At 73.0% G+C, this 45,938-nt stretch carries 38 protein-coding genes and 6 pseudogenes; 14 read left to right on the top strand and 30 right to left on the bottom strand.

What is annotated here, in order from left to right:
- Window positions 1-104: 104 nt before the first annotated feature.
- From proC to ABD299_RS19945, 6 genes are all read right to left on the bottom strand, one after another.
- Complete coding sequence (gene proC, locus ABD299_RS19970; RefSeq protein ID WP_344264418.1) at window positions 105-923, bottom strand: pyrroline-5-carboxylate reductase; 819 nt, start codon at window positions 921-923, stop codon at window positions 105-107.
- Between the two features lie 192 nt (window positions 924-1,115).
- Window positions 1,116-2,180, bottom strand: a complete 1,065-nt coding sequence (locus ABD299_RS19965; RefSeq protein WP_344264415.1) for a hypothetical protein — start codon at window positions 2,178-2,180, stop codon at window positions 1,116-1,118.
- Window positions 2,132-2,785 carry a hypothetical protein gene (locus ABD299_RS19960; RefSeq protein ID WP_344264412.1) on the bottom strand — a complete coding sequence of 218 codons (654 nt, stop codon included), beginning with the start codon at window positions 2,783-2,785 and terminating at the stop codon, window positions 2,132-2,134. The genes ABD299_RS19965 and ABD299_RS19960 overlap by 49 nt, the downstream gene beginning before the upstream one ends.
- Before the next feature lie 146 nt (window positions 2,786-2,931).
- Complete coding sequence (locus tag ABD299_RS19955) at window positions 2,932-3,435, bottom strand: hypothetical protein (RefSeq protein ID WP_344264406.1); 504 nt, start codon at window positions 3,433-3,435, stop codon at window positions 2,932-2,934.
- A gap of 78 nt (window positions 3,436-3,513) precedes the next feature.
- Entirely contained in the window at window positions 3,514-5,355 is a 1,842-nt protein-coding gene (gene ilvD / locus ABD299_RS19950) for a dihydroxy-acid dehydratase (protein ID WP_344264403.1), read from the bottom strand.
- Between the two features lie 157 nt (window positions 5,356-5,512).
- Complete coding sequence (locus tag ABD299_RS19945) at window positions 5,513-6,316, bottom strand: DUF3109 family protein (protein WP_344264430.1); 804 nt, start codon at window positions 6,314-6,316, stop codon at window positions 5,513-5,515.
- A 72-nt stretch (window positions 6,317-6,388) separates the two neighbouring features.
- Between ABD299_RS19945 and ABD299_RS19940 the strand changes: the two genes are divergently transcribed.
- The gene (locus ABD299_RS19940; RefSeq protein ID WP_344264400.1) at window positions 6,389-7,315 is read left to right on the top strand and encodes a Ppx/GppA family phosphatase; all 927 of its coding nucleotides are present in this window, start codon (window positions 6,389-6,391) and stop codon (window positions 7,313-7,315) included.
- A gap of 32 nt (window positions 7,316-7,347) precedes the next feature.
- On the opposite strand, the gene ABD299_RS19935 is transcribed toward ABD299_RS19940, so the two are convergent.
- Entirely contained in the window at window positions 7,348-8,085 is a 738-nt protein-coding gene (locus tag ABD299_RS19935; RefSeq protein ID WP_344264397.1) for an ABC transporter permease, read from the bottom strand.
- Complete coding sequence (locus tag ABD299_RS19930; protein ID WP_344264394.1) at window positions 8,082-8,879, bottom strand: ABC transporter ATP-binding protein; 798 nt, start codon at window positions 8,877-8,879, stop codon at window positions 8,082-8,084. Before ABD299_RS19930 ends, ABD299_RS19935 begins: the two co-directional genes overlap by 4 nt.
- 121 nt (window positions 8,880-9,000) lie before the next feature.
- Between ABD299_RS19930 and ABD299_RS19925 the strand changes: the two genes are divergently transcribed.
- Together ABD299_RS19925 and ABD299_RS19920 are read left to right on the top strand one after the other, a co-directional pair.
- Window positions 9,001-9,828 (top strand): sugar phosphate isomerase/epimerase family protein, encoded by an 828-nt coding sequence (locus ABD299_RS19925; RefSeq protein WP_344264391.1) that lies wholly within the window; start codon window positions 9,001-9,003, stop codon window positions 9,826-9,828.
- Window positions 9,828-10,448, top strand: a pseudogene (locus tag ABD299_RS19920) (TetR/AcrR family transcriptional regulator); the annotation flags it as partial. The gene ABD299_RS19925 and the pseudogene ABD299_RS19920, both read left to right, overlap by 1 nt.
- Before the next feature lie 50 nt (window positions 10,449-10,498).
- On the opposite strand, the gene ABD299_RS19915 reads toward ABD299_RS19920, so the two are convergent.
- Window positions 10,499-12,103, bottom strand: coding sequence for a BACON domain-containing protein (locus ABD299_RS19915; protein WP_344264427.1), 1,605 nt, complete (start codon window positions 12,101-12,103; stop codon window positions 10,499-10,501).
- 137 nt (window positions 12,104-12,240) lie between these two features.
- On the opposite strand from ABD299_RS19915, the gene radA reads away from it, so the two are divergent.
- The 3 genes and pseudogenes from radA to ABD299_RS19900 all read left to right on the top strand — a co-directional run.
- Complete coding sequence (gene radA, locus ABD299_RS19910; RefSeq protein WP_344264388.1) at window positions 12,241-13,665, top strand: DNA repair protein RadA; 1,425 nt, start codon at window positions 12,241-12,243, stop codon at window positions 13,663-13,665.
- A 42-nt stretch (window positions 13,666-13,707) separates the two neighbouring features.
- A complete protein-coding gene (gene disA / locus ABD299_RS19905) occupies window positions 13,708-14,832 on the top strand; it encodes a DNA integrity scanning diadenylate cyclase DisA (protein WP_344264385.1) in 1,125 nt (374 codons plus the stop codon).
- A gap of 216 nt (window positions 14,833-15,048) precedes the next feature.
- Window positions 15,049-15,550: pseudogene (locus tag ABD299_RS19900) on the top strand (CocE/NonD family hydrolase); the annotation flags it as partial.
- Between the two features lie 25 nt (window positions 15,551-15,575).
- On the opposite strand, the gene ABD299_RS19895 reads toward ABD299_RS19900, so the two are convergent.
- Together ABD299_RS19895 and ABD299_RS19890 are read right to left on the bottom strand one after the other, a co-directional pair.
- Window positions 15,576-16,925: an FAD-dependent oxidoreductase gene (locus ABD299_RS19895; protein ID WP_344264382.1), complete on the bottom strand. Its 1,350-nt coding sequence runs from the start codon at window positions 16,923-16,925 to the stop codon at window positions 15,576-15,578.
- A gap of 94 nt (window positions 16,926-17,019) precedes the next feature.
- Window positions 17,020-18,099, bottom strand: a complete 1,080-nt coding sequence (locus tag ABD299_RS19890) for a flavin-containing monooxygenase (protein ID WP_344264379.1) — start codon at window positions 18,097-18,099, stop codon at window positions 17,020-17,022.
- Window positions 18,100-18,199: 100 nt separating this feature from the next.
- Between ABD299_RS19890 and ABD299_RS19885 the strand changes: the two genes are divergently transcribed.
- Window positions 18,200-18,499: an ArsR/SmtB family transcription factor gene (locus ABD299_RS19885; protein WP_344264376.1), complete on the top strand. Its 300-nt coding sequence runs from the start codon at window positions 18,200-18,202 to the stop codon at window positions 18,497-18,499.
- A 28-nt stretch (window positions 18,500-18,527) separates the two neighbouring features.
- Here the strand turns inward: ABD299_RS19885 and ABD299_RS19880 are convergent, their stop codons facing one another.
- The gene (locus ABD299_RS19880) at window positions 18,528-19,337 is read right to left on the bottom strand and encodes a hypothetical protein (RefSeq protein WP_344264373.1); all 810 of its coding nucleotides are present in this window, start codon (window positions 19,335-19,337) and stop codon (window positions 18,528-18,530) included.
- A gap of 140 nt (window positions 19,338-19,477) precedes the next feature.
- Between ABD299_RS19880 and ABD299_RS19875 the strand changes: the two genes are divergently transcribed.
- Complete coding sequence (locus ABD299_RS19875; protein ID WP_344264370.1) at window positions 19,478-20,386, top strand: HhH-GPD family protein; 909 nt, start codon at window positions 19,478-19,480, stop codon at window positions 20,384-20,386.
- A gap of 55 nt (window positions 20,387-20,441) precedes the next feature.
- Here ABD299_RS19875 and ABD299_RS19870 read toward each other — a convergent pair whose 3' ends face one another.
- Entirely contained in the window at window positions 20,442-21,020 is a 579-nt protein-coding gene (locus tag ABD299_RS19870; RefSeq protein WP_344264367.1) for a DNA-3-methyladenine glycosylase I, read from the bottom strand.
- Between the two features lie 325 nt (window positions 21,021-21,345).
- Between ABD299_RS19870 and ABD299_RS19865 the strand changes: the two are divergent.
- Window positions 21,346-21,669: pseudogene (locus ABD299_RS19865) on the top strand (transposase); the annotation flags it as partial.
- Window positions 21,670-21,728: 59 nt separating this feature from the next.
- On the opposite strand, the pseudogene ABD299_RS25185 reads toward ABD299_RS19865, so the two are convergent.
- The 4 genes and pseudogenes from ABD299_RS25185 to ABD299_RS19850 all read right to left on the bottom strand — a co-directional run.
- A pseudogene (locus ABD299_RS25185) lies at window positions 21,729-21,879 on the bottom strand (IS701 family transposase); the annotation flags it as partial.
- A gap of 102 nt (window positions 21,880-21,981) precedes the next feature.
- The gene (locus tag ABD299_RS19860) at window positions 21,982-22,119 is read right to left on the bottom strand and encodes a hypothetical protein (protein ID WP_344264364.1); all 138 of its coding nucleotides are present in this window, start codon (window positions 22,117-22,119) and stop codon (window positions 21,982-21,984) included.
- Window positions 22,120-22,229: 110 nt separating this feature from the next.
- Window positions 22,230-22,370 carry a hypothetical protein gene (locus ABD299_RS19855; protein ID WP_344264361.1) on the bottom strand — a complete coding sequence of 47 codons (141 nt, stop codon included), beginning with the start codon at window positions 22,368-22,370 and terminating at the stop codon, window positions 22,230-22,232.
- Between the two features lie 535 nt (window positions 22,371-22,905).
- Window positions 22,906-24,030, bottom strand: coding sequence for a hypothetical protein (locus ABD299_RS19850; RefSeq protein WP_344264358.1), 1,125 nt, complete (start codon window positions 24,028-24,030; stop codon window positions 22,906-22,908).
- Between the two features lie 114 nt (window positions 24,031-24,144).
- Between ABD299_RS19850 and ABD299_RS19845 the strand changes: the two genes are divergently transcribed.
- Entirely contained in the window at window positions 24,145-25,206 is a 1,062-nt protein-coding gene (locus ABD299_RS19845; RefSeq protein WP_344264356.1) for a CHAT domain-containing protein, read from the top strand.
- 268 nt (window positions 25,207-25,474) lie between these two features.
- Here ABD299_RS19845 and ABD299_RS19840 read toward each other — a convergent pair.
- A pseudogene (locus ABD299_RS19840) lies at window positions 25,475-26,849 on the bottom strand (IS1380 family transposase).
- Between the two features lie 282 nt (window positions 26,850-27,131).
- A pseudogene (locus ABD299_RS19835) lies at window positions 27,132-27,473 on the bottom strand (ferric reductase-like transmembrane domain-containing protein); the annotation flags it as partial.
- A 141-nt stretch (window positions 27,474-27,614) separates the two neighbouring features.
- On the opposite strand from ABD299_RS19835, the gene ABD299_RS19830 reads away from it, so the two are divergent.
- Window positions 27,615-27,857 (top strand): hypothetical protein, encoded by a 243-nt coding sequence (locus ABD299_RS19830; RefSeq protein WP_344264353.1) that lies wholly within the window; start codon window positions 27,615-27,617, stop codon window positions 27,855-27,857.
- Window positions 27,858-27,872: 15 nt separating this feature from the next.
- On the opposite strand, the gene ABD299_RS19825 is transcribed toward ABD299_RS19830, so the two are convergent.
- Window positions 27,873-29,960, bottom strand: a complete 2,088-nt coding sequence (locus tag ABD299_RS19825; protein ID WP_344264350.1) for a S9 family peptidase — start codon at window positions 29,958-29,960, stop codon at window positions 27,873-27,875.
- 144 nt (window positions 29,961-30,104) lie between these two features.
- Window positions 30,105-32,030, bottom strand: a complete 1,926-nt coding sequence (locus tag ABD299_RS19820) for a heavy metal translocating P-type ATPase (RefSeq protein ID WP_344264347.1) — start codon at window positions 32,028-32,030, stop codon at window positions 30,105-30,107.
- A 225-nt stretch (window positions 32,031-32,255) separates the two neighbouring features.
- Here ABD299_RS19820 and ABD299_RS19815 point away from each other — a divergent pair, with 225 nt between their 5' ends.
- The 3 genes from ABD299_RS19815 to ABD299_RS19805 all read left to right on the top strand — a co-directional run bounded on the left by ABD299_RS19815 (window position 32,256) and on the right by ABD299_RS19805 (window position 36,612).
- Complete coding sequence (locus ABD299_RS19815; RefSeq protein WP_344264344.1) at window positions 32,256-32,495, top strand: heavy-metal-associated domain-containing protein; 240 nt, start codon at window positions 32,256-32,258, stop codon at window positions 32,493-32,495.
- 162 nt (window positions 32,496-32,657) lie between these two features.
- On the top strand, window positions 32,658-33,407 hold the full coding sequence (locus tag ABD299_RS19810) for a Crp/Fnr family transcriptional regulator (RefSeq protein ID WP_344264341.1): 750 nt from the start codon (window positions 32,658-32,660) through the stop codon (window positions 33,405-33,407).
- 67 nt (window positions 33,408-33,474) lie between these two features.
- Entirely contained in the window at window positions 33,475-36,612 is a 3,138-nt protein-coding gene (locus tag ABD299_RS19805; RefSeq protein ID WP_344264338.1) for an NACHT domain-containing protein, read from the top strand.
- 80 nt (window positions 36,613-36,692) lie between these two features.
- Here ABD299_RS19805 and ABD299_RS19800 read toward each other — a convergent pair whose 3' ends face one another.
- From ABD299_RS19800 to ABD299_RS19760, 9 genes are all read right to left on the bottom strand, one after another.
- Window positions 36,693-39,212 carry an ATP-dependent Clp protease ATP-binding subunit gene (locus ABD299_RS19800; RefSeq protein ID WP_344264335.1) on the bottom strand — a complete coding sequence of 840 codons (2,520 nt, stop codon included), beginning with the start codon at window positions 39,210-39,212 and terminating at the stop codon, window positions 36,693-36,695.
- 581 nt (window positions 39,213-39,793) lie between these two features.
- On the bottom strand, window positions 39,794-40,132 hold the full coding sequence (locus ABD299_RS19795; RefSeq protein WP_344264332.1) for a histone-like nucleoid-structuring protein Lsr2: 339 nt from the start codon (window positions 40,130-40,132) through the stop codon (window positions 39,794-39,796).
- 157 nt (window positions 40,133-40,289) lie between these two features.
- Entirely contained in the window at window positions 40,290-40,787 is a 498-nt protein-coding gene (locus tag ABD299_RS19790) for an amino-acid N-acetyltransferase (RefSeq protein WP_344264424.1), read from the bottom strand.
- A gap of 139 nt (window positions 40,788-40,926) precedes the next feature.
- Window positions 40,927-41,352: a BlaI/MecI/CopY family transcriptional regulator gene (locus ABD299_RS19785; protein WP_344264329.1), complete on the bottom strand. Its 426-nt coding sequence runs from the start codon at window positions 41,350-41,352 to the stop codon at window positions 40,927-40,929.
- A 174-nt stretch (window positions 41,353-41,526) separates the two neighbouring features.
- Entirely contained in the window at window positions 41,527-41,697 is a 171-nt protein-coding gene (locus ABD299_RS19780) for a hypothetical protein (RefSeq protein WP_344264326.1), read from the bottom strand.
- Between the two features lie 397 nt (window positions 41,698-42,094).
- The gene (locus ABD299_RS19775; protein WP_344264323.1) at window positions 42,095-42,892 is read right to left on the bottom strand and encodes a type III pantothenate kinase; all 798 of its coding nucleotides are present in this window, start codon (window positions 42,890-42,892) and stop codon (window positions 42,095-42,097) included.
- Window positions 42,892-43,938 (bottom strand): carboxylating nicotinate-nucleotide diphosphorylase, encoded by a 1,047-nt coding sequence (nadC, locus tag ABD299_RS19770; RefSeq protein ID WP_425581378.1) that lies wholly within the window; start codon window positions 43,936-43,938, stop codon window positions 42,892-42,894. The genes ABD299_RS19775 and nadC overlap by 1 nt, the downstream gene beginning before the upstream one ends.
- Complete coding sequence (locus ABD299_RS19765) at window positions 43,935-45,635, bottom strand: L-aspartate oxidase (protein ID WP_344264320.1); 1,701 nt, start codon at window positions 45,633-45,635, stop codon at window positions 43,935-43,937. The genes nadC and ABD299_RS19765 overlap by 4 nt, the downstream gene beginning before the upstream one ends.
- Window positions 45,632-45,938: pantoate--beta-alanine ligase (locus ABD299_RS19760; RefSeq protein WP_344264317.1), on the bottom strand; the 307-nt coding region annotated here is incomplete at its 5' end. The genes ABD299_RS19765 and ABD299_RS19760, both read right to left, overlap by 4 nt.

Below are 45,938 nucleotides of genomic sequence, written 5' to 3'. Positions count from 1 at the left end.
TTCGGTCATCCATAGTGGGTGCCGCACAAAGGCGGCGGATGTGCCGCGGAACCGCAGGGGCTCCGTGACAACCCGGCCGACTGTACAGATCCCGGGGACCGGGGTCAACTTCCGCTCTGGCCCGAGGCGAGTTCGCGGCTGCGGTCGCGGGCGGCCTCCAGGGCCGCGATGAGGGCGGCGCGGACACCGTGGGTCTCCAGCTCCCGGATGGCGCTGATGGTGGTCCCACCCGGTGAGGTGACGGCCTCGCGGAGCCTGACCGGGTGCTCGTTGGTGTCCCGGAGCATCACCGATGCCCCGATCGCGGCCTGCACGATCAGGTCGTGCGCCTTGTCCCTCGGCAGGCCCAGCAGGATGCCGGCGTCCGTCATCGCCTCGACGAGGTAGTAGAAGTACGCCGGGCCCGACCCGGACAGGGCGGTCGCCGCGTCCTGCTGGGACTCCGGAAGCCGCAGCGTCTTGCCGACCCCGTTGAAGATCTCCTCGGTGTGCAGCAGGTCGTCCTCGGTGGCGTGGGCGCCCCCGGAGATCACCGACATCGCCTCGTCCACCAGGGCGGGGGTGTTGGGCATGACGCGCACCACCGGGGTGCCCGGGGTGAGCCGCTGCTCCAGGAAGGCCGTGGGGATACCGGCCGCCGCGCTGATCACCAGCCGGTCGGCGGGCGTGTGCGGGGCGAGTTCGGTCAGCAGTGCCTCCATGTCCTGGGGCTTCACCGTGAGGATCAGGGTGTCGGCGGTCTTCGCGGCCTCCGCGTTGCTGACCGCCCGGACACCGTGCCGGGTCCGCAACGCTTCGGCGCGCTCGGGCCTGCGGGCGGTGACGAGCAGGTCCCCCGGGGACCGGCCGGCGCGGAGCATCCCGCCGAGCAGCGCTTCGCCGATCTTGCCTGCGCCGAGGACGGCGATCTTCTGGGTGGTCATGGAAACGGCTCACCTTGTCCGTGCGTAAGGGCAGTGCTGACAGCCTGCCGCCATCCTCGCACCAGGGGTGCGCGCGGAGACCGGGCGTCCGGCAGGCGGTCAGCGGCACCCGGGGTGAAGAGACGCGGCAGGGGGCGCGCCGAGCGGGCGCGCCCCCTGCCGGAGAGCCCGGTGCGGGATGCCTCCCGCCGGTCAGCGGACGATCGCCTGGACCTCCTGCACGGTCATGTCCTGGGTGCTGCCGTAGACCCCGTCGGGCAGGTCACCGCCGCCGCCGTCGGAGCCCGACCAGCTGACCTCCCAGGTCACCGTGGCCCGCATCGGGTAGGGGGAACGGCCGGTGGTGGCGCGCAGGTACCGCATCCCGCACGGCGGCGTGTCCTCCGCCCGGGGGGAGGAGTAGGGCGTGCCGATGGTGCCGTCGCCGTTGACCGGGCAGGTGCCGGAGGCCGGGTAGACACGGGCGTCGCCGGTGCCCGGCTCGATACCGAGTCCGGTGGGCGTGGCGGTGGTGGTGGCCGAGAGGTTCCAGCCCGCCAGGGACGCGGTGACCGAGACCGGACCGAAGGTGGCGCCGTCCAGCCAGGCCCAGGTGTCCAGGTTGACGGTCTGCACGTCGACCGGGCTCAGCTCGACCTCGGTGTCCGGCACCCTCAGCGCCTGGTAGGCCATCTCGGACAGCATCCGCGTGGTGATCACCCCCGGCATGGCGGGCGGGGCGTCCCCGAAGTCGACCCAGAACGGTGGCTCGTTGCAGGCCAGACGGCCTTCGAGGTCGGGGTGGGACATGTTCATGTGGCCGCGCCACCACATGCCCTCCCCCTCCTTCCTCAGGTTGTGATCCTCGTACTCGCTGGCCTTGCCGTAGGTCTCCTCGTGCCACCGGACGGCCTCGCCCTTGCCGGAGTGCAGCGGCGTGTTGTTCTTGTAGTCCTCGAACTGCGCCTTGAACTCGGACGGTGTGTGGGTCGGCGCGTAGTAGCAGGCCGGCGGGGACCAGCTCGTGGAGGTGGGGGTCAGTGAGCCGCCGCCTCCCGAGGACCCCCCGGACTGGCTGATGCTCACCTGAGCGAACACCTCCTGACCCTGCGAGCCGCCCTCGGAGCCGGTGGTGCCCCGGTCGGCGTGCGCGACGCCGGCCGTCATGGCGGAGAGCAGCGCGGCCGTCACCAGGACGGTGCCCGCCCTCCGGTGGCTGCGGGGGCCGGTCAGCAGGGCCCGTCGCGCTCTTCGGATATCACCCGTGTGGTTGTCCATACCCCGTTGTCCTTCAGCTCGAGTTGCGTGCTGTAGGCGTAGTGCCCGCTGCTGTCGCCGCTGGGCTCGCGCTTCTCACCGGTCTCCCGGTGGATGCCCTGGATCTCCGTCTCGTCCACGCAGTAGGACACGGTGGCCTCCGTGTCCCCGTTGAGCGTGACCTCGCGCTGGTAGTAGCGGACGGTGCCGGTGAAGCTGAAGCCCTTGTCGACCGCCGGCCCGAGCCACTCGACGGCGGAGCGCAGCGCCTCGCCCTCCGAGTAGAAGCCGAGAGCGGGCCGTTCGAGGTCCCCGCTGGTGAGGGCCTCGTCGAGGGAGGCGATCCGGCGTTCGTGGTCGGCCAGGACCGCCCGCTCCACCGGGTCGTCGGTCGCGGCCTCCTCGAAGACGTTCTCCACGTCCTCCGGGAGGCGGATCTCCGGGCGGTCGATGCCGTCGTCCGGGTCGTCCTCGGCGTCCGGCGCCTCATCGCCCGGGGCCGGGCTGCCGCTGTTCACTCCGGCGACCGGCTCCTTCGCGTCCCCGTCGCCCGCGCAGCCGGCCAGCAGCACGGCGGCGGTCACCGCGGCAGCGGCGGCGGCGAGCGGTGTCCGGCGGCGTCGCACAGCAGACTCCCGTGTCGGTAGCGGGCCTTGGGCTCCCTCACAGATTACGGAGCGAGCCCGGCCGCCGACACAGCAGACCGCCGACTGTTACGGATCCCGCACACACCGCACGACGGGCGACGGCGAGGACGGGCCGCGGCGACGGGTCAGCGGTCACGCCGTCGGCGGGCCGGGTTGCGGGAGCGCTTGGAGTTCAGCCGGCGGTGGCTCTCCAGCGCGGTCTCGTAGTCGCGCCGCAGAAGCTTCTCCCCCGGTGCCTCCAGGGCACTGCGCAGCCCGTAGGCGAGGAGGACGCCGATGAAGCCGACCAGCAGGATGCTGCGGAAGCCCGGGTCCTCCGTGCGCCGGTCGTGCGAGCGGTTCCACATCAGCCACATCCGCGTGAAGGCCATCGCCGAGGACAGGGCGATGGCCAGGACGACGAGGATGCGCAGCCAGCCCGCGGTGCCGCTGAGCAGCAGGCCGTCGTGCACGGAGCGCAGGACCAGGGCGCCCAGTGCGGCGAGCAGCACGGCGCCCAGGCCCAGCAGGAACCGCCGCAGGTGGTACATGCGGGAGTGGTCCACCCAGCTGGTGCCGTAGAAGCGGATGGGCTCCGGGCGCGGCTCGTCGTCGGCCGGGCCGGGGGCGGTCTGTGGATCCCTGCTCATGGCGGCAAATGTAACCGGGCCGGCCCCGGTGCCGGACGGGTGGTGCGGAACCGGGACCGGACGGATATCCGGCCGCTGTCAGCCGAGCCTGCCGATGTCGCGGACGGCGCCCTTGTCCGCGCTGGTGGCCATGGCGGCGTAGGCGCGCAGCGCCTGGGAGACGTGGCGCTCGCGGTCCACGGGGGCGTAGCGGCCGCCGAGCGCCTCGCGGCGGGCCGCCAGCTCGGCGTCGGGGACCTTCAGCTCGATCGTCCGGGCGGGGATGTCGATGCTGATCGGGTCGCCGTCGCGGACCAGGGCGATGGTGCCGCCGGCCGCCGCCTCCGGGGAGACATGGCCGATGGACAGGCCGGAGGTGCCGCCGGAGAACCGGCCGTCGGTGATGAGCGCGCACTTGGCACCCAGGCCGCGGCCCTTGAGGAACGCCGTCGGGTAGAGCATCTCCTGCATGCCGGGGCCGCCCTTGGGGCCCTCGTAGCGCACGACGACGACGTCTCCCTCGGTGACCCGCTTGGCGAGGATCGCCTCCACCGCGGCCTCCTGGGACTCCACGACGACGGCGGGGCCGGTGAAGGTCCAGATGGACTCGTCCACGCCGGCCGTCTTCACCACGCAGCCGTCCTCGGCGAGGTTGCCGTGGAGGACGGCGAGTCCGCCGTCGGCGGAGTAGGCGTGCTCCGCGTCGCGGATGCAGCCGCCGGCGGCGTCGGTGTCCAGGGTGTCCCAGCGCTCGGACTGGGAGAAGGCGGTGGCCGAGCGCACACAGCCGGGTGCCGCGTAGAACATCTCCACCGCTTCGGGGGAGGGCGAGCCGCCGCGGATGTCCCACTGCTTGAGCCACTCGCCGAGGGAGTCGGCGTGCACGGCGTGGACGTCCTCGTGCAGGTGGCCGGCGCGCTGGAGCTCACCGAGGATCGCGGCGATGCCGCCGGCACGGTGCACGTCCTCCATGTGGTAGTCGCCGTTGGGCGCGACCTTGCACAGGCACGGGACGCGGCGGGAGACGGCGTCGATGTCCGCCATGCCGAAGTCGAGCTCGGCCTCCTGGGCGGCGGCCAGCAGGTGCAGGACGGTGTTGGTGGAGCCGCCCATGGCGACGTCCAGCGCCATGGCGTTCTCGAAGGCGGCGCGGGAGGCGACGGCGCGCGGCAGGACCGTGGCGTCGTCCTGCTCGTAGTACCGCCGGGTGATGTCCACGACGGTGCGGCCCGCCGCCTCGTACAGTTCACGGCGGGCGGTGTGGGTGGCGAGCACCGAGCCGTTGCCGGGGAGGGCCAGCCCGAGGGCCTCCACCAGGCAGTTCATGGAGTTGGCGGTGAACATGCCGGAGCAGGAGCCGCAGGTCGGGCAGGCGGCCTCCTCGATCCGGGCCAGGTCCTCGTCGCTGATGTCGTCGGAGACGGCGCCGGACATGGCGTGCACCAGGTCGAGGTTGGAACGGACCGTGCCGTCGACCAGGGTGGTCTTGCCCGCCTCCATCGGCCCGCCGGAGATGAAGACGGTGGGGATGTTCAGGCGCAGCGCGGCCATCAGCATGCCGGGCGTGATCTTGTCGCAGTTGGAGATACAGATCAGGGCGTCGGCACAGTGCGCCTCGGTCATGTACTCCACGGAGTCCGCGATGAGGTCGCGGGAGGGCAGCGAGTAGAGCATGCCGCCGTGGCCCATGGCGATGCCGTCGTCCACGGCGATGGTGTTGAACTCACGCGGAATGCCGCCGGCCGCCTTCACCGCCTCCGAGACGATCCGCCCGACCGGCTGGAGGTGGGTGTGGCCGGGAACGAACTCGGTGAAGCTGTTCGCCACGGCGATGATCGGCTTGCCGAAGTCCTCGCGCTCTACGCCTGCGGCCCGCAGAAGGGCGCGGGCGCCCGCCATGTTGCGGCCGTGGGTGACGGTACGGGACCTCAGTGTCGCCATGATTCTCTCCCTGCGGGGGTGTGCGGCTACACCTCGTAGGCTACGCCCCGGGACCGGTCCGTGGGACGCGCCGACCGGATCGCGAGACGCGTGCGCCGGGGTGCGCGCCCCCGCGCCGGGCGGCCCGGACGGGTGCCGGCTGGGTGCCGGACGGGTGTCAGTCCGGGTCGGCGGGGTGCGGGGCGAGCAGCGGCAGCGGCGTGGCCCCCGGCGGCACGGCGGCCGTGGCCGCGAGCCGGGTCGCGCACAGGCCGGCCAGCCGGTCGTAGCCCCCGGGGCCCATCAGCTCGGTCAGTTCCGCCCGGTAGGTGAGGTACAGCGGCTCGCCCGCGCCGTGTGCGGACGGCGCTCCGGTGCACCACCAGTTGAGGTCGTGGCCGCCGGGGCCCCAGCCGCGCCGGTCGTACTCGCCGATGGTGACCTGCAGCACCTGGCGGCCGTCGGGCAGTTCGGTCCACTCGTAGGTGCGCCGCACGGGGAGCTGCCAGCAGACGTCGGGCTTGGTCTCCAGGGGCTCGCGGCCCTCCGCGAGAGCCAGGGTGTGCAGGGCGCAGCCCTCACCGGCCGGGAATCCCGGCCGGTTGAGGAAGATGCAGGCGCCGTCCACCCGGCGGGTCTGCCGTTCGCCGTCCTCGTCCTCCCGCACCCAGCCGGCTTCACCGCGGCCCTCGGCGTGGTACTGCCAGGTCTGCGGGGTGAGCCGCTCCACGTGCCGGGCGACCCTGCGTTCGTCGTCCTCGTCGGAGAAGTGCGCCCCCAGCGTGCAGCAGCCGTCGGCGGCGCGTCCGGCCTCGATGCCCTGGCAGCCCTGCCCGAAGACGCAGGACCACCGGGAGGTGAGCCAGGTCAGGTCGCAGCGGAACACCTGCTCGGGGTCCGCGGGGTCGGGAAACTCGACCCAGGCCCGCGGATGGTCCAGTGCGACCTCGTCCCCGGCGGCGCGACGCCGTGCGCCGTCCATGCCTTTGCCCGCCTTCGCCCTCTTCGTCGTCACCACCCCGCAAGGGTAGAGCGGCGGGTAGCGTGGACGCCCATGAGACTCGGTGTTCTCGATGTCGGATCGAACACGGTCCACCTGCTGGTGGTTGACGCGCATCCCGGTGCCCGGCCGCTGCCGGCGTACTCGCACAAGGCCGAGCTGCGCCTCGCGGAGCTGCTCGACGGCTCCGGTGCGATCACCGGCGACGGTGTGGCGCGGCTGGTGGCGACGGTCCGCGAGGCACTGCACGTGGCGGAGGACCGCGGGGTGGCGGAGCTCCTGCCGTTCGCCACCTCGGCGGTCCGCGACGCGAGCAACGGCGACGAGGTACTGGCGCGGGTCCTGGAGGAAACCGGGGTGGAGCTGCGGGTGCTGTCCGGCGAGGACGAGGCGCGGCTGACGTTTCTCGCGGCCCGCCGCTGGCTGGGCTGGTCGGCGGGACGGCTGCTGGTGCTGGACATCGGCGGCGGCTCGCTGGAGATAGCGCTGGGCGGCGACGAGACGCCCTCGGTGGCCGTGTCGCTGCCGCTGGGCGCCGGGCGGCTGACGGCATCCCGGCTGCCGGGCGACCCGCCCGACCCCGCCGATGTCCGGGCGCTGCGCCGGGATGTGCGGACCGACATCGCGCAGATCGTCGGGGACTTCTCGCGGGTGGGCGAGCCGGACCGGGTGGTGGCCACCTCCAAGACGTTCAAGCAGCTGGCCCGGCTGACCGGTGCCGCCCGGTCCTCCGAGGGGCTGTACGTGCGCCGTGAGCTGGGCCGCGCGGACCTGCGGGCCTGGGTGCCGAAGCTGGCCACGATGCCGGAGGCGGAGCGCAGGCAGTTGCCGGGCGTCTCCGAGGGGCGGGCCCGGCAGCTGCTGGCCGGCGCGGTGGTGGCCGAGGCGGCGATGGATCTGTTCGGGATCGAGGAACTGGAGATCTGTCCCTGGGCGCTGCGCGAGGGCGTGATCCTGCGACAGCTGGACACGCTGCGCTGATCCAAGCCTCCGCCCCTCCGGGGGCGGGCGGGTCAGGGGGTGCGGCGGCGGAGCGTCGCCGCTCCCAGGATCAGCACCAGCAGCGCGCTGCCGGAGACGACGGCGATGTCCCGGAGCAGGTCTCCGGTGATGCCGGGGTTCTCCAGGACCTCGTTCATGGCGTCCACGGCGTAGGACATCGGCAGCACGTCGGAGGCGTACTCCAGCGCCGGGTGCATGGCGGCGCGCGGGGCGAACAGTCCGCACAGCAGCAGCTGGGGGAAGATCACCGCCGGCATGAACTGGACGGCCTGGAACTCGGTGGCGGCGAACGCGGACACGAACAGCCCCAGGGCGGTGCCCAGCAGCGCGTCCAGCAGGGCGATGAGCAGCAGCAGCCAGGGCGAACCGGCGAAGGTGAGGTCGAGCAGCCAGATCGCCGCCCCGGTGGCCAGGGCGGCCTGGGCGACGGCGAGGACGCCGAAGGCCAGTGCGTAGCCCATGACCAGGTCGGCCTTGCCCAGCGGCATCGCCAGCAGGCGTTCCAGCGTTCCGGAGGTGCGCTCGCGCAGGGTCGCGATGGAGGTCACCAGGAACATGGTGATCATCGGGAAGATGCCCAGCAGCGAGGCTCCGACGGAGTCGAAGGTCTCCGGCGAGGAGTCGAAGACGTAACGCAGCAGGATCAGCAGCAGGACCGGCACCAGGAGCAGCAGCGCGATGGTGCGGCGGTCGTGCCGGAGCTGGCGCAGGACGCGCCGCGCGGTGGCGAGGGTGCGGGCGGTGTTCACGGGCGGGTCCCCCCGTCCTCCGGGGCGTTCTCCGGGCCGTTGTCCCGCCGGTCTGCCTCCACCAGGTGGAGGAACGCCTCCTCGATGGTGGCGGTGCCGGTGCGCTCGCGCAGCCGGTCCGGGGTGTCGTCGGCGAGGATGCGGCCGGCGCGCATCAGCAGCAGGCGCCGGCAGCGGTCGGCCTCGTCCATGACGTGCGAGGAGATCAGCAGGGTGGTGCCGCGCTCGGCTGCCAGCCGGTGGAAGAGGTCCCACAGATCGCGCCGGAGCACCGGGTCGAGTCCGACGGTCGGTTCGTCCAGTACCAGCAGCTCGGGGGTGCCGAGCAGGGCGACGGCGAGGGAGACGCGGGAGAGCTGGCCACCGGAGAGGGTGCCGGCCAGGGCGTCGGCGTGCGAGGCGAGGTCGACGTCCGCCAGCACGGCGCCGACCCGGCCGGGCCGCGCGGTCCGGGCGATCCCGAGCACGGAGGCGAAGTAGTCGAGGTTCTGGCGGACGGTCAGGTCGGTGTAGACGGACGGGGCCTGTGTGACGTAGCCGATGCGGGACCTGAGCGCCGCGCTGCCGGCCGGCCTGCCGAGGACGGTCAGGGTGCCGGTGACCTTGTCCTGGGCGCCCACCAGGGCCCTCATCAGCGTCGTCTTGCCGCATCCGGAGGGGCCGAGCAGGCCGGTGACGCTGCCGCGCCGCACGGCGAAGCCGATGTCGCGCAGGACCTGCCGGCCGCCGCGTTCCACACCGAGCCCGGCCGCCCGCACGGCGGGCCCGGGGCCGTCGGGAGATTTATTCATCATGCGATGAATAATCGCCGGACGCGGGCAGGCCGTCAAGCCCCGGCGGGGCCCGCCCCGCAGTGCGTGGGGGCCGAGCCGCTCGCCTGCGAAGATCGCCGTGCGACCGCTTAGGCTTGGCGCCGTGGCACATCAGGTACGGGTCCCCGGCGCGAAGGTCGCGCTGTCGACCGCCTCGGTCTATCCGGAGAACACCGAGGCGGCCTTCGCCATGGCCGGCCGGCTGGGCTACGACGGGGTCGAGGTCATGGTCTGGGCCGACCCGGTGAGCCAGGACCTGGAGGCGCTACGACGGCTCTCGGACCGGTACGAGGTGCCGATCCTGGCGGTGCACGCCCCGTGTCTGCTGATCACCCAGCGGGTGTGGTCCACCGACCCGTGGCAGAAGCTGCGCCGCGCCCGGGCCGCCGCCGAGCGTCTGGGGGCCTCCACCGTCGTGGTCCATCCGCCGCTGCGCTGGCAGCGCGGCTACGCGCGGGACTTCGTCAAGGGGATCTGGCGGATGGCCGAGGAGACCGATGTCCGGTTCGCGGTCGAGAACATGTACCCCTGGCGCTACCGCGACCGGGAGCTGAAGGCCTACGCGCCCGGCTGGGACCCCACCGAGGAGGACTTCCGGCACTTCACGCTCGACCTCTCGCACGCCGCGACCTCCCGCACCGACACCCTGGCGATGGCCGCGCGGATGGGCGACCGGCTCGGCCACGTGCACATCGCCGACGGCTCGGGATCCGGTAAGGACGAACACCTGGTGCCGGGCCGCGGCGGCCAGCCCTGTGCCGAACTGCTGGAGCAGCTGGCCGTGAGCGGCTTCGACGGGCACGTCGTCGTCGAGGTGAACACCCGGCGGGCGTCCTCCTCGGCGCAGCGGGAGGCGGACCTCGCCGAGGCGCTCGCCTTCACCCGGCTGCATCTGGCCGCACCGGCCCCGCCGCCCGGGCCGGGCCGCTGATGGAGTCACCGGCGCCGTCCCGCCGGGGCCGCGGCCGGCCGCCGCGGAGCGCCGCGGACGCCGCCGCCCCGGGCGCCCGGGACCGCATCCTGGAAGCCGCGCGCGCCGAGTTCGCCGCGCGGGGCTACGAGAAGACCTCGGTGCGGGCCGTCGCCCGCGCCGCCGGGGTGGACGCCGCCCTGGTGCACCACTACTTCGGCACCAAGGAGGAGGTGTTCGCCGCCGCGGTGGCGCCCGCCGGAGACCCGGCGGTCCGCGGCATCGCCGAGGTCCCGCTGGAGGGCACCGCGGACCTCGGCGAGCGGGTGACCCGCTTCTTCTTCGGCATCTGGGAGAACCCGGCGACCCGCGAGCCGCTGCTGGCCGTGCTCCGCTCGGCCGTGACGAACGAGACCGCCGCCCGGATCTTCCGCGGCTTCATCCGCGACCGCATGATGGCCCGCCTGGCGGGCGTCCTGGACGGCCCGGACCGTGAACTCCGGGTGCAACTGGCCGCCTCCCAGCTCGTCGGCACCGCCATGCTGCGCTACGTCCTGCGGATGGAACCCGCGGCGAGCGCCGGCACCGACGAGATCGTGCGCCGGCTGGCGCCGGTCGTCCAGCACCACCTCACCGGCCCCGCCGGGCAGCCGGAGCCCGCGGACAGGGCCGGCCGGGCGCAGCCGGGCGCTCAGGGACCGTCCGGCGGGGGATCCTCCGGGTCCGGGCTCTCCGGGGGTACCGACGGCTCCGGCTCGGCCGGCTCGGCCGGCTCGGCCCCCCGGCCCTCCACCGTGATCACCGAACCGGACGGATCGACGTAGATCCGGCCCTGCCAGGAGCCCGGCGGTTCCCGGTCGCGGTCGACCGTCACCAGCACGGTGGCCGTCTCGCCCGGCCGCAGGGTGCCCGAGGTGCGGCTCAGCCGCAGCCACCCGGTCTCGGTGGCGGCCGTCCAGTGCACCGGCGCGCCGCCGGAGGCGGTCAGCGTGATCCGGGTGCCGTCCTCGGTGGACACCGCCTCGACGGTCAGCCTGCCCGGCCCGGCGGGCCGCTGCGCGTCGCCCGACGGGCCGTCCGGCGTGGCCTCCGGCGGCTCGCCGGGCCGCTCCTCGTCCTCCTCGGCCGGGCCGTCCGCGAGCCCGGGCGGGACGCCGGGCCCGGAGCCCTCACCGGCCGGGCCGGAGGGTCCGTCCGGCTGCCGCCCGGCCCGGCCGGCGTTCTCGTACAGCGAGCCGTCCGCGGCGGGCCCGTCCTCCTCGGCCACCGGGGCGACGGCACCGCCCGGCTCCCCCACCGGCGGCGCGCCGCGGTAGGCGGCCCACAGGGCCAGCGCCGGAGCGGCCAGCACGGCCGCCACCACCGTGGTGGTCACCGCCCGGCTGCGCAGCCTGCGACGACGCTCCGCGCGCGCCCGCTCCTCCACCGGAAACCCGGTGCGGTCGAAGCGCGGGAGATGCTGCGCGCGGGCCCGCAGCACCGCCAGCCGCGCCGCGTCCACCGCCTCCCGCGGCGCCGGCAGCACGGTGAGCCGGGCGGCCGGCAGCGGCCCCGTTCCCGGCTCGGGGCGCCGCACCGCCCGGCCGCACACCGCGCACTCCTCGACATGCCGCACCAGCTCGCGGCGCATCCCCGGCGCGAGCAGCAGCACCGCCTCACCGCCGGCGAGCGCCGAGACCGACCGGCAGCCCCCGGCGGCCACCACCGCCAGGGCCGCCCTGGTCCGTTCGACCTCCCGGGCCCCGCGCGCCAGGACCGACCGGGCCGCCGCCTCCGGCAGCCTCAGCACCTCGGCCACCTCCCGCGGCGGGAGCCGGTGGCGGACGGCCAGCTCCAGCGCCTCCCGCTCGCGCGGCGTGGTGCCCGCCGCCTCCGGCCAGGCCAGCGCGGCCAGCTCCCGCCGCCGGCGCACCGCGTCCGGCCCCGCGGCGCGCGGAACGCCCGGCGCCTGCCCGGGGCCCGCGCCGGGGCCGTGCTGCTCGGTGAGCCGGCGCATGCAGGCCCAGCGGGCGAGCGCGTAGAGCCAGGGGCGCCACAGCGCCGGCTCGGGCGGGCGCCGGCCGCGCTCGTGCCGTCGCTCGGCCACCGCCAGCGCCTCCCCCAGCGCCGCGATGGCGGAGGGGTGCTCGCACATGACGGACAGGCAGTACGTGAACAGCCCGTCCAGGCTGGCGTCGTCCCAGGCGGCCGGGCGCACGGTGGTGCCCGCCGGCCGGCCCTGCCGGTGCAGCCCTTCGCCACCGCGCGTCCGGATGCGTTCGCGGGGGCGGGTCGATCGGTCGGTGCTGCTGGTCATCACCCGCCGACGGTAGGCTCCCGCCGGCACATTCCGGTGCCCGAGGAGCCGGATTCCCACCATCGGGTGAACATCGGGGCCCGTCCGTCCGGGCAGGTGCGCGAACGGCTGTCGGCGGTCGGCGCTAGCGTTCGTGCATGGCCCGTAGAACCGACCGCCCGTCCTACCGCTGCACCGAGTGCGGCTGGTCCACCGCGAAATGGCTGGGCAGATGCCCCGAGTGCCAGGCCTGGGGGACCGTGGAGGAGGTGGGGGGCACGCCCGCCGTCCGGACCACGGCCGCCTCGCGAGTGGTCTCCCCGGCACGGCCGATCGGCGAGGTGGACGGACACCGGGCGACGGCCCGGGGCACCGGCGTTCCCGAGCTGGACCGGGTGCTGGGCGGCGGGCTCGTCCCCGGCGCCGTGGTGCTGCTGGCCGGCGAGCCCGGGGTCGGCAAGTCGACGCTGCTGCTGGACGTCGCGGCCAAGGCCGCCTCGGCCGAGCGGCCCACCCTCTACGTCACCGGCGAGGAGTCGGCCGGGCAGGTCCGGCTGCGCGCCGACCGGATCGGTGCCATCGCCGACCACCTCTACCTCGCCGCCGAGACCGACCTGTCGGCCGTGCTCGGCCAGCTCGACCAGGTCAAGCCCGCCCTGCTCGTGCTGGACTCCGTGCAGACGGTCGCCTCTCCCGCGATCGACGGCGCGCCCGGCGGCATGGCCCAGGTCCGGGAGGTGGCCGGGGCCCTGATCCGCGCCTCCAAGGACCGCGGCATGTCCACCCTGCTGGTCGGCCACGTCACCAAGGACGGCGCCATCGCCGGGCCGCGGCTGCTGGAGCACCTGGTGGACGTGGTCCTGCACTTCGAGGGCGACCGGCACGCCCGGCTGCGCCTGGTGCGCGGGGTGAAGAACCGCTACGGCACGACGGACGAGGTGGGCTGCTTCGAGCTGCACGACGAGGGCATCACCTCGCTCGCGGATCCCTCCGGGCTGTTCCTCACCCGGCGCGCCGAGCCCGTGCCGGGAACCTGTCTGACCGTGACGCTGGAGGGGCGTCGGCCGCTGGTGGCCGAGGTCCAGTCGCTGACGGTGGACAGCCAAATCCCCTCCCCGCGGCGGACCACCTCGGGCCTGGAGACCTCCCGGGTCTCCATGATGCTGGCCGTGCTGGAGCAGCGCGGGCAGATCACCGCGCTGGGGAAGAACGACATCTACACCGCCACCGTCGGCGGGGTGAAGCTGTCCGAGCCCGCCGCGGACCTGGCCGTCGCCCTGGCGCTGGCCAGCGCGGCCAGTGACACCCCGCTGCCGAAGAACCTGGTGGCGATCGGGGAGGTCGGGCTGGCGGGCGAGGTGCGGCGGGTGACCGGCGTGCAGCGGCGGCTGTCCGAGGCGGCCCGGCTGGGCTTCACCCACGCGCTGGTGCCGGCGGATTCGGGCGAGGCCCCGGCCGGGATGCGGGTGCGGGAGGTGGCGGACATCGGAGAGGCCCTGGCGGTGCTTCCCTCCCGGCCCCGCAGGGCGCGTGCGCCCGAGCCGCGGCAGGAGACCGGCGAACCGGAGAAGATGCGCCGGTAGACTCGTGCGAACGCACCGCAGAATCATCCACCGGAGGAGTGCATGGCAGCCAGCGACCGGCCGGGGAATCCCGGCAGGGCCGGGGGTGGCTCCGGAACGGACGGCCTGTTGCGCGCCTCCCTGAGCGCCATCGCCCCGGGCACCCAGCTCCGCGACGGCCTGGAGCGCGTCCTGCGGGGGAACACCGGCGGGCTGATCGTCCTCGGCGTGGACCGCGGCGTCGAAGCGCTGTGCAGCGGCGGCTTCGTCCTCGACGTGGAGTTCACGGCGACCCGGCTGCGCGAGCTGTGCAAGCTCGACGGCGCGGTCCTCGTCGACCGGGACATCACCAAGATCGTGCGCGCGGGCGTCCAGCTCGTGCCGGACGCGGACATCCCCACCGAGGAGACCGGCACCCGGCACCGCACCGCGCAGCGCGTCTCCATCCAGACCGGCTTCCCGGTGGTGTCGGTCAGCCAGTCGATGCGCCTGATCGCCCTCTACGTGGACGGCCAGCGGCGCGTGCTGGAGGACTCCGGCGCGATTCTGTCCCGCGCCAACCAGGCGCTGGCCACCCTGGAGCGGTACAAGCTGCGCCTGGACGAGGTCGCCGGCACGCTGTCCGCGCTGGAGATCGAGGACCTGGTCACCGTCCGGGACGTGGCCGCGGTCGCCCAGCGCCTGGAGATGGTGCGGCGGATCGCCGCGGAGATCGCCGAGTACGTGGTGGAGCTGGGCACCGACGGGCGGCTGCTGTCGCTCCAGCTCGACGAGCTCATCGCCGGCGTGGAGCCCGAACGGCAGCTGATCGCCAGGGACTACATCCCCGAGCCGGGCGGCAAGCGGTCGAAGAAGGTCGGCACGGCGCTGTCCGAGCTGGACCGGCTGACCCACAGCGAGCTGCTGGATCTCGCCATGGTCGCCCGCGCCCTGGGGTACGCCGCCACGCCCGAGGCGCTGGACAGTGCGGTGTCGCCGCGGGGCTTCCGGCTGCTGGCCAAGGTGCCGCGCCTGCCCGGCACGGTGATCGACCGTCTGGTGGATCACTTCGGCGGGCTGCAGAAGCTGCTGGCCGCGAGCGTCAACGACCTGCAGGCGGTCGACGGCGTCGGCGAGACCCGGGCCCGCTCCGTCCGCGAAGGGCTCTCCCGCCTGGCGGAGTCGTCCATCCTCGAGCGCTACGTCTGACGCTCCCCCGGCGCAGGTTCCCTCCTCTTCCCGCGCACCCGGCAGCGGCCGTCAAGCGGCATATCACGGAAGCATTTCGGCTGCCCGTCCGGGCCTTTCCCTCCCGGCGGCCGGGGCAGCGTGTGCCGCCCGGTGAGATCGGCCCGCCGGTGGACGGGCAACCGGCGCAGTCGGGACACCGACGAGAGGAGAGCGACGTGAGCCGGTCCAACATAGCCGCCGGCCTGGCCGGCGCCCCGGCCGGTGCTGCTGAGCGTGTTCCCGGGCTCCAGCAGCCTGACGCTGCCGGTCCGGCCGGCCGGTGCCCCCGGGATCGGCCGGCCGGGCGTTCGGCGAGCCCGAGGGGGCGCCACCGCTGTCCGTGACGCAGGTGCGGCCTCCGGAGCAGCGGTGGACGGTCTCCCGGGATCTCGTCGGGTACAACTCGGCGCTGGAGATCGTGAAGGACGGCGGGACGGTGCGCCACGACGCCATCGGCCTGGAGGTGGGGCGCCGGGCCTTCGAGCGGTACGACTCGGTGGCCGACGACTTCACCTCGGTGCGCGGCGAGTCGACGTGGACGATGCGGTTCTCGCGCGGCGACTGGGACGTCCGGACGGTGACCAGCACCGTTCTGCGGTCGACGGAGACGGAGTTCCAGCTGCACGCGACGCTCGACGGCTGCGAGGGTGAGCGGCGGGTGTTCTCCCGCAACTGGCAGGAGAGCTTTCCCCGCGACCAGCTGCAGGGGCCGGCCCGCCCCGTCAGCAGCCGCCGGCCGGCGCGGAGCCCCCGGAACCGACGGTGAGGGGGGCGCAGCAGCCGCCGCCCGCCTCCTCCTCGGCCTCGGGCTCGTCGAAGACCCCCGAGCCGCCGCAGACGCCGGTCTCGGGCAGGGTGAGTTCGACGCGGGCGGCGGCCTCGTCGTCGCCGGCGAGGGCGGCGGCGACGGAGCGGACCTGTTCGTAGCCGGTCATGGCCAGGAAGGTGGGGGCCCGGCCGTAGCTCTTCATGCCCACCAGGTAGACGTCCTGTTCGGGGTGGGCGAGTTCGCGGGCGCCGTGCGGGTAGACCGTGCCGCAGGAGTGGACGTTGGGGTCGATCAGGGGTGCCAGGCCGACGGGGGCCTGCAGGCGCTCGTCGAGGGCGAGCCGGAGTTCGGAGAGGAAGGACAGGTCGGGGCGCAGTCCGGTGAGGGCGATGACCTCGTCGACGGGCTCCAGGCGGCGGCCGTCCTCGCCGGTCAGGACCAGGTGGTCGCCGGCCGGCTCCACGGCCGCGGTGCGGAAGCCGGTGACGGCCTCGGCGTGGCCGTCCTCGACGGCCGCGCGGGCGCGCAGGCCGAGGGCGCCGCGGGCGGGAAGCTGGTCGGCCTCGCCGCCGCCGAAGGTGTCGGCGTCGATGCCGCGGCGCAGGATCCACACGGCACGGGTGCCGGGGGCCTCCCGGGCGAGGTCGGCGAGCTGGGCCAGGGCGGTGAAGGCGGAGGCGCCGGAGCCGGCCACGGCCACCCGCTTGCCGGCGTACCGGGCGCGGACGGCGGGGTCGGTGAGGTCGGGGATGCGGTGGCTGATGCGGTCGGCGGCAGCGCGTTCGCCGGGGGCGGGCAGGCCGTCGCCGCCGAGCGGACCGGGAGTGGACCAGGTGCCGGAGGCGTCGATGACCGCGCGGGCCTCCAGGCGCTGCTCGGTGCCGTCGGCCGTCCGCACGTGGACGGTGAACGGCTGGTCCTCCCGGCCGGCGTCGACCACGCGGTCCCGTCCGGCCCGGGAGACTCCGGTGACGCGGGTGGAGAAGCGGACCCGGTCGCCCAGGGCCTCGGCCAGGGGCTGGAGGTAGTGCTCGGCCCAGTCGGCGCCGGAGGGGTAGGCGTTACCGTCCGGCCGCTGCCGGCCGGCGCCCGCGAGCAGCTTCTCGGCGGCCGGGTCGATCACTTCGTCCCAGCGGGAGAACAGCCGCACGTGTCCCCATGCGCGGACGGAGGTGCCGGCCGTGGGCCCTGCTTCCAGGACCAGCGGGGTGAGCCCGCGCTCCAGGAGGCGGGCGGCGGCGGCCAGGCCGACCGGGCCGGCTCCGATGACGACGACGGGAAGCTCCGGGGTGGGTTCGGACACGGCGACGGCCTCTCTGTTTCGACAACTGTCTATCTGGTACTCACGCCAGCATGGCCGCTGATTCGACAGACGTCAACATAGACAAGGGTCGATTTCACAGACCGGCCGCGGCCACTGCGCCCCGGACGTGCGCGGCCAGCGCGGAGACGACGTGCTCCGCGTCACGGGCCACCCCGCGCAGGGTGTTGGAGGAGAACGAGCGCTGGAACTCCAGCCCCAGGTACACCAGACCGGGACGCGTGGTGGACACTCCCCCGTCGTGCCGGGGACTGCCGTCCGGACGCAGAGCGCCGAGCCCGCTCAGATACCCCACGGCAGGGCGGTAGCCGGTGGCCCAGATCACCGCGTCGATCCGCTCCCGGGAGCCGTCGGCCCACACCACGCCCCGCTCCTCGAGAGCGGTGAACACCGGGCGCCGGTCCAGCCGGCCCGAGGCCAGGGCGCGCGCGTACCGGCCGGTGTCCAGCACGAGGGCACCGTCCACGAAGCGGGTGAGCCAGGCGGCGGGCAGCCGGTCGAAGCCGGTGACCCTCAGCCAGTGATGCAGATCCCGGCCGGCGCGCCGCTGCGGGAGGAAGCGCACCGGCTCCCGGGTGGCCAAGGTGACGGTGGCCACCGAGGCCAGCTCGTGGGCGACCTGCACGGCGGAGTTGCCGGCCCCCACGACCACGACGCGCTGCCCCGCGTACGGCGCCGGGTGCCGGTAGTCGGCCACATGCAGCGACCGCCCGGCAAACCCCTCGCTCCCGGCGACCTGAGGCAGGTGCGGGTTCGAGAAGGAGCCCGTGGCCGCGACGACCCCGGCGGCCGGCAGGCAGCGCCCGTCCGCCGTGCGGACGAGGAAGCCGGCACCGTCCGCGGTCACCGACTCGACCCGGGCACCGGTGCGGATCTCCACCCCGAGATCCGCGGCGAAGCGCTGGAGATAGGCGGTCACCTCGTCCCGCCGGGGGTAGTGGTCCGGGTCCCCGGGGAACGGCACGCCGGCCAGCGCGCTGAACCGGGCCGGGGAGAAAAGGGTGAGGCTGTCGTAATAGTGCGGCCAGGATCCGGCGGGCCGGTCCCCGGCCTCCAGGACGACGGGCCGCAGCCCGGCGTCGCGGACCGCCCGCGCGGCGGCGAGCCCGGACTGGCCGCCGCCGATCACGGCGACGGGTGCGCTGGAGTTGTTCATGACCGCGATCATATCGCCATTTCGCGATATGCCAATATGTTGGGCTCCGGGGGCGGCACGCGGGGTGACTAGGATGGCGACCGGGAGGTGACGTCACACTGTGTCCGGACAGCCGGCCGGGCTGAGCACGGCCGCCCACGAGTTTCTGAAGGCGCTGGCCAGCCCCACCCGCCAGCGCATCATGCTGCTGTTCGCCCACGGCGCCGAGCTGTCCGTCGGCGAGGTCGCCGAGCGCGCCGGCATCGGGCAGTCCACCGCCTCCGAGCAGCTCAACCTGCTGCGCCGGGGCGGGATCGTGACCTCCCGCCGGGACGGCAGGACCGTGCTCTACCGCAGCGACCGCGAGTCGGCCGCCGCCGCGCTCGGGGACCTCCAGGCCTACCTGCGCGACTGCTGCTGACCCGCCGCGGGGCGGCCGGGCCGTGCCCTCAGTCCTTCTCCAGCCGGAACGAGGTCTGCGCGGGCGGGAAGCCGGACAGCTCCGCCTGCGCCAGGTAGGTGCCCGGCTCGGCGGAGGGACCCGCCGGACCGTCGCAGTCCTCGGGGCTGTGCCGCCGGTCCCAGGTCAGGGTGTGCACGGCCGTGCCCTCGGCCGGCACCCTGGCCGGCAGCGACGCGGGGCCCTTGGGGCATGCCGCGGAGGACCACACCGGCTCGTCGTCGCTGTCGGACAGCTCGACGGTCAGCGCCCGGTGGCCGAAGTCCGTCTTGCAGGCCGAGGCGCCGGAGTTCCGCAGCGTCACCCGCAACTGCGGCTTCTCTCCCGGCGCGTAGGCGTTCTCGGCCGGACGGACCGAGACGGTGACGTCCGACGCCCGGCAGTCCGGCAGCCCCGCCACGGCCGCCGCGCCGACCTGGCTTCCGCCGCTGCCGCCCGCGTCGTCCCCGTCGCCGCTGCCGGCGTCCTCCCCGTCCTCGCCTCCGGCCTCTCCCCCGCCGTCCGCACCCGGCCCGGCGTCGGCGGCGTCCTCGCCGTCGCCGTCCTCGTCGTTCTCCTCGCGCCCGCCGGGGCGTTCGTCGATGAGCGACTCGTCCGCGCTGGGCCCGGGGGTGATGGAGGTGGCGGGACCTCCCGCGCCGTCGTCCTTCCCGGCGGACCCGGACCCGCCGTCCGAACCGGCACGCAGCGCCCAGACCACCAGCGCCACGAGCAACCCGATCAGCAGCAGCAGAACCACCCTCCGCCGCCAGTAGATGGAGGAGGGAAGCGGCCCGACCGGAGTGCGCAGAGATCCCACGCGCAAACCTTACGAGACATGAGCCATCCCACCGGCCGTACCCGCCGGACGGGCCGCACCATTTTCGTATCAACCACACCCGTCCGCGCGGCGCGGGCCGTTTCGTCCCGCGCCACGGGCGTGCCAGGATCGTTTCTGCCATGACTGCGACGAGTACCTCCGCCCCAGAAGCCGACCCTGCCTCCCTGCACGCCGGCGTCATCGAGTGGTTCGACGATCACGCCCGCGACCTTCCCTGGCGCCGTCCCGAGGCCGGGGCCTGGGGGGTCATGGTCAGCGAGTTCATGCTCCAACAGACCCCCGTCAACCGCGTGATCCCGGTGTACGAGCAGTGGCTCGCGCGCTGGCCGCGCCCCGCCGACCTGGCCACCGAGTCGCCGGGCGAGGCCGTGCGCGCCTGGGGCCGGCTCGGCTATCCGCGCCGCGCCCTGCGGCTGCACGGCGCGGCGACGGCCATAGCGGAACGGCACGGCGGTGACGTGCCGAAGACCCATCAGCAGCTGCTGGCGCTGCCGGGGGTGGGCGAGTACACGGCCGCGGCCGTCGCCTCCTTCGCCTACGGCCAGCGGCACGCGGTGCTGGACACCAACGTGCGCCGGGTCTTCGCCCGCGCCGTCACCGGCACCCAGTACCCGCCCAACGCCACCACCGCCGCCGAGCGGAGGCTGGCCCGGACACTGCTGCCTGAGGGCGAGAGGACCGCCGCGCGCTGGGCCGCCGCCACCATGGAGCTCGGTGCGCTGGTGTGCACCGCGCGCAGTCCGGAGTGCGGCCGGTGCCCGATCGCCCGGCTGTGCGCCTGGCGGCAGGCCGGCTCACCCGCCCACGAGGGCCCCGCGCGGCGCGTGCAGACCTACGCGGGAACGGACCGTCAGGTCCGGGGCAAGCTGCTGGGTGTGCTGCGCGAAGCGGTGGAGCCGGTGCCGCAGGCCGTGCTGGACCAGGTGTGGCACGAGCCCGAGCAGCGGGCCCGCGCCCTGCGGGGCCTGCTGATGGACGGCCTCGCCGAACGGCTCCCGGACGGCCGCTACCGCCTCCCCGGCGCCTGACACCCCGGCCCGGACCGCCCGCCCCGGCCGCGGGCGGGCGGTCCGGCGGCGCCGCTCAGCGGGCATGACAGCCGGCGAGGTGGTCGTTGACCAGCCCGCAGGCCTGCATCAGCGCGTAGGCCGTGGTGGGCCCGACGAAGCGCAGCCCCTGCTTCTTGAGGGCCTTGGCCAGCGCGGCGGACTCGCCGGTGACGGCGGGGATGTCGGCGTGGCTCCGCGGCGCCGGGCGCCCCTCGGCCGGCGGCGCGTGCGACCAGATCAGCTCGGTGAACGCGCCCGGCGTCCAGCCGGCGAGCACCCGGGCGTTGTGCACCGTCGCCTCGATCTTGGCGCGGTTGCGGATGATGCCCGGATCGGCGAGCAGCCGCCGGGTGTCCTCGGCGGTGAAGCCGGCCACCCGCGCGATCACGAAGCCCGAGAAGGCCGCCCGGAACCCCTCCCGGCGGCGCAGGATCGTCAGCCAGGACAGCCCGGACTGAAATCCCTCCAGGCACATCCGCTCGAAGAGCGCGTCGTCCCCGCGCACCGGCCTGCCCCACTCGGTGTCGTGGTACTCGCGGTAGTCGTCGGTGGCCGTGCCCCACGGGCAGCGCGGCAGCCCGTCCGGGCCGGTGACCACGGAATCCGTCTCCATGGCGGCAGTCTGCCCGACGGGTCGGACACCGCCCCGTTACCTTCTTCGTGGCCCCGTGATGGAGCTCCCGGTCTCCGGGCTTGAGATGACTTGAGCCCTCTGTCGGTTCATGATCGAAAAGGTGGTGTCACCAGGCCCGGAGGCATCGGTAGACCGCTGATGAGGGGCATGACCGCCGACCTCACGTGAGGGCAGCAGAGGTCTCCGTAACGTGGATGCTGGCACGCTGATGCCGCAGGTGGGACCGGGAACGATACAGTTGTGGAGATGACACGTGACCGACACCAGTGGCATCGGCGTCTTCTGCGGCCTGGACATCGGCAAGGTCAGGACCCCCGCCCGCATTCTCATCGACATCGGCGACGGCTCGGTTTTCCCCACCGCCGGACACCTGACCTCCTACGCGGGCCTGGCCCCCGCCACCCGCACCAGCGGCTTCTCCATCCGCGGCGACACCCCTCCCGACGGGGCAACAAGCTCCTCAAACGCGCCTTCTACCTCTCCACGTTCACCGCACCCCGGGCACCCGCGCGCCTACTACGACAAGAAACGTACCGAAGGCAAACACCGCGTCGCCGCCCTCACCTGCCTCGCCCGTCGCCGCACCGATGTCCTGTTCGCCATGCTCCGCAACGGCACCCTCTTCCAGCCCTCGCAACGTCAACAGCTTGACGAAGCACGTAGGGGCACCTTTTCGGCTGCTTGCGCGCACTACGGCAAGGAAGGCGTGGGCGAGCATGGCGAGGGTGCTGTGCCAGTACCAGGCCACGTAGCGGCGGACCTCGTACCCGTCCAGGCCACATTCGTTCTTCGCTGCCTGGAAGCACTCCTCGATCGCCCACCGGAAACCTGCACCCGGTCCAGGTCATCCACGCCAGCGTCCAGGGGCGCATGGGCGAGGTAGCACGAGATGTCGCCCGGGTGGCTCAGGCTGCGCCGTGCCGTGCCCACCGCTGGCGGATCAGCACGCCTTCCTGATGGTCGTATCGGCTACCGGGCGCAACTGCACAGCCGCCCAGTCGTACTCTCGCTGTCCCTTCGCGCCCGCGCCGCAGGAACGGCGCTCCCATGCCTGGTCGGGGACCTGCTCGAAGATCATGGTCGATGCGTGGTCCGGCTAGGGAGAACTGGGACTTCGGGACGACCAGAGCATAGCCGACGCCGGATGTGAGACGCCCAGGCGCTCCGCCAGGGCCTTGGCCGCACCCTTCACCCGCGTGAGGAGGAATTTCGCCGCGCGCTTACGGATTTCGGCGCGGGCCGGGCGAACAGCCCTCGCTCCGCCCGCGCGAGTGCCTCCAGGACCTTGCTGCGGCACAGGGCCAGCTGCTGCTGCTCGTCATCGCTCATGCTGGCTAGTCGGCCATGGGGAACCTGTGGATGGGACCGGTGCCCGCGCAGGTCATGCCGGGTGCCGGCGTGCGTCCGGTGGGAGGCATGACGACGTCCTCTGCCCCGGAGCCGGTGCCGGTACCCATCCGAGGGCTGCTGCCCAGGGGCCAGGAGGTCGTCGCGCACCTGTGATCCCGGCGACAGGCGTCCGAAGGCTGGAGGTACGAGGGCGGGCTTCCGGCGTACCGCAACGGCCCAGGGGGCTCTGTGGAGCATGCCGAGTACCGTGTGTGGGTGTGAGGACCCCTGATCACCTGTGGACGGCGTCTCGTACTACGCGGCGCCTACCACGTATCTGGAGGCGCCCACGCTCGTGCGGGAGGTGCTGGGGCCGCGGCGACCGCCGGGCTAGGTGCTAGCGAAGGCCGACGGCCGCGGGCCCGGCCGGGGCGGTGTCGTGCACGCCGTCGACTGCGAAGAGGCGTCGACTCTGAGCTGGACCCGGTCCTGAAGGGTTCGATCATGGATTCGGGTGACGGCACGCAGCGATCAGCTAGCAGTCCCGAGAGGCAATGAGCCGGTTGGTCAGCTCCACCGTTCCGAGGTACCACCAGAAGATCCAGTCCAGGAACGCTTCGTCGTAGTCGCCGCGCTGCTCTGCCTTTCGGTGGCGCAGGTCGTAGCGGTTGGCGATCTCGAACAGTGCTCCCTCGTCCTTGCCGAGGTTGTCTTTGAGCAGGGCGCGGCGTTCCTCGAGGATGCCCGCGAGGGTGACGATCGCCGACCGTTTGCTCTCCCTCGTCGTGTCACGGCCGCGGAAGAGGGCGACCGCGTGACGGACCCGAGTGGTGACGTCCGGGGCGCTGTCGTTGAGTGCGCGGTGGACCAGGGCGCTACGGGCGTCGTCGGTGACGGCGACCAGGCGTCCGAGGTCCTCGCCTTCGGCAGCCAGCTCGTACTCAATGCCGGCCTCGCGCAGCAGCTTGTTGACCTTGTCCCGGTAGAGGATGCGGGCAGGACCGTTGTGGAACTCCGAGTGGTGCCACCCGCAGCTGTTCCAGGAGTGGAAGCGGCGGTTGCGGGGCCGGCTGACCAAGTCGTGGAAGACCTCGATCAGGCCGAAGAAGGTGTCCTCGTCCCATGTCTCAGGGGCCAGCGGCCACAGGGCCGGGATGCCCAGTCGCCGCTCGATCACTCGCGAGGCGTCCGGCAGCTGGGTGCGGTCGTCGACGCAGACCTCGCCGAAAACTTCTGCCAGGTAGCCGCTGCCGTCGAAGTCGCTGATGAGTCGCGCGAAGTCACGCCGGGCATCGCGAGTGGAACCGCCGTCGCGTGTAGGTCCGTTGCCGCGGCGCTGGGGCCAGTACGGCCGTGGGGTGGCCGCGTGCCGGAGCTCGTGCGCCCGTGCGATGAGCTCCGTAAACCAGTCGTGCCGGCCCATCACGGCCCGTCTGGTGCCCCAGCCAGCGTCGGTAGTTGCCCACGGATCGGATGGCGGCGCAGTGTGGTCAGGAAGGTCCTGGAAGTCGGCGATCGCGGTAGTGCCGGCCAGCGCCTCCGTCAAGAGCCACACCGCCCGCTCCTGCCAAGAGCCCGTGGATCGGAGGATGCACTCGCCTTCGGACACGAAAAGCGATGCGGGCCAAAGGAGTTCGTAGTTGCTCAGGTTCAGACTCACCGCAACATCATCGCCCAATGCGTCCTGCCTCTGAGGGCTGAACTGCTGCCTCCAGCACCATCTGTCAGAGGGCGGCCATAGCCTGGAGTGACGAGAACCACAGAAGGCGGGTCAATGGACGCCAAGTACTACCGGAGCCAACTGGACAGAAAGAACAGGGCTCGTGCCGACGCGGAGAAGAGAGTTGGAGAATTCCGCAAGAAGGAGGCTGACAAGCGCGCGAAGACAACCAAGGAGCGATCCGCCGCCGCCAAGGCCAGCAGCCAGAGCACTGCCAGGAGCAAGTTGCGTGCGGCTGAGCGGTCTGAGAATGAGGCCAACAAAGCAGGTAGGGAAGCCAGCAAGTGGAGCGCCAAGGTGGGCACGCTCTCCAAGGAGGCAGGTGCCCTGTCGGTCAAGCTGGCGCAGGCGGAACAGGCTGAGCGAGCAGCCGAGGAGAAGGCTCGCCGACGCGAGCAGCAGAAGACCGAGCGGCGTGCCACAGCCGAGCGGAAGAAGATCGAGAACCGCCTGGCGGCGGCGGAGAACGAGGTGCGCACGGTACTGAAGGAGCTGCGGGCCCCGAGGCCGGAGAAGCTGAGGGTGCTGCTGTTGGCGGCCAATTCCGCCGGCGACCTGCGAGTCGGCGAGGAGCAGCAGAGGATTCGCGGGGCCGTGCAGAGCGCCACCCATCGAGACCTCGTGGAGCTGGATGTCCACACGGCCGCTACGGCCGAAATCTTCCTGGACGCGCTGACTCGGTTCCGTCCACACGTCGTGCACTTCTCCGGTCACAGCTCGAAGGACCTGATCGCTTTCGAGAAGGGTGAGGACGGGTTCCACGACAGTGCCATCATCAGCGCTGGCGCCTTCGCGCGGGCCATCGCGGCGGTGGACGACGAGCCGCTGCTGGTCCTGCTCAACTCCTGCCACTCAGCACCTCAGGCCGAGAAGCTGGTCGACACCGTGCCGTTCGCCATCGGCATGTCCGAGGCCATCGGCGACCTGGACGCCATCACCTACGCGGCCCGGTTCTACGCCACCGTCGCCGACGGCCAGTCCGTGCAGGCAGCCCACCTCCTCAGCCGAGCTGCCATCGAGATGAACGGTCTGCTTGGTCGCGACCTACCGATCTTGGCCTATGCAGCGAACGTCGACCCTAGCGCTACGAAGCTGGTTACGCCTCCACCAGGATAGCCCGTGGCCATCGGGCGCATACCTCCGATGCCGTGGCAGTCCGCGAGCCTGAACCGATCGGTTCAGGCCCGCGGGCTCAGAACGCGGCTACTACAGATCGAACTCCAGGTGCTCGATGTCTGAGCCCGAATCCACCGGCCTGATTCACAGATGATCGATTCGGGCTCGGTTGACTGGTGCCCGGTGTGAAGACGCGGGGCATCCGCTGGTCTGCCCAGCTTTTCCACGTTTATCCTGGTCGGGCCCTTGCGGGCGGGTGGTCGGATGGTCAGCGCTCTGGTGGCGAGTGGGCGGCGTCGAACAGATCGGCGAAGGCGTGCTGCCAGGGCCACCTGCTCGGCAGGTGGAGTGTCAACCGCCGTGCGGTGCGCGCGAGTCGGGCCGGTACGTGGACCAGATGGGTGCGGATCGTCGCGGTCGTGGCCTTCGCGTGGAAGACCCCGGCCAATGCTCCGGCGGCCCGCAGCAGGTTGTGGGTGATCGCCCACAGGGTCAGCCACGCGGCGTTGGCCTGGAAACGCCCGGAGGGCAGGTGGGCCAGGGCTGAGCCCTTGCCGTCCGCGATGACCTGCTCGACGATCGCGTGCTGCCGGTGCTGCAGTTCGGCCTGCAGCACCTCGAAGGGGCTGTCGGTGAAGACCGGGTGGTAGCGCCAGGAGCTGAACAACTCGCCCTGCCCGGAGGCGGTTTCCATGTCCAGGCGGCGGACCCGGCGCACGATCAGTCGGCCCGTGACGTGCTCTGCCTTCGTGCGGCCGGTGAACGCCGTGTACTCGACTTCGGCGACCTCGGCGTCGGAGATCAGCTCGCCGGTGTCGGGGTCGACGAATGCCTCCGGGTAGCGGATCGCCGTCCACGCGGTCTCGGGGATGGCGCTGATCGTGGCGGCGTCGTGCGGGTTCATCCGCACCGTGACAGAGAGGTGGGCGCCCGCGCGACGGCAGGCCGCGACGACGTCGGCGTTGTAGAACTGGCTGTCCGCGCGCACCACGACGGTGCCGGTCGCGCCGGCCTGCCTGGCCGCCGCGATGGCCTCGGCGGCGCGGGCGTCAGGGGCCTTTCCCCGTCGCAGCCGCACCGCCGCGATCACCGGCCGCGCGAGCGGCGTCGACAGCGTGGCCAGGATCGGGTGCAGCGTGCGGACGCCCTTGAACCGGCCGACCTCGGCGCCCTGTTTGGCGCGTCCGAACACCCGCCGGTGCGTGGGGTCGACATCGACGAACGCCACCTGGCCGACGCCCGGGCAGCAGAGGCGTTCTCGTGGCAAGGCGAGCGAGGAAGGCCCGGTGCACACGGTGGAGTTGGCGGTTGTGGCCGTGGGTGAACGAGCGCAGGAACGTGCCCAGCGTCGACGGCGCCCGCACCCCGCTGAACAGGACGTTCATCGCGCCGTACCGCAGCCGGTCGGCGTCGTCGATCGAATCGACCCCGGCGCACATCGCCGCCACCAGGCTCATCGCCTTCGCGGCCGGGTTGGCGCCGCCGCTGTTGTCGGCCTGGTCGACTCGGATCCTGTCGGCGATCAGGCCCGGCAGGTCGAGCCGCTCGGCCAGGCGGACCAGCGGGACCAGACCCGCGTCCGCGACCAGGTTCGGCTCGTCGAACACGGCGGAGACAGCCGTTGTGGCGTGAGAGAATTGCACTCACGAGATGCCTTGCTGACTTGTGTTGATGGAGCGTAGAGAACTCACATCATCGCAGGTCACAAGGCCTCTCTTCGTACCGGGCCCCTCCCGCACCAGCGATCAGCCGGTGGATTCAGGCTGAGAACCGGATCTCCTCGAGAGAGCAGGCGCGGCGGCCGCCGTCTGGAAGCAGGTCTCCCTGAGGGCTTCGGCTGCGATCTGGCGGAGGCGGTCGTCGCTGGCGCTGGTTTCTTAGGCGGTGAAGAGCCGGGCGGCGTGGCGGGCGGCAGCGCGATGGTCCCGGTGGAGACGTTCCAGCCGGGGTCCGGACAGCTTCGGCCAGGAGGGTCTGGGGCCCGACAGCATGAAGCCGAGCATGATCGTGCCCCAGGCCCACCACAGCGCCGCCCAGCCGAAGGCCTGGCTGAGGATGTACATCCAGTACGTCCCGGCGTCGGCCATGAACGGCATGACGGCGACGGTCGCGGAGTCCCCCGAGCGCACCCGGACGAACAGGAAGACGAAGACACTCGCGGTCAGGAGCAGGGCGACGAGTGCGTCGGGGACCGCGGCCCGCAGATCGGCGAGCATTCCGGTGCGGGCCTTTTGCCATGTACCTGACTCTCTTAAGCCGGTGCTCATGCGCGGAACTCCTTCACGAGGTGAGATCAGGCGGCCGCCCCCGCACAGAGGTGTATACCTCCAGCAGTGTGACGTGAGCACACCAGGGTGGGAAGAGGGCTCCGAGTAGCGCGAGGGGACCGGCGCCCGCAATATGGGCATATGCGCCACATGATCCGGGCCGAGTACCGGGCCCCCGAGGCACCCGAGGAAGAGGAGCGCCCGCCCCGCAGGGCGGGCGACCCGGTTTCCTGGCACATGGTGCGCGGCGAGGGGGCCGTCGCCATGTGCGGCAAGGAGCTGGCGCCGGACGCCGACACCCGCCCGGACGACGCCTGGGGTACCGACCTCGGCGCCCCCTTCTGCCACACCTGCGGCGCCCTCTACCTCCGCGAGGTCCCCTGACCTCCGCCCGCCACCTCAGCCGAGGAGCGGCGGGCGGCGCCACTCCTCGCCGTCCACGTGGTGGGCGATGAACGCCAGAACCGTCTGGTACCAGACCTTGGCGTGGTGCGGGGTGAGGATCCAGTGGTTCTCGTCGGGGAAGTAGAGGAACTTGTGCGGCATCGAGCCGTCCTCGGCCGTCGCGCGCGAGGCCAGGGCCCACCAGAGGCTGAGGCCCTCGCCGACCGGCACCCGGTAGTCCTTGTCGCCGTGGATGACGAGCATCGGGGTGGTGATGGCATCCGCGTGGTGGTGCGGGGAGTCCGCCGCGATGATCCCGGGCGTCAGACCCCGGTGGAACCAGTACGCGAAGTCCGCGGCGTCGCTGGACTGTTCGAGGTTCCACACGGAGGCGTGCGTGACGATCGCCCGGAAGCGGCCGGTGTGCCCGGCGATCCAGTTCGCCATGTAGCCGCCGAAGGAGCCGCCCATCGCGGCCGTGCGGGCGCCGTCGATGCCGGGGTGCTCCACGGCGGCGTCCGTGATCGTCATCAGGTCGGTGTACGGGGCCCCGCCCCACCGGCCCCAGCCGCGCCGGACGAAATCGGTTCCGTAGCCGGTGGACAGCGCCGGGTCGGGCAGCAGGACGGCGTAGCCGTGGGCTACCGCGATCCATGGGTTCCACCGCCACGACCAGGCGTTCCAGGACATCACGGGGCCGCCGTGGATCCACAGCAGCAGCGGGGCGGGCCCCTGCTCCCCGGCGTCGTGCGGCAGCGCGAGCCAGGCCCGCAGCGCGGTCCCGTCCTCCGCCGTGGCGGTGACCTCCTCCAGCCGGCCGGGCAGCGGCCCTTCCGCACCGAGCGCGCGGGCCGGGCCGGGCAGCGCCGTGATCTCCGGCTCGCCGTCCAGGGACACGCTCACCGGTGCCGGGGGGCTGTCGACAGCCGAGCGCAGCGCGTAGACCCGGCGCCCGTCCGGGGACACCTGGATGTCGCTGTACGCGCCGTCGTCGGCGGTCAGCCGGCTGACCTCGCCGGTCCCGGCGTCCACCCGCCACAGCGGCGCGCGGCCGTGGTCGTCGGCGACGGCGATCAGCGCGGAGCCGTCCGGTGTCCAGCGCGCGCCGCGCGGGATGCGGTCCCAGCCGGCCGTCAGATCCGCCACCGGCGCCCCGCCGTCCACCGGGACGAGGCCGAGCCACTCGTGGCCGGGATCGGCGGCATCGCCGCGTCTGCGGACGATCACGGCGGCCCGGGCCCCGTCGGGCGAGATCCGCGGCGAGTGGTACTCGTGGGCGCCCTCCGGGTCGTCGGCCAGCGTGCGGCGCTGCCCGGTGGCCACGTCGAGGGCCACCACCGTGTACCGCTGGGAGCCCCCGGGTTCGGCCACCGCCCAGGTGCTGACCACGGTGGTGCCGTCCGGGGTGATGTCCCAGCTGCACTCCTCGTCCAGAGCCCGTCCGACGTGGCCGGTGACGTCGCGCGGCTCCGGGCGGTCCTCCGTCCCCGCCGTGCCGCCGCCTGCCGCGGCCCCGGGCAGGGCGGCGGCCAGCAGCCTGGTCCGGTCGGGGCCGAGATGGTGGTCCCAGTACCGGATGGGGAACTCCTCGTGGAGGATCGCGGAGACGCGTGCCTTCTCGCGCCCCTCGCGCAGCTCCTTGTCGGCCGCGGCGCCGGGTGCCGAGGGCATCATGCCCGAGCCGAGCACCACGGTCCCCGACTCGCTGACGACCGGCCCCCGCACGCCCCCGGGCGGGCGCACCAGCACCCGGGCGTCCCCGCCGCCGGACGGCTGCGCCCACAGGGCGGGCGCCGTGCTGTCGTCGCCGGGCTCCGGCCGCGACGAGACGAACAGCAGGTCGCCGTCCGGCGTGAAGCCGGCGGCCGACTCCCCCCGGTCGCCGCGGGTGAGCCGGCGGGCCGGCCGCTCCCCCTCCGGGTCGACCTCCCACAGCGCGGAGGTGTAGCGGTTGCGCTCCAGGTCGGGGGTGGAGACGCCGACGACGAGACGGCGTCCGTCGGGGGACAGCCGCAGTCCTTCCACCCGCGGCAGGCGGACATAGGCGTCGAGGTCGCGGTAGGCGTCGGGCTGTTCGTCCGGTCGTGCGTCAGTGGCCGTCATGCCGGGTTTCCTACCACCGCGCGCCGATCCGGGACACGTCATTTCTCCCTGAGCACACAGGATTCGCCCCGCGAGGACCCGCGTGGCCGCACCCCGGCGCCGGGGGAGCGCCGGGGTGCGGGAGTGCGGGCGGCCGGGGTGCGCTCACACCGGTTGCCGGACCGGTGCGCCCGCCGGCCGGGCGGCGCGCACCGGGGTGGTCCGGCCGGTGCGGGGACGCCGCAGCAGCCGCATCGCGTTGACGATGACGAGCAGGACGGACGCCTCGTGGACGAGCATCCCGGCGGCCATGGTGACGCCGCCCAGGAGCACCCCCAGCAGCAGGAGCGAGACGGTGACCAGGGCCACGATGATGTTCTGCCGCATGTTCGCCGCTGTCCGCCGGGCCAGGGAGACGGCCTCGGGGAGCTTGAGCAGGTTGTCGCCCATCAGGGCGATGTCGGCGGTCTCCACTGCGACGGCCGATCCCGCGGCGCCCATCGCCACCCCGATGTCGGCCCGGGCCAGCGCGGGTGCGTCGTTGACGCCGTCGCCGACCATCGCCACGGTGTACCCCTCCCGCTGGAGCCGGGTGATCGCCTCGTACTTGTCCTCGGGCAGCAGTCCCGCGTGGTAGGTGTCGATCCCGGCCGCACCGGCGACCGCGCGGGCCACCGGCTCCGCGTCGCCGGTGAGCATGACCACCCGGCGCACCCCCGCCCCGCGCAGCTCGGTGACCATCCGGGAGGCGTCGTCGCGGACTTCGTCGGCGACGGCCACCACCCCGACCGCCCTTCCGTCCACCGCGACGATCATCGGCGTGCGTCCCGCCGCGGCGAGCCGCTCGGCGGCCTCCCCCGCCGCGTCCGCACCGGCGGTGCCGTACTGCTCCAGGAGCGACCGGTTGCCGGCCAGGACGCGGTGTCCGCCGGAGACGACGGCGATGCCCTTGCCCGCCACCGGTTCGGTGTGCTCGGGCAGGCCGGGGGCGGGCACTCCCCCGGCGGCGGCCGCGTCGAGAACGGGGCGGGCCAGCGGGTGCCCGGAGCCCGCCTCCGCCCGGGCGGCCCAGCCCAGGACCGCCGTCCGGTCCATGTCCCGGTCCAGCACCACCACATCGGTCAGGCGCGGGCGGCCCCTGGTGAGGGTACCGGTCTTGTCGACGGCCACGGCGCTGATCCTCGCCGAGGTCTCCAGGAACTCACCCCCCTTGATGAGGATGCCGTCCCTGGCGGCCCGGCCGATGCCGGCCACGACCGAGACGGGAATGGAGATGACCAGGGCTCCGGGGCAGCCGATCACCAGCAGGGTCAGGCCCAGGACCACGTTCCCGGTCGCCAGGCCCACCACCAGGGCCAGCGCCATGATGGCCGGGGTGTACCAGGCGGAGAACCGGTCCATGAACTGCTGGGTGCGTGCCTTGGCGTCCTGCGCCTCCTCCACCCGGTGGATGATGCGCGCCAGTGTGGTGTCCGCGCCGACACCGGACGCCGTGACCTGGAGGAGCCCTCCCCGCGACACCGTGCCGGCGAACACCCGGTCGCCGGGCCCCTTCTCGGCCGGCACCGATTCCCCGGTGATGGACGCCTCGTCCAGTGCGCCGGTGCCCGCGAGGACCTCGCCGTCCACCGGGACCCTGGCGCCGTTCTTCACCACGACGGTCTCGCCGGTCCTCACCCGGTCCGCCGGGACCTCCACCTGCTCGCCCCCGCGCAGCACGACCGCGACGTCCGGAGCCTGGGCGACCAGCCCGGCGAGTGCCGAGCGGGTCCGGGCGAGAGTCGCCGACTCCAGCGCGTGGCCGACGGCGAAGAGGAAGGTCACCGCCGCGGCCTCCCAGTACTCGCCGATGACGACCGCCCCGACCGCCGCGACGGAGACCAGCAGGTCGATGCCCACGACCTTCGAGGCCAGGGCCCGCGCGGCCTTGACCAGGATGGGGCCGCCCGCCACCAGCGCGGCGGCGGTCATCAGCAGGTCGCCCGGTACGTCCACGCCCAGGGCCCGGCCGGTCACCAGCGCGGCGGCGATCAGCGTTCCGGAGACCGCCGGAACCGTCCACCTCCTTCGCGTCCACCCGGTGAGAACCATGACGTTTCCTCCCTCGCACGATCCCGTTCGGCGGGTCCCGGGGCCCTGGGGCAGGACCTGGGAAGCACGCTAGGGAAGGGCATGACCGGCGGACATGACGTGGGTCAATCACCCGCACACGCACTCGATTGACGCACGTCATGTCCGCCGCGGCCCGTCTCTCGTAGCGTCGTGTCCGCCTCCCCGGAACGGTGGGGGGACCGCCGACCGGAAAGGACCGGGACGATGAGCACACAGGCCACACCCACCTCCCGCACCGTGCTGCGTGCCGAGGGTTTCTCCTGCCCCTCCTGCGTCGGGAAGATCGAGAAGCGGGTCGCCCGGCTCGACGGCGTCACCGCCGTGAAAGTCCACTTCGCCTCGGCACGTGTCGAGGTGGACCACGACCCGTCGCGCGTCAGCGGGGACGACCTCGTCGCGGCGGTGGCCAAAGCTGGATACCGGTCCGCCGTCGCCCCCTACTGACCGGGGGCCGCCCGCCCCCGGACGGAACGGACCCGGGACCATCGGCCCCGGGTCCCACGGCCGGGGGCGGGCGTACGGTGGGCCGGGGAACGCGCCTCGCACGGCCCGGGGCGCCGTCACGGAAGGCCGTGGAAGGCCGCGGAAGGCGGAGTGGGAGAACCGATGGACGGCAAACGGCGCACCACCCCGCTGGCCCGCACCTGCGAGGTGCCCCACGCGTGCCCCGCGCCGCTGCGGCTCAAGGTGCTCTCGCACGCGCCCTGGTTCGCCGGGCTGTCCGCTGAGGAGATCGAGGCGATCGACCGCCGCATGCGGGTGAGCGGCTACGCCGAGGGCGAGACCGTCTACCGGGCGGGCGCCCCGGCCACCCATCTGTTCATCCTGGCCACCGGCCGGGTGAAGGTGCTGCGGCCCTCGCTGGACGACGGCGAGGTCCTGGTCGACGTGATCACTCCGGGGGCGATGTTCGGCTCGCTCGCGGCTCTGGGGAACTCAGCCTGCCCCGACACCGCCCGGACGCTGACCGTCAGCTGCGCCCTGCGCCTGTCCGCCGAGGGCTTCCGCGAGGTGCTGCGGCGGCACCCCGGCGTGGCGCTCGCCGTGCTCGACGACATGGCGGCCCGCCTGGAGGCGTCCCAGCAGGCGATGCGCCGGCTGGCCGGCGGCACCGTGGAGCAGCGGGTCGCGGCAACGCTGCTGACACTGGCCGGCAAACTCGGCGAACCGCGCGGGGACACCGTGCTGCTGCAGGTCCCGCTGACCCGCTCGGATCTGGCCGCCATGACGGGGACCACCACCGAGTCGGTCAGCCGCACGCTGAGCAGGCTGCGCCGCGACGGCGTCGTCAGCACCGGCCGCCGCTGGACGGCGCTCACCGACCCGGCCCGGCTGGCCCGCATCGCCCGCGGCTGACCGGGGCCCACCGGGCGGCGAGCGGAACGGGCGGGTGGTGTCGTAGGAACGTTCTACGCTCGGGTCCATGGATGCCGCACACCTCGGATTACGGCTCGCCTCCGGCGCCTTCGTGCCGCTGGTGCGCAAGCTGTTCCGGCAGGAGCCACCCGGAGCGGAACTGGTGGACCGGCCGGTGCGGATCTCCGCGCTGGTCTCGTTCACCGGGGAGCACCGCACCCTGGACGAACGCGACCTGGAGAAGCTGGCCCGCGAACTGGTGGAGCGCGCGGTGCGCGCCGCCGGGCCGCACGACGCCCCGTCGGCCGGGGAACGCACGGCTGTCGCCGGTGCCCTGGCCCGCACCCTCCACGGGCTCGGCGAGCTGGGCATGGACGACGTCCAGGCCGTGCGGCTGGGGCACCGCGGCCTGGCGCGGGAACTGCTGCGCCACAGGCCGCCGGGCGCCTACGACCTGTCACCGGACGCGCGGCACTGGTTCGACTCGCTCCTGGAGACGGCCTGCCTGCACATCCTGAACTTCTTCACCCGGCGCTCGGCGTTCGTCGCCCGGACCCTGGTGGAGCAGAGCCGGCAGCTCGACCGCCTGGTCACCGGCGTCGATCTGCTGATCGAGCGGATGCCGGCCCGCTCGGCGCTCGACGCCTCCTTCGAGGAGAAGTACGCGCGGTACGTCATCGGCAAGCACAGCCTGCTGACGATCTACGGCATCGATCTCGACCACGCCCGGGAGTGGCCGCTGGACGCCGCCTACCTCAGCCTGGAGGCCGTGGAGCGACAGCCGCAGGTGCCGCCCTCCCGGGAGCGGGGGGACGAGGAGGACCTGGCCCCGGTGCCGCAGCCGGCCGAGACGGCGCTGGCCGGGCGGGAGCGGGTGCTGCTGCGCGGAGTGGCCGGCTCGGGAAAGACGACGCTGGTGCAGTGGCTGGCCGTCACCACGGCCCGCGGGCAGGCAGGACCGGGGACGGCACATCTGCTCGGCCGCGTGCCGTTCGTGCTGCCGATGCGGACGCTGACCCGGGGAGGCCGCCCGCTTCCGGTGCCGGACGGCTTCCTGCCGGCGGTCGGATGCCCGCATTCGGCGCCCGCGGGGTGGGTGGAGCGGGTGCTCAGCGGCGGCCGCGGGCTGCTGCTGATCGACGGCATCGACGAGATCCCGCCGTCCGAGCGGGAGCACACCCGCCGCTGGCTGCGGGAGCTGATGTCGGCCTTCCCGGGAAACCTGTGGCTGGTCACCGCCCGCCCGTCGGCCGTCCCGGAGGACTGGCTGGCCGCCGAGGGGTTCGCGGAGCTGTCGCTGACCCAGATGAGCCGGGACGACGTGGCCGCGTTCATCCAGCGGTGGCACCGCGCGGCGCGGGTGGACGGTGCCTACGAGGCCAAGCTGCTGGACGCGGTGCGCACCAAGGCGGATCTGGGCCGGCTGGCCACCAACCCGCTGATGTGCGGGCTGATCTGCGCCCTGCACCGGGAGCGGCGCGGGTATCTGCCGCGCGGCCGGAAGGCGCTGTACGACGCGGCGTTGCTGATGCTGCTGGAGCGCCGCGACCGGGAGCGGGACATGGGCCGGCCCACCGGGATCGAGCTGGACGCCGAGGAGCAGGCCCAGTTGCTCCAGAAGCTGGCGTACTGGCTGATCCGCAACGGGCGTTCGGAGATGGTGGAGGACATCGCGATCGGGCTGCTCGCCCGGGTGCTGCCCGCCATGCCGCACATCGGCGGGCAGGGCCGGCCGGAGGCCGTCTACCGGCACCTGCTGGACCGTTCGGGGCTGCTGCGCGAACCCGCCCCGGGAACGGTGGACTTCGTGCACCGCACCTTCCAGGACTATCTGGGCGCCCGGGAGGCGGTGGAGGAGCAGGACTTCCCGATGCTGGTGGATCACGCGCACCTGGACCAGTGGGAGGACGTGCTGCGGATGGCGGTGGCGCACGGCCGTCCGGAGGAGCGGGCCCGGCTGCTGCGGGGGCTGGTGGAGCGGGGTGACCGCGAGCCGGGGCACCGGATCCGGCTGGACCTGGTCGCGATGGCCTGCCTGGAGCACGCCACCCGGCTCGACCCCGCGGTGCGGGAGCTGGTGGAACGGCGGGCGTCCCGGTTCCTTCCGCCCCGGGCGCTGGGCGAGGCCGAGGCGCTGGCGGCGCTCGGCCCGGTCGTCCTGGACCTGCTGCCGGACCCGGAGGGCCTGACGGACACCGAGGCCTGGGCGGTGGTGGTCACGGCGGGGCGGATCGCCACGGACGCCGCGCTGCCCAAGCTGGCCCGGTTCGCGCGTCACGAGGGCCCGGGGGTGCGCAATCAGCTGGCCTGGGCCTGGAAGCGGTTCGACACCGAGCGGTACGCCCGGGAGGTCATGCGCCACCTGCCGCGGGACGCCAGCTGGTATCCCGTCGCCCGCACCCGGGAGGAGCTGCGGGTGTACCGGGAGATGCTGCACGCGCCCTATCTGCATGTGCTCGGCGGCTTCGGGGCGGCGGAGATCGCCGGGGCGCTGGAGGGCAAGGGCGTCACCCAGCTGAACATCCGGGACAACGGGAGGCTGGAGGACCTGGAGTTCCTGGAGAGCCTGCCGGAGCTGAGGACACTCCGGCTGCTGGACTGCCCCGGGATCACCGGCCTGGAGCCGGTGGCGTCCCATCCGCAGCTGCGCAGCCTGCGGCTGGAAGGGCTGCCGGGGCTCTCGTCGCTGCGCCCGCTGGACGCCATGCCGCGGCTCTCGGCCCTGCACGTCCGGCTGGCCCAGGAGCTGGAGCTGCCCCGGCGTGCGCCGCTGCGCGACCTGGAGCCGCCGCCCTCGGCCTCGCTGACCTCGCTGACCGCCTGGCCCCGCCTGTGGCATCTGGCGCTGCACCGGCACCCGGCGCCGCCCGGCCCCGAGGAGTGGGCGGCCGTCGGGAAGCTGCCGGTGCTGCGCTCACTGGCGCTGGGCCCGGCGCAGCTGCGCGCGCTGGAGGAGATGCCCCGGCCGATGCCCGCGGTCACCCATCTGTACCTGCACGCGGAGGACGTCCCGCTGACGCCGGTCGCACGGCTGTTCCCCGGCCTGTCACATCTGGGCGTGGCCCGGTGCCGGGAGACGGACCTGGCGCCGCTGGCGGACCTGCGGGAGCTGCGCTCGGTGTCGGTCGACGGGGGCAGGGCGGTCCGCAACGCGGAGTGCCTCACGGGAGTGGACGTGCGGCTGGCTCCGCGCTCCAGGTACTGAGCCTGCCGGGTGCCACCGGACGGGGAACGCCCCCGGGGCCATGGCCTCGGGGGCGTTCTCGGTGGCTTCGCGGGAGCCGCTCAGCTCTCCTTGGAGAGGTTGGGGCCGCCGGCCGCCTCGACGGGCGGGGCGTCCGGGAGGGAGGACTTCTCCTCGCCCCGGAAGGTGAACTTCTCGTCCTTCCCCTCGCCCTCGGTGTCCACCACCACGATGTAGCCGGGACGCATCTCGCCGAAGAGGATCTTCTCCGACAGGATGTCCTCGATGTCCCGCTGGATGGTGCGGCGCAGCGGCCGGGCACCGAGCACCGGATCGTAGCCGCGCCTGGCGAGCAGCTGCTTGGCCGAGGTGCTCAGCTCCAGGGCCATGTCGCGGTCCTTGAGCCGCTCGTCCACCTGGTTGATCATCAGGTCGACGATCTTGATGATGTCGTCCTGGGTCAGCTGGTGGAACACCACGGTGTCGTCGACACGGTTCAGGAACTCCGGGCGGAAGTGCTGCTTCAGCTCGTCGTTGACCTTGGCCTTCATGCGCTCGTAGCCGGTCTCGACGTCACCCGCGACGGCGAAGCCCATGTTGAAGCCCTTGGAGATGTCCCGGGTGCCGAGGTTCGTCGTCATGATGATGACGGTGTTCTTGAAGTCCACGACCCGGCCCTGGGAGTCGGTCAGGCGGCCGTCCTCCAGGATCTGCAGCAGGGAGTTGAAGATGTCCGGGTGGGCCTTCTCGACCTCGTCGAACAGGACGACCGAGAACGGCTTGCGGCGCACCTTCTCGGTGAGCTGGCCGCCCTCCTCGTAGCCGACGTATCCGGGCGGGGAGCCGAAGAGCCGGGAGACCGTGTGCTTCTCGCCGAACTCCGACATGTCGAGGGAGATCAGCGCGTCCTCGTCGCCGAAGAGGAACTCGGCGAGCGTCTTGGACAGCTCGGTCTTGCCGACCCCGGAGGGGCCCGCGAAGATGAACGACCCACCGGGACGCTTGGGGTCCTTCAGGCCCGCACGGGTGCGCCGGATCGCCTGGGAGAGCGCCTTGATGGCGTCCTCCTGGCCGATGACGCGCTTGTGCAGCTCGTCCTCCATGCGCAGCAGCCGGGAGGACTCCTCCTCGGTGAGCTTGAAGACCGGGATGCCGGTGGAGGCGGCCAGGACCTCGGCGATGAGCTCCTCGTCGACCTCGGCCACGACGTCCATGTCGCCGGCCTTCCACTCCTTTTCCCGCTTGGCCTTGGCGGTCAGCAGCTGCTTCTCGTCGTCACGCAGCGAGGCGGCCTTCTCGAAGTCCTGCGAGTCGATCGCGGACTCCTTCTCCCGGCGCACGTTGGCGATCTTCTCGTCGAACTCGCGCAGGTCCGGCGGCGCGGTCATCCGGCGGATGCGCATCCGGGAGCCGGCCTCGTCGATCAGGTCGATCGCCTTGTCCGGCAGGAAGCGGTCCGAGATGTACCGGTCGGCCAGCTGTGCGGCGGCGACCAGGGCGGAGTCCGTGATGGAGACGCGGTGGTGCGCCTCGTAGCGGTCCCGCAGCCCCTTGAGGATCTCGATGGTGTGCGGCATCGAGGGCTCGGCGACCTGGATGGGCTGGAAGCGGCGCTCCAGCGCGGCGTCCTTCTCCAGGTGCTTGCGGTACTCGTCGAGCGTGGTGGCGCCGATGGTCTGCAGCTCGCCGCGGGCCAGCATCGGCTTGAGGATGCTGGCGGCGTCGATCGCGCCCTCGGCGGCGCCCGCCCCGACCAGGGTGTGCAGCTCGTCGATGAACAGGATGATGTCGCCGCGGGTGCGGATCTCCTTGAGCACCTTCTTCAGGCGCTCCTCGAAGTCACCGCGGTACCGGGAGCCGGCGACCAGCGCACCGAGGTCCAGGGTGTAGAGGTGCTTGTCCTTGAGGGTCTCGGGCACCTCGCCCTTGACGATGGCCTGGGCCAGCCCCTCGACGACGGCGGTCTTGCCGACGCCGGGCTCGCCGATGAGGACCGGGTTGTTCTTGGTGCGGCGGGACAGCACCTGCATGACCCGCTCGATCTCCTTCTCGCGCCCGATGACCGGGTCGAGCTTGGACTCACGGGCGGCCTGGGTGAGGTTACGGCCGAACTGGTCCAGCACGAGCGAGGTGGAGGGCGTGCCCTCGGCTGGCGCGCCGGCGGTGGCGGCCTCCTTGCCGCCGGAGTAACCGGAGAGCAGCTGGATGACCTGCTGCCGCACCCGGTTGAGATCGGCGCCCAGCTTCACCAGGACCTGGGCGGCGACGCCCTCGCCCTCGCGGATCAGGCCGAGCAGGATGTGCTCGGTGCCGATGTAGTTGTGGCCCAGCTGCAGAGCCTCGCGCAGCGACAGCTCCAGCACCTTCTTGGCCCGGGGGGTGAAGGGGATGTGGCCGGACGGGGCCTGCTGGCCCTGGCCGATGATCTCCTCCACCTGCTGGCGGACCGCCTCGAGCGAGATCCCGAGGCTCTCCAGGGCCTTTGCGGCGACACCCTCACCCTCGTGGATCAACCCCAGGAGGATGTGTTCCGTGCCGATGTAGTTGTGGTTGAGCATCCGGGCTTCTTCCTGAGCCAGGACGACAACCCGCCGCGCGCGGTCGGTGAACCTCTCGAACATCGTAATCGCTCCTCAGAGCGGTCAGGCAGTAAAGGGGTCGGTCCCCTCCCTGTCCTTCCGCAGCTTAGTCCCGCAACGGGGGACCGCTCATTCCAACTGCTGACACCTGTCCCAGACCTCCTGCCCCGAACAGACGACAACTGTTCCAACCCGATGGTGCGAGACGATGTTCCCGCGGGCCAAGCTCTGGCACCCCGGATGGCTACGCCGTCGGCGAACGCCCCGGGGCGGTACCTGCGAGCCCACTGTCATCGCCCCCTGTGCCACTGGGGCCTTCTTACCCTTCCAGGCTGACACTCCATGCGGCAGAAGCCACGTACATCCGCTGTCGGCGAACGCCGGACCGTCGCACTTGCGCCATCGGGGGCAGGGAGGGACGGAACACCCATGGCGGAAAGTGCCCTTCCGGACACCGGGCGTGGCGCGCCCGGACAGCCCTCGGGGGCCGCCCCGTGCGGGTGCGGCCCCCGGAGACAGGGACGCGGACTGCCGGCTCTCCCCGCGCGGCGGACCCGCGGGGCCGCCTGCCCGGCCGCGAGCGGGCGCCGCCGGGCCCGTGCACGGCCCCGGCGCGCGGAGAATCAGGCGCCGGCCTTCTCGTACGCCTCACGAATACTCGCGGGAACACGGCCCCGGTCATTCACGTCGTATCCCTGCTCCTTGGCCCAGGCGCGGATCTTCGCGGTGTCCTGGCTGCCCCCGGAGGGAGCGGCGGTACGGCCACCACGTCCGCGGCCGGAACGGCCACCGGCCTTGCGGCCCGCCTGGATATACGTCTCCAGCACGCTGCGGAGCTTGTCCGCGTTGGCGGCGTTGAGGTCGATCTCGTAAGTCTTGCCGTCGAGCGCGAACGTGACGGTCTCATCCGCCTCGCCACCGTCGAGGTCGTCGAGGAGAAGAACCTGAACCTTCTGTGCCACCGGCTGCTCCCATTCTTGTTCGCCGAATAATTCATGGGTACTGCGCATGTAATCAAACCGCCCTTCCCGGAAAAACACAAACCCCGGGCCCGGATTGCTGGACGGAACGCGAGACACGACGGGATGATTCGGACATAACCACCGGGTGTCCGCGGATTCAAAGATGCAGCAGCATCCGAGTGTTACCCAATGTGTTGGGCTTCACGCGTTCCAGACCCAGGAACTCCGCGACCCCCTCGTCATAGGAACGCAGCAGCTCGCTGTAGACATCACCGGGGACCGGGGCGTCCCCGATCTCGGCGAAGCCGTGACGGGCGAAGAACTCAACTTCGAAGGTCAGACAGAAAATTCGCCGCACACCGAGGCGGCGCGCCGTCCGCAGCAGCTCGGCCAGCACCCGGTGGCCGACGCCCTGGCCCTTGAGCTGGGGATCCACCGCCAGTGTGCGCACCTCGGCGAGGTCCTCCCACATCACGTGCAGCGCACCGCAGGCGACCACTCGCTCATCGTGATCGCGCTCGGCGACCCAGAACTCCTGAATGTCCTCGTAAAGCGTCACCGTGGCCTTGTCGAGCAGGATGCGGTCCCTGGCGTATGCGTCGATGAGGCCGCGCACCGCGGGCACATCCGAGGTGCGCGCGCGGCGCACCGTGATTTCGGCCGTCCCGGACGGCCCGGGGCCGCGCTTCCGGCCGCCGGAGGGGGCGGCGCCGCCGGCCCCGGGAGTGCCGTACGCGTTCGGGGCGCTCTCCGCTTCCACCGCTGACGCTTCGTCTTCTGCCACATCCGGGAGGCTATCCCCGGGACTCCCCGCCATTCACCTCGGGGGGAGGCGCCGCCGGGCCGGCCGGGTCCGCCGCGGTCACGTCCACCACCCGCAGCGCGTCCCGCAATGCGGCGGTCTGATCCGGCGACATCATCCCGAAGAACGCGACGAGGGCGGCGGCCGGGTTGTCGCTTCGCGCCCACGCCTCATTCATCAATGCGGCGGAGTAGGCGGCCCGGGTGGAGACCGCCTCATAGCGATAGGCGCGGCCCTCTTGTTCCCGCCGCACCCAGCCCTTCTGATGAAGGTTGTCCAGGACCGTCATCACCGTCGTATAGGCGATGGAACGTTCCTCACGCAGATCATCGAGTACTTCCCGGACGGTGACGGACCGGTTCCACTCCCATACACGCGTCATGACCGCGTCTTCCAGTTCTCCCAGTGGCCGTGGCACACCGGAACGATATCCCCGATCGGGACGATGCACACAGACCGGCACAGGAAGGATGAATCCGGACGAGCCACGGACAGGGGGGCGGGGCGGGAGGCCGCCGGGAGGGGCGGCACGAAAAGTCGCCCGCACCACGGGGGTGCGGGCGCATCGGGCCGGCCGGAGGGCCGGCACCGGTCAGTCCTGGCGCTGCTGCTCCTGGCCGCTCCGGGCGGCGAACGCGGCGTCGACGGCCGCGTCCTCCTTGTACTTGTTGGCCCCGCCCTGGGACTTCACCATGGTCACGATGAGCCAGGTGAAGGCCACGGCCATCACGGTCGGCGGGAACAGTGCGGCAACGTAGTCCACGGCGGTCGGTCTCCTTCGGGCGTGCTCGGACGAGCCGGCCTCCAGAGTACCCACCTCACTCCCGGCCCGGACCGGGAGGCGGCTCGGGGCGCTTGCGGCGCGGCGGGAAGACCTCCGCCGGGGTGGGGACCGGACGGCGCCCCGAACCGGGCCCTGCGGGCTTTCTGGCCGGTTCCGGGCTCGGCCGGTGCGGCCGGCCACCCCCCTTCTCGCCGTCCTCGGCGAGAACCGGTCGGTGCGCGCGTGCGGGACGAGCCGGGAACCCCTTGAGCGTGAACATAAACCGACATTAAGCTCTCTTCGGGCAGGTTGCCACAATTGCCGGGCCGGCGGGCGTGTTCCGGCCGCCCGACGGCACACGGGCAGCCGGGCGCACGGAACGCGCGGACGCGCGGCGTCAGGCCCGGGAGATGTTCCGCTCGTAGACCAGCCGCAGTCCGACCAGCGTCAGCCACGGCTCGTGCTCGTCGATCACCGAGGACTCCCGCAGCACCATCGGAGCGAGCCCGCCGGTGGCGATGACCGTCACCTCGTCCGGGTCGTCCGCGAGCTCCCGCGCCATCCGCTCCACCACGCCGTCCACCTGGCCGGCGAAGCCGTACAGGATGCCGGACTGCATGGACTCCACGGTGTTCTTGCCGATCACCGCCCGGGGCCGGGCCAGCTCCACCTTGCGCAGCTGGGCGCCGCGCAGGCCCAGCGCCTCCACCGAGATCTCGATACCGGGCGCGATCGCGCCGCCGGCGTACTCGCCGCGCGCGGAGACCGCGTCGTAGGTGGTGGCGGTCCCGAAGTCCACCACGATGCACGGGCCGCCGTAGAGCTCGATCGCCGCCGCCGCGTTGATGATCCGGTCGGAGCCGACCTCCTTGGGGTTGTCCGTCAGGATCGGCACCCCGGTCTTGACGCCGGGCTCGACCAGCACCGCCGGGATGTCCCCGTAGTAGCGCCGGGTCACCTCCCGCAGTTCGTGCAGGACCGAGGGGACCGTCGAGCAGACGGCGATGCCGTCGATGCCGTCGCCCAGCTCCTCCCCCAGCAGCGGGTGCATCCCCATGAGCCCCTGCAGCAGCACCGCCAGCTCGTCGGCGGTGCGGCGGGAGTCGGTGGAGATACGCCAGTGCTCGACGATCTCGTCGCCGTCGAAGAGCCCCAGGACGGTGTGGGTGTTGCCGACGTCGATGGTGAGCAGCATCAGGCCACGCCCCCCTCGCGCAGGTCGAGGCCGATGTCCAGGACCGGGGCGGAGTGCGTGAGCGCCCCGACCGCCAGGTAGTCCACGCCCGTTTCGGCATAGGCGCGGGCGTTGTCGAGGGTGAGGCCGCCGGAGGACTCCAGAGCCGCGCGCCCGGCCACCACCGCCACCGCCTCCCGGGTCCGGGCCGGGTCGAAGTTGTCCAGCAGTATCAGGTCGGCGCCCAGCGCCAGCACCGGCTCCAGCTGTTCGATCCGGTCCACCTCGACCTCCACCGGCACGTCCGGGAACTCCGCCCTGACCCGGGCGAACGCCTCCGCCACGCCGCCGGCCGCCACCACGTGGTTGTCCTTGATCAGCGCGGCGTCCGACAGCGACATGCGGTGGTTGACGCCGCCGCCGCAGCGCACCGCGTACTTCTCCAGGGCCCGCAGCCCGGGGGTGGTCTTGCGGGTGTCGCGGACCCGCGCCCGGGTTCCGGCCAGCGCGTCGGCCCAGGCCCGGGTGGCGGTGGCGATGCCCGACAGGTGGCACAGCAGGTTCAGCGCGCTGCGCTCACCGGTCAGCAGGTCCCGGGTGCGGGCGGTGACGGACAGCAGCACCTGGCCCGGCTTCACCCGGTCGCCGTCCGCCACGTGCCGCTCGACCTCGAACTCGTCGGTGCACACCACCGACAGCACCGCCTCGGCCACGTGCAGCCCGGCCACGGTGCCCGCGCGGCGGGCGGTGAAGTCGGCGGTGGCGATCGCGTCCTCGGGGACGGTGGCCACCGTGGTGACGTCCACGCCCTGGTCGAGGTCCTCCTCGATGGTCAGGTGCGCGACGTCCTCGACCTGCACCGGGTCCAGGCCGCAGGCCGCCAGCAGACCGGCGAGGTCCGGGTCCAGCCCGCACTCCAGCGGATCGTGCCCGATGCCGTCCCCGGCCGCGCCGCATCCACAGGCGTCGCCGCAGCCGCCCGCGGGTTCCTCCGCGGCCGGACGGGCTCCGAAGGGCAGCAGAGTGAGCTCGACCGGCTGGGGCCGGGACGGGTCGGGGGGGTTCACACGGTCTCCTCGGGGACGATCGCGCCGACGGGCGGGAACGCGGTCGTGGTGGTGGTTCGGACATCGAGCGCGGGGCTCCGGGCTCCCGGGCGCAGGGTGACGATGAGATGCCTGCGCCAGGCATCGTCGTCGCGCGCGGGCAGGTCCTCGCGCCAGTGGCAGCCGCGCGTCTCCGCGCGGCGCAGGGCCGCGGCGACCAGTACCCGGGCGACCAGAAGCAGATTAGCGGTCTCCCAGGTGTCGGTGCCCGGTTCCGCCGATTTCCGGTCCTTTCCGGCGGTCAGCGCGTCCAGCTCGCCGGCCGCGGCGGTCAGGCTCCGCGCCGAGCGCAGCACACCGGCCCCGCGGGTCATGGTCCGCTGCACCGCCTGCCGCGCCTCCGGCGGCGGCAGCGCGACGACCTGCGCCCCGGCGGCCTCCGGCACGGGCAGGGGCCCACCGGCGTGCGCGGCGATGCGCGCGGCGATGCGCTCGGCGAAGACCAGCCCCTCCAGCAGGGAGTTGGACGCGAGCCGGTTCGCGCCGTGCACGCCGGTGCAGGCGGTCTCCCCGCACGCGTACAGGCCGGGGACCGTGGTGCGGCCGTGCAGGTCGGTGCGGACGCCGCCGGAGGCGTAGTGCGCCGCCGGGGCCACCGGCACCGGCTCGGTCACCGGGTCGATGCCGTGCGCCCGGCAGGCCGCCAGGATCGTGGGAAAGCGCTGCTCCCACATCGCGGCCCCGAAGTGCCGGGCGTCCAGGTACATGTGCTCGACGCCCTGCTCGTGCATGCGCCGCGTGATGGCCTTGGCCACGACGTCGCGGGGAGCGAGCTCGGCCAGTTCGTGCTGCCCGGCCATGAACCGGACCCCGGCCGCGTCGACCAGATGCGCGCCCTCGCCGCGCACCGCCTCCGAGATCAGCGGCTGCTGGCCCTCCGCGTCCGCGCCCAGGAACAGCACCGTCGGGTGGAACTGCACGAATTCCAGGTCGGAGACCTCGGCACCGGCCCGCAGGGCCAGCGCGACCCCGTCCCCGGTGGAGACCGCCGGGTTGGTGGTCGCCGAGAAGACCTGGCCCATGCCACCCGTGGCCAGCACCACCGCCGGCGACCGCACCGCGCCGACGCCGTCGTGCAGCCCCTCCCCCATCACGTGCAGGGTGACCCCGGCCGTCCGTCCGGCGGCGTCCGTCAGCAGGTCCAGCACCAGGGCGTTCTCGACCGTCTCCACGCCGGCCCGGTGCACCGCGGCCACCAGCGCGCGGGATATCTCCACCCCCGTCGCGTCGCCGCCCGCGTGCGCGATGCGGCGCCGGTGGTGGCCGCCCTCCCGGGTCAGGGCGATCTCGCCGGACTCGGTGGTGTCGAACCGGGCACCGGCCTCGATGAGCCGCCGCACCGCGCCGGGGCCCTCCGTCACCAGCGCACCGACCGCCGCCTCGTCGCACAGCCCGGCACCGGCCACCAGGGTGTCCTCCCGGTGCTGGCCGGGGGTGTCCCCCTCGCCGAGGGCGGCGGCGATACCGCCCTGCGCCCACCGGGTGGAGCCGTCGTCGAGCCGGGCCTTGGTGACGATGACCGTCCGCAGCCCGGCCGCGGAACAGCGCAGCGCGGCGGTCAGCCCGGCGACGCCGGAGCCGACGACCACCACGTCCGCCTCGATGAACCAGCTCGGGGCCGGTGCCTTCAGCACGGCCCGGCGGCGCGGGGCGCTCACCGCGCGGCCCCGAAGGTCAGCCGGATGTTGTCGATCAGCCGGGTGCCGCCCACCGAGGCGGCGACCGCCAGCACGGCCTCGCCGCTGTGGTCCGCGGGCACCTCGGTGAAGTCCTCCGGGTCGGCCAGCGCCAGGTAGTCCACCGCCAGCGGCGGGTCGAAGCCCGCCGCCTCGTCCAGCACCGCCCGCGCGGCGGCCAGCGCGCCGGCCGGGGAGGCCAGCGACCGCGGGTCGCAGCCCGCGGCGAGCGCGTCGGCGGAGGCCCGGTCCTCGTGCAGCGCGGCCAGCCGCGCCGCCCGGCGC

The organism is Streptomyces sodiiphilus (assembly GCF_039529215.1).
In the GTDB taxonomy this organism is placed as follows: Bacteria; Actinomycetota; Actinomycetes; order Streptomycetales; family Streptomycetaceae; genus Streptomyces; species Streptomyces sodiiphilus.
This window is presented reverse-complemented; position numbering and strand designations above follow the sequence as displayed.

Excerpts from the sequence above, each read along its gene's own strand:
- ABD299_RS19870 (WP_344264367.1), bottom strand. The coding sequence starts at position 21,020 with ATGGAGACGGATTCCGTGGTCACCGGCCCGGACGGGCTGCCGCGCTGC.
- ABD299_RS19855 (WP_344264361.1), bottom strand. The coding sequence starts at position 22,370 with ATGAGCGATGACGAGCAGCAGCAGCTGGCCCTGTGCCGCAGCAAGGTC.
- ABD299_RS19845 (WP_344264356.1), top strand. The coding sequence starts at position 24,145 with ATGGACGCCAAGTACTACCGGAGCCAACTGGACAGAAAGAACAGGGCT.
- ilvD (WP_344264403.1), bottom strand. The coding sequence starts at position 5,355 with ATGGCGACACTGAGGTCCCGTACCGTCACCCACGGCCGCAACATGGCG.
- ABD299_RS19955 (WP_344264406.1), bottom strand. The coding sequence starts at position 3,435 with ATGAGCAGGGATCCACAGACCGCCCCCGGCCCGGCCGACGACGAGCCG.
- ABD299_RS19805 (WP_344264338.1), top strand. The coding sequence starts at position 33,475 with ATGGATGCCGCACACCTCGGATTACGGCTCGCCTCCGGCGCCTTCGTG.
- ABD299_RS19775 (WP_344264323.1), bottom strand. The coding sequence starts at position 42,892 with ATGCTGCTCACCATCGACGTCGGCAACACCCACACCGTCCTGGGGCTC.
- disA (WP_344264385.1), top strand. The coding sequence starts at position 13,708 with ATGGCAGCCAGCGACCGGCCGGGGAATCCCGGCAGGGCCGGGGGTGGC.
- ABD299_RS19815 (WP_344264344.1), top strand. The coding sequence starts at position 32,256 with ATGAGCACACAGGCCACACCCACCTCCCGCACCGTGCTGCGTGCCGAG.
- proC (WP_344264418.1), bottom strand. The coding sequence starts at position 923 with ATGACCACCCAGAAGATCGCCGTCCTCGGCGCAGGCAAGATCGGCGAA.
- ABD299_RS19930 (WP_344264394.1), bottom strand. The coding sequence starts at position 8,879 with ATGATGAATAAATCTCCCGACGGCCCCGGGCCCGCCGTGCGGGCGGCC.
- ABD299_RS19860 (WP_344264364.1), bottom strand. The coding sequence starts at position 22,119 with ATGATCTTCGAGCAGGTCCCCGACCAGGCATGGGAGCGCCGTTCCTGC.
- ABD299_RS19890 (WP_344264379.1), bottom strand. The coding sequence starts at position 18,099 with ATGAACAACTCCAGCGCACCCGTCGCCGTGATCGGCGGCGGCCAGTCC.
- ABD299_RS19875 (WP_344264370.1), top strand. The coding sequence starts at position 19,478 with ATGACTGCGACGAGTACCTCCGCCCCAGAAGCCGACCCTGCCTCCCTG.
- ABD299_RS19830 (WP_344264353.1), top strand. The coding sequence starts at position 27,615 with ATGCGCCACATGATCCGGGCCGAGTACCGGGCCCCCGAGGCACCCGAG.
- ABD299_RS19945 (WP_344264430.1), bottom strand. The coding sequence starts at position 6,316 with ATGGACGGCGCACGGCGTCGCGCCGCCGGGGACGAGGTCGCACTGGAC.
- ABD299_RS19940 (WP_344264400.1), top strand. The coding sequence starts at position 6,389 with ATGAGACTCGGTGTTCTCGATGTCGGATCGAACACGGTCCACCTGCTG.
- ABD299_RS19915 (WP_344264427.1), bottom strand. The coding sequence starts at position 12,103 with ATGACCAGCAGCACCGACCGATCGACCCGCCCCCGCGAACGCATCCGG.
- ABD299_RS19965 (WP_344264415.1), bottom strand. The coding sequence starts at position 2,180 with ATGGACAACCACACGGGTGATATCCGAAGAGCGCGACGGGCCCTGCTG.
- ABD299_RS19800 (WP_344264335.1), bottom strand. The coding sequence starts at position 39,212 with ATGTTCGAGAGGTTCACCGACCGCGCGCGGCGGGTTGTCGTCCTGGCT.
- ABD299_RS19825 (WP_344264350.1), bottom strand. The coding sequence starts at position 29,960 with ATGACGGCCACTGACGCACGACCGGACGAACAGCCCGACGCCTACCGC.
- radA (WP_344264388.1), top strand. The coding sequence starts at position 12,241 with ATGGCCCGTAGAACCGACCGCCCGTCCTACCGCTGCACCGAGTGCGGC.
- ABD299_RS19820 (WP_344264347.1), bottom strand. The coding sequence starts at position 32,030 with ATGGTTCTCACCGGGTGGACGCGAAGGAGGTGGACGGTTCCGGCGGTC.
- ABD299_RS19810 (WP_344264341.1), top strand. The coding sequence starts at position 32,658 with ATGGACGGCAAACGGCGCACCACCCCGCTGGCCCGCACCTGCGAGGTG.